This is a genomic window from Aromatoleum sp. (genome assembly GCF_032027225.1).
GTDB lineage: Bacteria > Pseudomonadota > Gammaproteobacteria > Burkholderiales > Rhodocyclaceae > Aromatoleum.
Genome location: NZ_JAVSMM010000010.1, coordinates 114,381 through 166,928 on the forward strand (window position 1 = coordinate 114,381; position 52,548 = coordinate 166,928).

General features: G+C 66.8%; 47 protein-coding genes, 1 tRNA gene and 1 pseudogene (1 of these 49 cut by a window edge). 27 read left to right on the forward strand and 22 right to left on the reverse strand.

Translation table 11 applies throughout. The annotated features are described in order from the left end of the window. The 9 genes from minE to ROZ37_RS12745 form a co-directional block, all read right to left on the reverse strand. On the reverse strand, positions 1-133 hold the 5' portion of the coding sequence (minE, locus tag ROZ37_RS12705) for a cell division topological specificity factor MinE (RefSeq protein WP_312659836.1). The gene continues 128 nt to the left of window position 1, outside the view; 133 of the gene's 261 nt are visible here — the first part of the coding sequence; it begins with the start codon at positions 131-133; its stop codon lies beyond the left edge, outside the window. 1 nt (position 134) lies between these two features. Then, positions 135-950 (reverse strand): septum site-determining protein MinD, encoded by an 816-nt coding sequence (minD, locus tag ROZ37_RS12710; RefSeq protein ID WP_312659838.1) that lies wholly within the window; start codon positions 948-950, stop codon positions 135-137. Between the two features lie 33 nt (positions 951-983). Beyond that, positions 984-1,754 (reverse strand): septum site-determining protein MinC, encoded by a 771-nt coding sequence (gene minC / locus ROZ37_RS12715; protein WP_312659840.1) that lies wholly within the window; start codon positions 1,752-1,754, stop codon positions 984-986. Positions 1,755-1,902: 148 nt separating this feature from the next. Further along, positions 1,903-2,790 (reverse strand): Hsp33 family molecular chaperone HslO, encoded by an 888-nt coding sequence (locus ROZ37_RS12720; RefSeq protein ID WP_312659842.1) that lies wholly within the window; start codon positions 2,788-2,790, stop codon positions 1,903-1,905. Continuing rightward, positions 2,787-3,155, reverse strand: coding sequence for an ArsC family reductase (locus ROZ37_RS12725; RefSeq protein WP_312659843.1), 369 nt, complete (start codon positions 3,153-3,155; stop codon positions 2,787-2,789). The genes ROZ37_RS12720 and ROZ37_RS12725 overlap by 4 nt, the downstream gene beginning before the upstream one ends. Before the next feature lie 12 nt (positions 3,156-3,167). Then, entirely contained in the window at positions 3,168-5,504 is a 2,337-nt protein-coding gene (locus tag ROZ37_RS12730) for a Tex family protein (RefSeq protein ID WP_312659845.1), read from the reverse strand. Between the two features lie 210 nt (positions 5,505-5,714). Continuing rightward, a complete protein-coding gene (locus ROZ37_RS12735; protein ID WP_312659846.1) occupies positions 5,715-6,563 on the reverse strand; it encodes a D-hexose-6-phosphate mutarotase in 849 nt (282 codons plus the stop codon). Between the two features lie 6 nt (positions 6,564-6,569). Then, the gene (locus ROZ37_RS12740; protein WP_312659847.1) at positions 6,570-9,254 is read right to left on the reverse strand and encodes a GNAT family N-acetyltransferase; all 2,685 of its coding nucleotides are present in this window, start codon (positions 9,252-9,254) and stop codon (positions 6,570-6,572) included. 222 nt (positions 9,255-9,476) lie between these two features. Then, on the reverse strand, positions 9,477-11,078 hold the full coding sequence (locus ROZ37_RS12745) for an ATP-binding protein (protein ID WP_312659849.1): 1,602 nt from the start codon (positions 11,076-11,078) through the stop codon (positions 9,477-9,479). A gap of 463 nt (positions 11,079-11,541) precedes the next feature. Between ROZ37_RS12745 and ROZ37_RS12750 the strand changes: the two genes are divergently transcribed. Continuing rightward, complete coding sequence (locus tag ROZ37_RS12750) at positions 11,542-12,117, forward strand: class I SAM-dependent methyltransferase (RefSeq protein WP_312659850.1); 576 nt, start codon at positions 11,542-11,544, stop codon at positions 12,115-12,117. Here ROZ37_RS12750 and mnmH read toward each other — a convergent pair. Then, the gene (gene mnmH / locus ROZ37_RS12755) at positions 12,092-13,198 is read right to left on the reverse strand and encodes a tRNA 2-selenouridine(34) synthase MnmH (protein WP_312659851.1); all 1,107 of its coding nucleotides are present in this window, start codon (positions 13,196-13,198) and stop codon (positions 12,092-12,094) included. The two genes, ROZ37_RS12750 and mnmH, sit on opposite strands and share 26 nt — an antisense overlap. A gap of 52 nt (positions 13,199-13,250) precedes the next feature. On the opposite strand from mnmH, the gene selD reads away from it, so the two are divergent. After that, positions 13,251-14,291, forward strand: a complete 1,041-nt coding sequence (selD, locus tag ROZ37_RS12760; RefSeq protein WP_312659852.1) for a selenide, water dikinase SelD — start codon at positions 13,251-13,253, stop codon at positions 14,289-14,291. A gap of 25 nt (positions 14,292-14,316) precedes the next feature. Here selD and ROZ37_RS12765 read toward each other — a convergent pair whose 3' ends face one another. Beyond that, the gene (locus tag ROZ37_RS12765; protein WP_312659853.1) at positions 14,317-14,931 is read right to left on the reverse strand and encodes an arylesterase; all 615 of its coding nucleotides are present in this window, start codon (positions 14,929-14,931) and stop codon (positions 14,317-14,319) included. On the opposite strand from ROZ37_RS12765, the gene ROZ37_RS12770 reads away from it, so the two are divergent. Then, positions 14,912-15,637 carry an ABC transporter ATP-binding protein gene (locus ROZ37_RS12770; RefSeq protein ID WP_312659854.1) on the forward strand — a complete coding sequence of 242 codons (726 nt, stop codon included), beginning with the start codon at positions 14,912-14,914 and terminating at the stop codon, positions 15,635-15,637. The two genes, ROZ37_RS12765 and ROZ37_RS12770, sit on opposite strands and share 20 nt — an antisense overlap. 21 nt (positions 15,638-15,658) lie before the next feature. Here ROZ37_RS12770 and hpnE read toward each other — a convergent pair whose 3' ends face one another. From hpnE to ROZ37_RS12790, 4 genes are all read right to left on the reverse strand, one after another. Beyond that, complete coding sequence (gene hpnE, locus ROZ37_RS12775) at positions 15,659-16,963, reverse strand: hydroxysqualene dehydroxylase HpnE (RefSeq protein ID WP_312659856.1); 1,305 nt, start codon at positions 16,961-16,963, stop codon at positions 15,659-15,661. A gap of 28 nt (positions 16,964-16,991) precedes the next feature. After that, positions 16,992-17,825, reverse strand: a complete 834-nt coding sequence (hpnD, locus tag ROZ37_RS12780; RefSeq protein ID WP_312659857.1) for a presqualene diphosphate synthase HpnD — start codon at positions 17,823-17,825, stop codon at positions 16,992-16,994. A 79-nt stretch (positions 17,826-17,904) separates the two neighbouring features. Next, positions 17,905-18,738 (reverse strand): squalene synthase HpnC, encoded by an 834-nt coding sequence (hpnC, locus tag ROZ37_RS12785; RefSeq protein ID WP_312659858.1) that lies wholly within the window; start codon positions 18,736-18,738, stop codon positions 17,905-17,907. An 83-nt stretch (positions 18,739-18,821) separates the two neighbouring features. Continuing rightward, the gene (locus ROZ37_RS12790) at positions 18,822-20,942 is read right to left on the reverse strand and encodes a diguanylate cyclase (protein ID WP_312659859.1); all 2,121 of its coding nucleotides are present in this window, start codon (positions 20,940-20,942) and stop codon (positions 18,822-18,824) included. Positions 20,943-21,228: 286 nt separating this feature from the next. Between ROZ37_RS12790 and ROZ37_RS12795 the strand changes: the two genes are divergently transcribed. The 5 genes and pseudogenes from ROZ37_RS12795 to ROZ37_RS12815 all read left to right on the forward strand — a co-directional run. After that, positions 21,229-21,903, forward strand: a complete 675-nt coding sequence (locus ROZ37_RS12795; RefSeq protein ID WP_312659860.1) for an ABC transporter ATP-binding protein — start codon at positions 21,229-21,231, stop codon at positions 21,901-21,903. Further along, entirely contained in the window at positions 21,903-24,521 is a 2,619-nt protein-coding gene (locus ROZ37_RS12800; RefSeq protein ID WP_409449960.1) for an FtsX-like permease family protein, read from the forward strand. Before ROZ37_RS12795 ends, ROZ37_RS12800 begins: the two co-directional genes overlap by 1 nt. A gap of 161 nt (positions 24,522-24,682) precedes the next feature. Then, a complete protein-coding gene (locus ROZ37_RS12805; RefSeq protein ID WP_312659899.1) occupies positions 24,683-25,723 on the forward strand; it encodes a carotenoid 1,2-hydratase in 1,041 nt (346 codons plus the stop codon). Positions 25,724-25,834: 111 nt separating this feature from the next. Continuing rightward, positions 25,835-25,919: transfer RNA gene (locus ROZ37_RS12810), tRNA-Leu, on the forward strand. 56 nt (positions 25,920-25,975) lie between these two features. Then, positions 25,976-26,080, forward strand: a pseudogene (locus tag ROZ37_RS12815) (TIGR00645 family protein); the annotation flags it as partial. A gap of 28 nt (positions 26,081-26,108) precedes the next feature. Here ROZ37_RS12815 and ROZ37_RS12820 read toward each other — a convergent pair. Together ROZ37_RS12820 and map are read right to left on the reverse strand one after the other, a co-directional pair. Continuing rightward, complete coding sequence (locus tag ROZ37_RS12820; protein WP_312659862.1) at positions 26,109-28,697, reverse strand: [protein-PII] uridylyltransferase; 2,589 nt, start codon at positions 28,695-28,697, stop codon at positions 26,109-26,111. Between the two features lie 4 nt (positions 28,698-28,701). Continuing rightward, positions 28,702-29,514, reverse strand: coding sequence for a type I methionyl aminopeptidase (gene map / locus ROZ37_RS12825; protein WP_312659863.1), 813 nt, complete (start codon positions 29,512-29,514; stop codon positions 28,702-28,704). A 283-nt stretch (positions 29,515-29,797) separates the two neighbouring features. Between map and rpsB the strand changes: the two genes are divergently transcribed. From rpsB to ROZ37_RS12910, 17 genes are all read left to right on the forward strand, one after another. Next, on the forward strand, positions 29,798-30,553 hold the full coding sequence (gene rpsB, locus ROZ37_RS12830; protein WP_312659864.1) for a 30S ribosomal protein S2: 756 nt from the start codon (positions 29,798-29,800) through the stop codon (positions 30,551-30,553). A 96-nt stretch (positions 30,554-30,649) separates the two neighbouring features. Continuing rightward, complete coding sequence (tsf, locus tag ROZ37_RS12835; protein ID WP_312659865.1) at positions 30,650-31,540, forward strand: translation elongation factor Ts; 891 nt, start codon at positions 30,650-30,652, stop codon at positions 31,538-31,540. 10 nt (positions 31,541-31,550) lie between these two features. After that, a complete protein-coding gene (pyrH, locus tag ROZ37_RS12840) occupies positions 31,551-32,267 on the forward strand; it encodes a UMP kinase (RefSeq protein WP_312659867.1) in 717 nt (238 codons plus the stop codon). 10 nt (positions 32,268-32,277) lie between these two features. Further along, a complete protein-coding gene (frr, locus tag ROZ37_RS12845) occupies positions 32,278-32,835 on the forward strand; it encodes a ribosome recycling factor (protein ID WP_312659900.1) in 558 nt (185 codons plus the stop codon). Positions 32,836-32,883: 48 nt separating this feature from the next. Continuing rightward, the gene (gene uppS / locus ROZ37_RS12850; RefSeq protein ID WP_312659869.1) at positions 32,884-33,702 is read left to right on the forward strand and encodes a polyprenyl diphosphate synthase; all 819 of its coding nucleotides are present in this window, start codon (positions 32,884-32,886) and stop codon (positions 33,700-33,702) included. Then, a complete protein-coding gene (locus tag ROZ37_RS12855) occupies positions 33,695-34,522 on the forward strand; it encodes a phosphatidate cytidylyltransferase (RefSeq protein ID WP_312659870.1) in 828 nt (275 codons plus the stop codon). Before uppS ends, ROZ37_RS12855 begins: the two co-directional genes overlap by 8 nt. Before the next feature lie 3 nt (positions 34,523-34,525). Further along, on the forward strand, positions 34,526-35,728 hold the full coding sequence (gene ispC, locus ROZ37_RS12860) for a 1-deoxy-D-xylulose-5-phosphate reductoisomerase (RefSeq protein WP_312659871.1): 1,203 nt from the start codon (positions 34,526-34,528) through the stop codon (positions 35,726-35,728). After that, positions 35,725-37,089 (forward strand): RIP metalloprotease RseP, encoded by a 1,365-nt coding sequence (gene rseP / locus ROZ37_RS12865; RefSeq protein ID WP_312659872.1) that lies wholly within the window; start codon positions 35,725-35,727, stop codon positions 37,087-37,089. Before ispC ends, rseP begins: the two co-directional genes overlap by 4 nt. A 7-nt stretch (positions 37,090-37,096) precedes the next feature. Further along, positions 37,097-39,397: an outer membrane protein assembly factor BamA gene (gene bamA, locus ROZ37_RS12870; protein WP_312659873.1), complete on the forward strand. Its 2,301-nt coding sequence runs from the start codon at positions 37,097-37,099 to the stop codon at positions 39,395-39,397. A 36-nt stretch (positions 39,398-39,433) separates the two neighbouring features. Next, on the forward strand, positions 39,434-39,937 hold the full coding sequence (locus ROZ37_RS12875) for an OmpH family outer membrane protein (RefSeq protein WP_312659874.1): 504 nt from the start codon (positions 39,434-39,436) through the stop codon (positions 39,935-39,937). An 11-nt stretch (positions 39,938-39,948) separates the two neighbouring features. Then, positions 39,949-40,959 carry a UDP-3-O-(3-hydroxymyristoyl)glucosamine N-acyltransferase gene (gene lpxD / locus ROZ37_RS12880; RefSeq protein WP_312659875.1) on the forward strand — a complete coding sequence of 337 codons (1,011 nt, stop codon included), beginning with the start codon at positions 39,949-39,951 and terminating at the stop codon, positions 40,957-40,959. Positions 40,960-40,964: 5 nt separating this feature from the next. Then, the gene (gene fabZ / locus ROZ37_RS12885) at positions 40,965-41,402 is read left to right on the forward strand and encodes a 3-hydroxyacyl-ACP dehydratase FabZ (RefSeq protein WP_312659877.1); all 438 of its coding nucleotides are present in this window, start codon (positions 40,965-40,967) and stop codon (positions 41,400-41,402) included. Then, positions 41,399-42,169 (forward strand): acyl-ACP--UDP-N-acetylglucosamine O-acyltransferase, encoded by a 771-nt coding sequence (lpxA, locus tag ROZ37_RS12890; protein WP_312659878.1) that lies wholly within the window; start codon positions 41,399-41,401, stop codon positions 42,167-42,169. The genes fabZ and lpxA overlap by 4 nt, the downstream gene beginning before the upstream one ends. Before the next feature lie 4 nt (positions 42,170-42,173). Beyond that, entirely contained in the window at positions 42,174-43,349 is a 1,176-nt protein-coding gene (lpxB, locus tag ROZ37_RS12895) for a lipid-A-disaccharide synthase (RefSeq protein WP_312659880.1), read from the forward strand. Then, complete coding sequence (gene rnhB / locus ROZ37_RS12900) at positions 43,322-43,936, forward strand: ribonuclease HII (RefSeq protein ID WP_312659881.1); 615 nt, start codon at positions 43,322-43,324, stop codon at positions 43,934-43,936. The genes lpxB and rnhB overlap by 28 nt, the downstream gene beginning before the upstream one ends. Further along, a complete protein-coding gene (locus tag ROZ37_RS12905; protein ID WP_312659883.1) occupies positions 43,933-44,388 on the forward strand; it encodes a CopD family protein in 456 nt (151 codons plus the stop codon). The genes rnhB and ROZ37_RS12905 overlap by 4 nt, the downstream gene beginning before the upstream one ends. Before the next feature lie 19 nt (positions 44,389-44,407). Next, the gene (locus tag ROZ37_RS12910; RefSeq protein ID WP_312659885.1) at positions 44,408-45,217 is read left to right on the forward strand and encodes an RNA methyltransferase; all 810 of its coding nucleotides are present in this window, start codon (positions 44,408-44,410) and stop codon (positions 45,215-45,217) included. Between the two features lie 103 nt (positions 45,218-45,320). Here the strand turns inward: ROZ37_RS12910 and bioD are convergent, their stop codons facing one another. The 5 genes from bioD to bioA all read right to left on the reverse strand — a co-directional run bounded on the left by bioD (position 45,321) and on the right by bioA (position 50,205). After that, positions 45,321-45,998 carry a dethiobiotin synthase gene (bioD, locus tag ROZ37_RS12915; protein ID WP_312659887.1) on the reverse strand — a complete coding sequence of 226 codons (678 nt, stop codon included), beginning with the start codon at positions 45,996-45,998 and terminating at the stop codon, positions 45,321-45,323. A 184-nt stretch (positions 45,999-46,182) separates the two neighbouring features. Next, on the reverse strand, positions 46,183-46,980 hold the full coding sequence (locus ROZ37_RS12920) for a methyltransferase domain-containing protein (RefSeq protein ID WP_312659889.1): 798 nt from the start codon (positions 46,978-46,980) through the stop codon (positions 46,183-46,185). Further along, complete coding sequence (locus tag ROZ37_RS12925; protein WP_312659891.1) at positions 46,977-47,723, reverse strand: alpha/beta fold hydrolase; 747 nt, start codon at positions 47,721-47,723, stop codon at positions 46,977-46,979. Before ROZ37_RS12925 ends, ROZ37_RS12920 begins: the two co-directional genes overlap by 4 nt. Beyond that, entirely contained in the window at positions 47,720-48,880 is a 1,161-nt protein-coding gene (gene bioF, locus ROZ37_RS12930; protein WP_312659901.1) for an 8-amino-7-oxononanoate synthase, read from the reverse strand. The genes ROZ37_RS12925 and bioF overlap by 4 nt, the downstream gene beginning before the upstream one ends. 5 nt (positions 48,881-48,885) lie before the next feature. Next, positions 48,886-50,205 (reverse strand): adenosylmethionine--8-amino-7-oxononanoate transaminase, encoded by a 1,320-nt coding sequence (gene bioA, locus ROZ37_RS12935; protein ID WP_312659892.1) that lies wholly within the window; start codon positions 50,203-50,205, stop codon positions 48,886-48,888. 258 nt (positions 50,206-50,463) lie between these two features. Here bioA and yaaA point away from each other — a divergent pair, with 258 nt between their 5' ends. Together yaaA and ROZ37_RS12945 are read left to right on the forward strand one after the other, a co-directional pair. Continuing rightward, positions 50,464-51,249, forward strand: coding sequence for a peroxide stress protein YaaA (yaaA, locus tag ROZ37_RS12940; RefSeq protein ID WP_312659893.1), 786 nt, complete (start codon positions 50,464-50,466; stop codon positions 51,247-51,249). 16 nt (positions 51,250-51,265) lie between these two features. After that, entirely contained in the window at positions 51,266-52,393 is a 1,128-nt protein-coding gene (locus tag ROZ37_RS12945; RefSeq protein ID WP_312659894.1) for a M14-type cytosolic carboxypeptidase, read from the forward strand. Positions 52,394-52,548 lie beyond the last annotated feature (155 nt).

Below are 52,548 nucleotides of genomic sequence, written 5' to 3' on the forward strand. Positions count from 1 at the left end.
GCTGAAGGGCGGGCAGGAAATCGGCCGTCGGTCCGCCGCCGCTGCGCTCGTGCGCGATCAGCAGTGACAGGCGGTTCTTCGCGATCTCGGCACTCTTCTTCTTCTCGCCGAAGAGGCGGGCAAGAAACGACATGTCACTTGCCTCCGAAGAGGCGCTTGATCAGCCCCGGCTTTTCGTAATTGACGAAGCGCAGGCTGCGCTCCTCGCCGAGGAAGCGCGCGACGACGTCCGAATACGCCTCGGCGACGTCCGTACCCTTCAGATGGATCGCCGGCGTGCCCTGGTTCGACGCCTGCAGGACCGATTCGGACTCCGGGATCACGCCGATCAGCGGTACCCGCAGCAGCTCCTGCACGTCCTTGTACGACAGCATCTCGCCTTCATCGACGCGTTTCGGCGAATAGCGGGTCACGAGCAGGTGCTCCTTGACCGCTTCTTTTCCCTCGGCCGCGCGCCGCGACTTCGACTGCAGGATGCCGAGGATGCGGTCCGAGTCGCGCACCGAAGAGACTTCCGGGTTCGTCGTCACGATCGCCTCGTCGGCAAACGTCAGCGCCAGCACCGCGCCGCGCTCGATGCCGGCCGGGGAGTCGCAGACGACGTAGTCGAAGCCCATGTGGGCGAGCTCGGCGAGCACTTTCTCGACGCCTTCCTCGGTGAGCGCGTCCTTGTCGCGGGCCTGGGAGGCGGGCAGCACGAACAGGTTCTCGCAGTGCTTGTCCTTGATCAATGCCTGGTTGAGCTTCGCTTCGCCGTTGATGACGTTGACGAAGTCATACACGACGCGGCGCTCGCAGCCCATGATCAGGTCGAGGTTGCGCAGCCCGACGTCGAAGTCGATGACCGCGGTCTTGAAGCCGCGCAGTGCGAGCCCGGAAGAAAATGCCGCGCTGGTGGTGGTCTTGCCCACGCCACCTTTGCCTGATGTCACGACGACGACTCGAGTCACGGTTTGCCCTTTTTTCTGAAGATTGTGCCGCGCTCAGTCGAGCTGCAGCGGTTCGATGTCAAGTTTGTGTTCGGTGCCGGCCGTGAGCAGGCGGACATGCACGGTGCGGCCGGCGACGGCGGCCGGAACGCCCTGCTCGAAAGTGCGATAGACGCCGGCGATCGAGACGATCTCCGGGCCGAAATTCGTCGAGATGATGCGGGCCGCGGCGTTGCCTTGTGCGCCGGCGAGCGCCCGTCCGCGCAGCGGGCCGTAACAGTGGATGCTGCCATCGGCGATCACTTCGGCGCCGTTACTCATGCCCGCGAGCAGCACGATGTCGCCGCCGCGCGCGTACACCTGCTGGCCGGAGCGCAGCGGGCGATCGATGAAGAGCGTGTCGGCCGGGAACGCGGGCGCGGCGGCCGGTGCGGGTTCGGGGCGGACTTCCGGAACGGGTTGCGGCATCGGGCGGGGCACGTCCTGCCGTTCGCCGAGCTCGGCACCGTCCAGAATCGCAAGTCCCGCCTGGCGCGCTTTCGCCGCAAGCTCCTGCGGAAGATTGCGCACGCCCATCGGCTGCAGCTGGTAGCGGCGCAGCAGGCTCGTCAGGCCGGGCCAGTCGATGCGTGACGGGAATTCGGTGAGCGCGCCGAAATCGAGGACCGCCGCTTCACCGCTGAAAAAGTCGGGCATGCCCCCGAGCATCATGTGCAGCGCGTCCGCGAGCTTCGGGGGCTCGGTTTCGCGCAGCACCGCGACAGTCGCGCCGAGTGTTGCATTGCGGAACTCGATCGGGCGAGCAGCGGGCGGAACGGCGGACATGGACGGGGCAATCCTAAAAGGCTCGAAGTCTAATGACGCAGAGGGATTCGGGCAAGGCTCGGCGCCGATGGTAACGCCGTGCCGCCGCTCGGCGGGGCACGGATGCCGGCGCTGCGAGGGGGGCGTGCCGGAACGTGTCGCGAAATCTTCAGTGCAGGGAAGGCGGCGTGCCCAGGTCGGGATGGGAGGCGAACAGCGCGTCGATCTCGCCGGGTTCGAAACGGTAGTCGTGATTCGACAGGTCGTCGCGCACGACGAGTTCGCCGTGCTCGGCGTAGATGCGCCGCACTTCGGCCTCGCCGAGGCTGCGCAGCATGCCGATGACCTTGTCACGGTCGGGCGGAAAGTCGTGGATCACCGGGCGCGGGTCGAAGAGGCGCACGTTTTCTTCCGCGAAGAGACGGCCGAGCAGGATTTCCGCAGGCAGATCGAGGAGTTCGTCCGCCCGCACCGTCTGCGCGAGCTGATGCACGCGCGACCAGCCGTCTTCGTCGCGCAGATCGGCGCCCGGGAGTTTCTGCAGGAACAGGCCGGCTGCGGCGCGCTCATTGCACTCGAGCCACAAGCCGGCGGGCTGCTGTTCGGACTGGACCAGATAGTGCTCGAAGGTCGCGGCGATGCTGTCGCCGTCGAGCGGCACGAGGCTGCGGTATGGCTGCTCCATCCCCGCGACGTCGAGCGTCAGCTGCAGGATGCCGTCGCCGATGAGGTTCGACAGGCCCCCCTCCGCGGGGAGCGGTGCGTCGTCGTCGAGACCGGCGAAGCCGCGCAGGTTCAGCGCTTCGTTGCAGTCCACGACGAGCAGCCGGACCGGCCCGTGGCCCTGGATCTGGAACGTCAGGCGGCCGTTCTGCTTCAGGTTCGCCGCGATCAGCGCCGACACCGCGCTCATCTCGCCAAGGAGGCGGGCGACTTCGGCCGGATAGTCCCGGCCCGTCTGCAGCGCCCGCCAGACGTCATCGAGACGCACGACGGCGCCGCGGATGTCGAGGTCTTCCAGCAGGAAGCGGCGAACGTAGCTGGGTTCTGCTTTCATGCCGATGCTCCGGAAATGCCGAATAGCGCCCCGAGTCGCGTGGGGTCGAAGCCGGCAAGGATTTCGCCCTCCGTGGTCTCGACGACGGGACGACGGATCAGGCTCGTATGCGCGGCCATCAGTGCGACCGCTTCATCCGCGTCCGCGACCGCCTGTTGGGACGGGTCGAGCTTGCGCCACGTCGTCCCGCGCGTATTGACCAGCGCCTGCCACCCGAGTTTGTCGCACCAGCGCGCGAGGAGTTCGGGCGAGATGCCGGATTTGCGGTAATCGTGAAACGTATAGGCGACGCCGTTCGCCTCGAACCAGGCGAAGGTCTTCTTCATCGTGTCGCAATTCTTGATGCCGTAGATCGTCGCGGTCATCGTGTTTCCGTCCTATTTGCGCAGCGCGCGCGCGAGTGCGTCGGCCATCGCGCCGCCCGCGGTGCTGCCGCGGCTGTCGTTATGCCCTTCGCTGCCGTTGCGCCGCGGCTGGGATGAAGTCTTCGAATCGTTTCGCCCGCGCGCGCCCTGGGGCGCTGCAGCACCCGCCGCCCGAGCAGGCTCGTCGCCCATCCGCATCGTCAACGCGATGCGCTTGCGCGGAAGATCGACCTCCAGCACCTTGACCTTCACGACCTGGCCCGCCTTGACGACGCTGTGCGGATCCTTGACGAAACGGTCGGCGAGCGCGGAGATATGGACCAGGCCGTCCTGATGGACGCCGATGTCGACGAAAGCGCCGAAGTTCGTAACGTTCGTGACCGTGCCTTCGAGCATCATGCCCGGCGCCAGATCCTTGAGCGTCTCGACGCCTTCGCGGAAAGTCGCGGTGCGAAACTCGGGGCGCGGATCGCGGCCCGGCTTTTCGAGTTCGGCGAGGATGTCCTGCACGGTCGGCAGGCCGAAGCGTTCGTCGGTGAAATCGGCGGGGCGGAGCGATTTCAGGAAGGCGGCGTTCCCCATCAATTCGCGCACGTTGCGCGCGACCTTCGCGAGGATGCGCTCGACGACCGGATAGGCTTCCGGGTGCACCGAGGACGCGTCGAGCGGATTGTCGCCGCTGGGGATGCGCAAGAAGCCGGCGGCCTGTTCGAAGGTCTTCGCGCCGAGGCGCGGGACGGCCTTCAACGCGTCCCGGCTGCGGAACGGACCGTTGGCATTGCGGAACTCGACGATGTTGCCGGCGAGCGTCGCATTCAAACCGGAAATCCGCGCGAGCAGCGCTGCCGACGCGGTGTTCACGTCGACGCCGACCGCGTTCACGCAGTCCTCGACGACCGCGTCGAGGCTCTTCGCGAGGCGCGACTGATTGACGTCGTGCTGGTACTGGCCGACGCCGATCGACTTCGGGTCGATCTTCACGAGTTCGGCGAGCGGGTCCTGCAGGCGCCGGGCGATCGACACCGCGCCGCGCAGCGACACGTCGAGATCCGGAAATTCGCGCGCGGCGAGCTCGGACGCCGAATAGACCGACGCGCCGGCCTCGGACACGGTGACGCGCGTGAGGCGCAGTTGCGGCAAGGCCTCCATCAGGTCCGCGACGAGCTTGTCGGTCTCGCGCGACGCGGTGCCGTTGCCGATCGCGACGAGATCGACGCCGTGCTTCTTCGCGAGTGCGGCGAGTGTTGCGAGCGAGCCGTCGACGTCGCGGCGCGGCTCGAACGGATAGACCGTCGCGGTCTCGACGAGCTTGCCGGTCGGGTCGATGACCGCGACTTTCACGCCGGTGCGGATCCCCGGGTCGAGTCCCATCGTGCAGCGCGCTCCGGCCGGCGCCGCGAGGAGCAGGTCCTTGAGGTTGCGCGCGAACACGCGGATGGCTTCCTCCTCGGCGCGCTCGCGCAGCTCGTTCATCAGTTCGAGCTCGAGGTGCAGCGAGATCTTGACGTTCCACGCCCAGCGGACGCTCTCGCGCAGCCAGCGGTCCGCGGGACGGCCTTCGTCGCGGACGCGGAAACGGGCGGCGATGCGCGTCTCGCAGGGGTGAGGGGCGTCGGGGTCCGGCTGGTCGACGGTCAGCGCGAGCCGCAGCATGCCTTCGTTGCGACCACGCAGCAGCGCGAGCGCGCGATGCGACGGCAGCGTCGCGATCGGCTCGCGGAAGTCGAACCAGTCGCGGAATTTCGCGCCCTCGGTTTCCTTGCCTTCGACGACCGTCGACGCAACGACGCCCTTGTCGTGCAGCCACTCGCGCAGCTCGCCGAGCAGTTCGGCGTCCTCGGCGAAGCGCTCGATGAGAATCTGGCGCGCCCCGTCGAGCACGCTTTTCGTGTCGGCGAAGCCGGCCTCGGCGTTGAGGTAGGCGGCCGCCTCGGCCTCCGGATTCAGCGTCGGGTCGGCGAGGAGGGCGGTGGCGAGCGGCTCGATGCCGGCCTCGCGCGCGATCTGCGCTTTCGTGCGCCGCTTCTGCTTGTACGGCAGGTAGAGGTCTTCGAGGCGCTGCTTCGTCTCGGCCGAGAGGACGTCGGCCTTCAGCGCGTCGGTGAGCTTGCCCTGCTCGGCGATCGAATTCAGCACCGCGGCGCGGCGGTCTTCCAACTCGCGCAGATAGCCGAGCCGCTCTTCGAGGTTGCGCAGCTGCGTGTCGTCGAGGCCGCCGGTCACTTCCTTGCGGTAGCGGGCGATGAACGGGACGGTTGCGCCTTCATCGAGGAGCTGGATCGCGGCGACGACCTGGCGGGGTTGGGCGGCGAGTTCGGTGGCGATGCGGTGTTCGATCGGCGGGAGCATGGGCGATGGTTGAGGCGCGGGGTCCGGCTCGGCAGGGAAAAGGTCCGGATGGTGCATTAATCGGGGAGGCGCGGGCAAGAGCGGGTTTCTCGGAAGGCGCGGTTGGCGTGAAGCGGCGCCAGCGTTCCGATACGTGCCTCGCGTCGGCGTTCGACGGAAAAAACCGAGCAGGGTGCCGGGGCGGCGTCGAGCCCCGCCGACGTCCGTCGCTCAGAGCGCGATCAGGCTCTGCCGTCCGACCCAATCCTCGCCCGCGTCGAGTTCGATACGATGCCGCACGGCGGCGGCTTCGACGCAGAGCATGTGGCGGAAGCCGTTCGCCGGCATGTCGGGGAGTTCCGCGCAGCGCTGCTCCCACGGATTCCAGACGACGACATCGGGGAAGCCTTCCGCATTGATGCCGAGGCTGCGGCCGTCGTCGAGCAGCAGCAGCGGGCGCTTCACGTCGTGATACACGCGGTCGGTTTCCTCTCCGACGACGAGGACGTCCCCGCTGTCGTGCTTGAGGCGGTCGTGGCCGGCCGCATCGCGATACTCGTGCCCGTACAGGCCTTCGAGCCGGGCGTTTTCCACCTCGTGCACGCGCAGGTAGGTGTGCAGCGCGGCGGTGAAGGCGAACGGCGCGTGGCCGGTGTTCGTGACTTCGAATTCGATGTCGAGACGCTCGCCTTCGATGACGACCGTGAGTTCGGCCATGAAATTTTGCGGCCAGATCGCCCAGCTGTCGTCGTCTTCGGTTAGCCGCAGCGTCGCGAGCGCATAGTCGTCCTCGACGCGACGCTCGGCCACCGACCAGTTCCGCGTGCGTGCGATGCCGTGCTTGGGCAACCGGCCGAGCGCGCCGAACTGCGGAAAGCACACCGGAATTCCGCCGCGCACCGGGGTGTCGGTGTCGAAGCGCGCGGCGGGACTGAGATAAAGGCGCTCGTCGCCACCGGCCGGCGACCATGACAAGACCTGCGCGCCGAACGGCGACACGACCGCGCGGGCGCCATTCGGGGTCTCGAGGAAGAGCGCCGGGCGGCCGTGGAAAACCTTCGTTTCGATCGAGGACGGCATCGGCGCTCAGTCCTGCAGCGGCAGCACGCCGAGCTTCACGGTGTTGTCTTCCGGATCGTTCGACAGCTGGAAGCCGAGACCCTGCACGAATTTGAGCATCCGCTCGTTGTTCGCGAGGAACACGCCGTTCATGTACATGATGCCCTTGTTGCGCGCGGTCTCGATCAGCACGCCCATCAGCTTGCGCGCGAGGCCGCGATGCTGCCATTCGTCGGCGACGACGACCGCGAACTCGCACGACTCGCCGTCCGGATTGACCGCGTAGCGGCAGACGCCGATCTCGATCTCCCGACCGTCCTCCTGAATCGTCGCGAGGAAGGCCATCTCGCGGTCGTAGTCGATCTGCGTCAGCCGCGCGACCATCGCCGGCGGCAGTTCGCGCATCGTATTCATGAAGCGGTAGTACTTCGTCTCCGCCGACAGCTTGCGCACGAACTCGACTTCGAGGTCCGCGTCTTCGGGCTTGATCGGTCGGATCGTGACTTCGACCGCGTCGTAATGCCACTTCGTGATCAGCTGCGACGGGTACGGATGGATCGCCATGTGCGCGTAGCGATCGACCGACGGCGAGACGTTCTCGACGGTCACGCGCGCGTCGACCGCGACCGCTCCGTTCTCGTCGATGATCAGCGGGTTTATCTCGAGTTCGGTGATCCACGGCAATTCGCAGATCATCTCGGACACGCGCAGCAGCACGAATTCGAGGGATTCCATGTCGACCGGCGGCATCGTGCGGAACTCGCCGAGCAGCATCGACACCCGCGACGAGCGGATCAGGTCGCGCACGAGGTAATTGTTCAGCGGCGGCAGCGCGACTTCGAGGTCGCGGTTCGCGACGACGCGGTTGCCGCCCTCGCCGAAGGTGATCACCGGGCCGAACACCGCGTCGCGCTTGACGCCGACGACCAGCTCGCGGCCATTGCGCTTGAGGATCATCGGTTCGATCGCGACGCCGTTGATCGCGGCGGCCGGCTTGTTCTTGCGGACTTCCTCGAGAATTTCCTGGTACGCGGTGCGTACCGCGGCGAGGCTGCCGAGGTTCAGGCGTACGCCGCCCGAATCCGCCTTGTGGATGATCGACGGCGAGTCGATCTTCATCACGACCGGCAGGCCGATTTCCTCGGCGAGCACCATCGCCTCGGTCGCCGAGCGCGCGATGACGGTCTGCGCGATCGGGATGCGGAAAGCGGCGAGCAGCGCCTTCGATTCCATCTCGTTGAGCACGCGGCGCCGCTCGGCGAGCGCGGTCTCGATGACGAGGCGGGCGCTCTCGACGCTCGGCGGATTCAGATGCGAGAGCGACGCCGGCGTCTGCATCAGCAGCTTCTGGTTGCGGTAGTACGCCGAGATATGGCTGAAGAGTTCGACTGCCGGCTCGGGCGTGCGGAAGGTCGGAATGCCCGCGGCCTCGAACGCCTTGCGGCCTTCGCGCACGAGTTCCTCGCCCATCCAGCAGGTGACGACCGGCTTGTCGGCGTTCTTCTCGAGTTCGACGACGGCCTGAGCGACCGCGGTCGGGTTCGTGTTCGCCTGCGGCGTCAGCATCACCAGCACGCCGTCGACGTTCGGACCTTCGAGCACGGTCTGGACCGTCTTGCGGTAGCGCTCGACGTCCGCGTCGCCGAGGATGTCGACCGGGTTGCCGTGGGACCAGCCCGACGGTAGCGACGCGTTGAGCTTCTCCATCGTGCCTTCGGTAAACTCCGACAGCGGAATGCCGAGGTCGGCTGCACGGTCGGCCGCCATGACGCCCGGCCCGCCGCCGTTGGTGACGATCGCGAGCCGGTTGCCGCGCGGGCGAAAGTGCGAGAACAGCGCGTTCGCGGCCGCGAAAAGCTGACCCATGTTGTACAGGCGTATGACACCCGCGCGCCGCAGCGCAGCATCGAAGACCGCATCGTTGCCGCTCATCGAACCCGAATGCGAGCGAATCGCGCGCGACACGTCGGGGTGGCGGCCGACTTTGATCAGCAGCACCGGCTTCACGCGGGCGGCGCCGCGCAGCGCGCTCATGAAGCGGCGCGCGTCGCGGATGCCTTCGACGTACATGATGATGCTCTCGGTACGCGGGTCCGAGATCATGTATTCGAGGACTTCGCCGAAGTCGATGTCGCTCGACGAGCCGAGCGAGACGACTGCCGAGAATCCGACCTTGTTTGGCTCGGCCCAGTCGAGGATCGACGTGCACAGTGCACCGGACTGCGAAATCAGGCCGATCGTCCCCTTGATCGCGCTGACGTGCGCGAAGGTCGCGTTGAGGCCGAGCACCGGGCGCATGATGCCGAGGCAGTTCGGGCCCAGCAGGCGGATGCGGTAGCGGCGCGCGGCTTCGACGACGTGACGTTCGAGCAGCGCTCCGCGCGGGCCGGTCTCCGAGAAACCGGCGGACATGATGATGATGGCCTTGACGCCGGCCCGCCCGCAGCTTTCGACGATCGACAGCACGCGGTCGGCGCGCACGGCGATGACGACGAGATCGAGCCGGTGGGGGACGTCTTCGACCGACTTGTAGCACGGCACGCCGAGGACGGCCTCGTGCTTCGGGTTGACGGCGAACAGCCGGCCGCGGAAGCCCGCGTTGAGCATGTTGCGGACGACGACGTTGCCGAGTGAGGATTCGCGTTCGCTGGCGCCGATGACGCCGACGGATTTCGGTTCGAGCAGGGGGCTGAGGTAGTGCTTTTCTTTCATGTTCGGTCGCCTGGATGAGGGGTCGAGCTGCGACTCCCGGCGGCACGCGGTTCAACGCACGCCGGCCTGCTGCTGCGAGCGGTGCTTCAGTGTGGCCGAAACTGCGCTCAGTGCAAGCTTACTGCAGTGCACCATGGCGCATTGTGACACAAGTCTCGGCGCGAGGAGATCGCGGCCCGGCGCGATGCGGAAAGAATTTGTACGAAAGCGGTTCATGACCGCTCAATGCCCGAGCGTGAAGTAGAAGCTGGCGCCCTCATTGGGCTTGGCAGTCGCCCATATCCGCCCGCCATGTCGCATGACGATGCGGTGCACGTTGGCGAGACCGATGCCGGTGCCCGGAAACTCGGAGCTGCCGTGCAGGCGGTGGAAAGGCCGGAAGAGCTTGTTCGCGAATGCCATGTCGAACCCGGCCCCGTTGTCGGTGATGCAGAACACCTGGCCGTCGCGGTTCGTTTCCGCCGACAGCGAGATGCGCGTCTCGTCGCGGCCCGCCGAGAACTTCCACGCGTTGCCGAGGAGATTCTCGAGCACGACCTGCATCAGGTTGCGGTCGGCCGTGACGATCAGGCCGGGGGCGATGTCGACCGCGACCTTCCGGTCGGGGTCCGCCGCGCGTAGTTCGTCGAGGATCTGCACGGCAAGCTCGGACAGATCGAAAGTCTCTTCGTGCAATTGTTGTCGCGCGAGCTGCGCGAGTTTCAGGAGATCGTCGATCGTCTGCGCCATGCGCTGGCTCGCCTTGCGGATACGCAGGATATGCCCGCGTGCTTCCTCATCGAGCCGGTCTGCGAGTTCGTCTTCGAGGATCGTCGCGAAACCCTCGATCGCGCGCAAGGGCGCGCGCAGATCGTGCGAAACCGAGTACGAAAAGGCTTCGAGTTCGCGGTTCGACGCCTCGAGTTCGGCCGTTCGCAGCTTCACGCGTGCTTCGAGCTCCTGGTTCAGGTTGCGCAAGGTCATTTCCGCGATTCTGCGCACCGTGACGTCGAACAGCGTGCCGACGAGGCCTTCGGGCTCGGCTGCGCCGCCCCGCTTGCTGACCGGGTGGGCCGTCGCCTCGATCCAGCGGGTTTCGCCGTTATGGGCGCGCAGACGGAACTGGCCCGCGTAGGCTGGTGCCGCACCGCTGATCACGCGCGCGAACTCGGTTACCACCGTACTCTGGTCGTCCGGGTGGATGTAGTCGACGATCGATGTCGTCAGCGTGTCACGCAGCGGGTGACCGAAGCTTCGCTCCCACGCCCGATTGAGAAAGGTGAATCGCGCGTTCGTGTCGGTCCGGAAGATAACTTCCTTGATCGATTCGATGACCTCCTGATAGCGGACCTGGTTTTCGCGCAGCGCGCGCTCGACCTCGACGTAGCGCGTGACGTCGCGGCCGAAGCCGTGATAGCCGACGAACAATGAGTCCACGAAAACCGGACCGCCGGTGAGTTCGAGATGCCGCCGCCCGCCGAGTCTGTCGTGCCGGGTGATTTCGAGTCGTACGGGTTCCCCCTGCGCGATGCTGCGGCGGTAGCGTTCCCAGGTCTCGGGGCTTGCCTCGCTGTCGATCTCCCACGGGCGGCGTCCGAGAAAATCGGCGGGGTCCATCATCGAGTGGTCGTGCAGGCCCGCAGTCAGATGAACATAGCGATGCTCGTCGTCGGTCTTCCACAACCAGTCTGAAGAAATATCCAGCAGCGCGACGAGATCGTCGGGGTCGAACCCCTCCAGGCGCTTTTCCGGGAGTCTTGCCGGCAGCAGAAGATTGTTGCGCAGAGTCGCCCGACAGCGCCAAGCCGCGAGCACGGCCGCCAGCGTTCCGACGAGGGCGATCATCCATGGCAGCGCGTGGGAGGCCTGCGGTGGCGGAGAGCCGGCGACAGCGATTCCGGGAGCGACCAGCGCACTCAGGGCCGAAGCCCAAGGCCGACAACGCCCGGGCAGGCGGAGCAAGGATCGGAGGAAGGCTTTCAAGTTTCGGTCGAACTCACGGCGGTTGTCGAAGTCCTTCCGGCGGATGGTAACCGCATTTTCGAAAGGGTAATTATCCGGGTTTACGGGGTTTTTGCTGCACTGCAGAAATGCGACGTTATTTTTGAAATCCATCCATCCCATTTACCGGCACCGCTCGGATGAGAAGCGGGGAGGCTAGAATCGGCCGGTCATATCGAACGGGCTCCATCATGTCTAACGAAATTCCGCCCAAGGGCGATATCGAAACGGGGTACATCGGCTTTCCGGCATGGGCCGGTGCGGTTCGACGCGATTCCCGGCGGAAACCGGCCGAAGCGGGGTGGCGATGACGGCGAGGTTTGGTGGCGGCTCGCTCGCGCCCTCCGCGTGGATCGTCCGCTTCGCGCCGCTGCTGCGCGCCGGCGGGGAGGTGCTCGACTTCGCATGCGGGGGCGGACGTCATGCGCGCTGGCTCGCGGAGCGGGGCTTTCGCGTCGAGGCCGTCGACCGGGATACGGGCGCGCTGGCTTCGCTGGCGACGGTCCCCGGCGTGCAGGTGCGGGAAGCCGATCTCGAGAACGGTCCGTGGCCATACGACGGGCGGCACTTCGACGGGATCGTGGTCACCAATTATCTTTTCCGGCCGCGCTTCGCGGCGCTGCTCGATTGCATCGTCCCCGGCGGCGTGCTGATCTACGAAACCTTCATGCTCGGCAACGAGCGTCACGGCAAACCGAGCAACCCGGATTTCCTGCTGCGTCCGGGAGAGCTCCTTGAGCGCTTGCACGACGGCTACCTGATCGTCGCATTCGAACAGGGCGAAGTGGCGCTACCGCGCCCGGCCGTCGTGCAGCGGGTGTGCGCGATCCGGCATCCGGCCGCAACGCCGCGTCTGCCTACCGGGCGGGAAGATCAGGGCTGAGAGGTTCAAATCGGGGGCTCGCAACCAGAGACGAGTCGCTCGCCGCCCAAATTTCGTCCGCCAGCGCGGCCACGCCCGCGGGTGACAGGTCGCCCGTCGAAAACGACGGCGCGTCCGGAAAGCGCGCGAAGTTCCGGTTCTGCGAGCGGTGATAGAGCGGATCGTAGTGCAGGTCGATGAACTCCCCGAACAGCGTCGGCAAGTCGTGAGCTTCGGCGAGCGCCTTCCAGCGTTCGATCGTCTCATTGCTCTGCAGCCCCTTCAGGAAGTCGATCTTCCGCTGCAGCTCGGAGACGTCGTCGCCGAGATAGGCATAGTCGCGGACGAGGAATTCGAGGCGGGCATCGCGCGTCGCGTCGATCGCGACGCACCGGCTCGCGCGCATCTTGACGATCAAGGCCTCCGGCACCTGGATGCGGCCGATCTTCCGGCTTTCCGCTTCGACGAAAACCGGACGCTCGGGATCGAAGCCGCGCAGCGTCTCGAACAACTCCGTCTCGAATGATTTTTGCGTCGGCTGCGGCCGGTCGGGCAGCGCCCCGAGCACCGACCCCTTGTGCGCCGCCAGCCCTTCGAGGTCGAGCACTTGCGCGCCGAGCCCCGCGAGCGCTTCGAGGATGCGTGTCTTGCCGCTGCCGGTCGCGCCACAGACGACGCGAAAATCGAAGCGCTGCGGCAGGGTTTCGAGCTCGGTGACGACCATCCGTCGCCAGCTCTTGTACCCGCCTTCGAGCTGGCACGCGTCCCAGCCGATCAGCCGCAACCAGGTCACGAACGATCCGCTGCGCTGTCCGCCCCGCCAGCAGTAAACGAGGGGGCGCCAGCCCTTCGGCTTGTCCTGGAAGCGCGTTCGCAGATGGTGCGCGATGTTCTCGGCGACCATAGCCGCGCCGATGCGTCGCGCCTCGAACGCGGACTGCTGCTTGTAGATCGTGCCGACGATCGCCCGCTGCTCGTTGTCGAGCACGGGGCAGCCGATCGCGCCGGGAATGCGATCTTCTTCGAATTCGGCGGGGCTGCGGGCGTCGATGATCTCGTCAAAGGCGGACAGCTGTGCTACGGTCGCGAGGCCTTTTTTCATGCTGGTTGCGGCGCCCGGCCGCGCCGGACAGCCGTCTTTCCCCCTGGAATCCATGGATCAGATCAAACTCACGCAATTCTCCCACGGCGGCGGATGTGGCTGCAAAATCGCGCCGGCCGTGCTGTCCAAACTGCTCGAGCACGCTCCCGCCGGCCTCGTTCCGCCCGATCTCCTCGTCGGCACCGAAACCGCCGACGACGCTGCGGTGTATCGGCTCAACGACCGGCAGGCGATCGTCGCGACGACCGATTTCTTCACGCCCATCGTGGACGACCCGTTCGATTTCGGCCGCATCGCGGCGACGAACGCGCTTTCCGACGTCTACGCAATGGGCGGCACGCCGATCATGGCGCTCGCGATCGTCGGGATGCCGCTCGACAAGCTGCCGCCCGAAGTCATCGGCCGCATTCTCGAAGGCGGCGCATCGGTATGTCGCGACGCCGGCATCCCGATCGCCGGCGGCCACTCGATCGACGTGCTCGAACCGATCTACGGCCTCGTCGGCCTCGGCATCGTCGATCCCGCCCAGGTCAAGACGAACGCCGGCGCGCGGGACGGCGACGTGCTGATCCTGACCAAGCCGCTCGGCGTCGGCATCCTGTCGGCCGGATTGAAGAAGGGGCTGCTGAACGACGCCGGCTACGCCGAAATGATCCGGTGGACAACGCAGCTCAACCGCGTCGGCGCGCGTCTCGCCGGTATGCAGGGCGTGCACGCGGTGACCGACGTGACCGGCTTCGGGCTCGCCGGGCACCTGCTCGAAATCTGCCGCGGCTCGCGACTTGGCGCAACGGTGTCGTTTTCGGATCTGCCGACGATCGATGCCGCGCTCGAGCTCGTCCGCGACGGCATCGCGACCGGCGCCTCGACGCGCAACTGGGCGAGCTACGGCGAGGCGATCCGGATGGGAGCCGACGCGGAGGAATGGCAGCGCAAGCTGATCACCGATCCGCAGACGAGCGGCGGGCTGCTCGTCGCCTGCGCAGCGGAAACGGCCGACGAAGTTCTGGAGGCGATTCGCGCGGAGCAGGGGACGGAAGGCCGTGTCGTCGGACGAATGCAGGCCGGCGAGCCGGTTCTCAACGTCGTCTGAGTTTCACGTTCTCCGCCGGTCCTTCTCAGCCTTTCAGCATCGGCGCGAGCTGCTTCCACACGGTGTCGACGATGATCTCCTGCGCCTCGGCTGTCGGATGGATGCCGTCGCTCTGGAACATCTCGCGGCGCTCGGCGAAGCCGTCGAGCAGGAAGGGTACGAGCGGCACGTCTTGCTCGCGCGCGACATCGACGAAAGTCTGCTGGAAGCGCCGGGTATAGGCGGGGCCGTAATTCGGCGGCATCTGGATGCCGACGAGCAGGACGCGGGCACCCTTTTCGCGCGCCGCCCGAATCATCGCGGAGAGGTTGTCGGCGATGAGGTTCGGCTTCAGTCCGCGCAGTCCGTCGTTCGCGCCGAGTTCGAGGATCAGCAGGTCGGGTTTGTGGCGGTCGAGCGCGGCCGGCAGGCGGGAGCGGCCTCCGGCCGAGGTTTCGCCGCTGACGCTCGCATTGACGACGGTATGACGGAACCCTTCGCGTTCGAGGCGCGTCTGCAATAAGGTGGGCCACGCTTCCTGCGACTTAAGGCCGTAGCCGGCCGAGAGACTGTCGCCCCAAACGAGTATCGTCGCCGCCTGGGCGGCGCCCGAGAAAACTACGGCAAAGAAGAAGATCACCATGGATCGCAGCAGCGGCATCGAATTCTCCGTACCGGTAATGGAAGTGACGGGCCTGTCGAAAAGCGTCGCGCTCGCCGACGGGCAGGGGACACTGCAGATTTTGCAGGACGTCAGCTTCGTTGTGGGCACCGGTGAGTCGGTCGCGATCGTCGGCGCGTCGGGATCGGGCAAATCGACGCTGCTTGGATTGCTCGCCGGGCTCGATGTGCCCGGGTCGGGATCGGTGCGCATCGACGGGACCGAGCTCTTTGCGCTCGACGAGGACGCGCGCGCCGCGCTGCGTGGCGAATCGGTCGGCTTCGTGTTCCAGTCGTTCCAGCTGCTGCCCGCGCTGACCGCCCTCGAGAACGTCATGCTGCCGCTCGAACTCGCCGGCGCGACCGAGGCCGAGGCGACCGCGCGTCAGTGGCTCGAGCGCGTCGGACTCGGCGGGCGCCTGCGCCACTACCCGAAACATCTGTCGGGCGGCGAACAGCAGCGGGTCGCGCTCGCACGGGCGTTCGCGCCGCGCCCGCGACTGCTGCTCGCCGACGAGCCGACCGGAAACCTCGACGCGGCGACCGGCGAAGCGATCATCGAGCTGATCTTCTCGCTCAATCGCGAAGTCGGGACGACGCTGATTCTCGTGACGCATGACGAATCGCTCGCCGCGCGCTGCAACCGCGTACTGCACATGCAGGCGGGCCGCCTCGTGGAGACGAGCCCTCGCGTGATCCGACCCTGACGCCCGGTAGAGGCGGCGCAATCAGCGAGGGGTTGCGAGCGTGCGCAGCACCCGCGCCGCCGTGTCGACGCCCGAGCGCACCGCCGACTCCAGCGTCGCCGGGTAGTCGGAGTCGAGGTAGTCCCCCGCGAGCCACAGGCCGGGGATCGGCGTTTGCGGACCCGGGCGGACGAGGCCAGGGCGGCACGCGAAGGTCGCGCGTTTTTCGGTGATCACCTGGGACCATTCCGGGCTCGGCAGGCGACGCTGCAATTCGCGTTCGAGCTGTGCATGGACGGTGAGCAGCAAGTCTTCGCGCGACAGCGCGTCGTGTTCGCCGCGCGCGCTGATCACGCATGCGATCAGCCCCGCCGGGCCACCGAACTGGCCGCGGTCGAATGCCCACTGCGCGGGCCCGCCGGCGAGCCCGATCATCGGGTGGGCGAGATGCAGCGACTTCCCGAGCGCAAGGTAAACGGTGGTGATCGGCTCCGCGGGCAACGCGTCGATCATCGTCGCGAGCCGGTCGCAGTCGCCCGCCGAAGCGAGCAGCGCGCCGGCGTGGTGCGGCGCGGTCGCGACGACGACCTGCTCGTACAGCTGGTTCGCGGGGTCGCCGTCGAGACGGAAACCGCCGGGCGCCCGCCGGATCGCGTCGACCGCCGTACCGGTGCGCAGCTTGCCGCGCCGCACCGCGAGGAAGCGGGCCGCGGGCACCGGGAAGAGTTCGGACAGATCGACGCGCGGGATCAGCAACTCGCTCGCCGACGCGCCGGCCGCGAGACTGTCGCGCAGCACGTTAGCGAACACCTGAGCCGAAGCCTCGGCGATCGGGGTGTTCAGCGCGGCGACGCATAGTGGCTCCCAGATCAGCTTCGACAGGTGGAGCGGCTGCGACGTCTCGGCGAGCAGCCGGTGGACGGTCATCTGCGGATCGACACGGAAGCGCCGCTTTTTCAGGTAACGCATCAGTCGCAACATGCCGAGCCGGTCCCACCAGCTCAAGCCGGTCGCGCGCAGCAGCCCGACCGCGAGATGCAGCGGGGCCGGCAGCGGCGCGGCCTGCAAGTGCATGCCCCCCGGCGTGTGCAGCGTGAGCGGCAGGTGCGCGAGGGCTTTCGGCGAGCCGCCGGTGAGGCGCAGCAGCCGCGTCATCTCGGTGTAGGCGCCGATCAGGATGTGCTGGCCGTTGTCGACGCGCCAGCCGTCCTTCACGACGACGCGCGCGCGGCCGCCGAGCGTGTGCGAGCGCTCGAACACGGTGACGGGTACGCGTTTGCGCGCGAGTTCGACCGCGCACGCGAGACCGGCATAGCCGGCGCCGATGATCGCGACGGCGCCGCTCACGAGCGCAAATCCCGGCCGGCGCGCGCGCTCACGCCCGCACCCAGGTCGATCCGGCGATCCACAGCTTGCGCATCGGCGTCAGCGAAGTGCGCCGGTCGAGCACCAGGAAGCCGTCGCGCTCGATCTCGTCGAGCAGGGTGCGATAGATCGCGGCCATCACGAGGCCCGGCCGCTGGTTCTTGCGATCGACCGCGGGCAGCTCGTCGAGTGCCTGGTCGTAGTACTTCCGCGCCCGCGCGGCCTGGAAAACCATCAGTTCGCGGAAGTTGTCGTCGTGGCGGCCTTCCAGGATCTGGCTCGCCGGCACCTTGAAGCGCTGCAGTTCGTCGATCGGCAGGTAGATGCGCCCGCGGCGCGCGTCTTCGCCGACGTCGCGGATGATGTTCGTGAGCTGGAACGCCATGCCGAGGTCGTGCGCGTATTTCAGCGTCTGACGGTCCCGGTAGCCGAAGATCTCCGCCGCGAGCAGGCCGACGACGCTGGCAACCCGGTAGCAATAGAGCTGCAACCCCTTGAAGTCGAGGTAGCGGCTTTGCATCAGGTCCATCTCCATGCCGTCGATGATCTCGATCAGCTGCTCGAGCGGCAAGTTGAAGCGTGCGACGACGTCCTTCAGCGCGATCGTCACCGGGTGGGTCGGCTCTCCCGCGTGCACCCGCGCAACCTCGTGGCGCCACCAGTCGAGCTTCGTGCGCGCGATCTGAGGGTCCTCGCATTCGTCGACGACGTCGTCGACTTCGCGGCAGAACGCGTACAGCGCGGTGATCGCCTGCCTGCGCACGGGCGGCAGGAACATGAAGCTGTAATAGAAGCTGGAGCCGCTCTTCGCAGCCTTGTCCTGGCAGTATTCGTGAGGGGTCATGAGGGCTTGTCGTTCATTTCGGGCATTCGTCGCGGCCGGAAAGCCGGAATCGGTGCGGCTTTCTTGCCGTCTTCGGCGGTTATCGGGTTTCTGGATATCGCAGTGCACGCCATGCGAGACGGGGCCAGTCGCCGCGGACCAGCGTCGGCCGCCGGCGAAAGACGTCGTAATCGGCCGCCTCGATCCGTTCGAGGATGCGCAGGCCGCCGAGCACCATCAGGCGCAATTCCCAGCCGATCCGGCCGGGCAGCCGGCGCGCGAGCGGCGCGCCGTCGAGCATCATCGCGCGCGCACGCTGCACCTGGAACGCCATCAGCGCGCGCCACGCGTCGTCGCAACGCGACGCCTCGAGGTCGGCCTCGGTGACGCCGAAGTGCGCCATCTCGTCGAGCGGCAGATAGATCCGGCGCTTGTCGCGGTCGATCGCGACGTCCTGCCAGAAGTTGATCAGCTGCAGGCTCGTGCAGATGCGGTCGGACAACCGCAGGTTGTCCGGCGTCGCGGCGTGGTACAGATGCAGCAGCAGCCGCCCCACGGGGTTCGCCGAGCGGCGGCAGTAATCGGCGAGTTCGGCGAAGTCGATGTAGCGCGTCTTGTCGATATCCTGCGTGAAGGCATCGACCAGGTCGCGGCAGAGTCCGATGGGCAGGCCATGAGCGTGGATGTTGCGCGCGAGGCGGGCGAACATCGGCGCGAGTTCGCTTTCAGCCGGCGCTTCCCCGCGTTCGATCGCGTCGAGCGCCGCACGGTAGTCGTCCAGGCACCGGTGTCGCTCGGCCGCCGGCGCGTCGCCCTCGTCGGCGATGTCGTCGGCGCTGCGCGCGAAGGCGTAGATAGCCTCAACCGGCTCGCGCAAACGGGCAGGCAGGAGGAGTGATGCGACGGGGAAATTTTCGTAGTGGTCGACGGGCATGTTCGGCGCGCTGAAAAGCGCCGGCGAGTATACGCGATCACCATGAACATCCCGCGCTTCCGCGACGTGGGAGGCGACAGGCGTCAGGAAACGGTGCGGCGTGGGATCGGGGAGGGGGCCCGGTCGGGAGGCTTCCAGTCGCCGATCGGCCCCGGGGACGCGATCGCATGGCCCTGGGCGTACACGAAACCGAAGGCTTGCAGCGTCTCGAGCAGTACCGGGTCTTCGACTTCGGAGGCGATCGGCGTGACGTCCAGCGCCGCCGCCATGCCCGCCAACGCCTGCGCGAGATTGCAGCCGGCTTCGAGGCCGTAGGCCGCGATCAGCGCGTCGAGGCTGATCTTCACATAATCGGGCTGCAGCGATCTCAGGTGCCGCACGCCGCCGCCGTCGAGTTGTTGCAGCATCAGGCGGCAGCCCAGTTCCCGTGCACCAAGGGCGAAGTTGCGGCACTCATCCGGGAACTGGTCGACGAAGTGCACCGGCAGCTCGCAGACGATGCGCTCGGGCGGAATCCCATTTCCCTGCAGCGAGGCCCGGAGGTGGGCGAGGAACACCGAAGCTTGGAGGATCGACGCCCGGCCCACGTTCAGGCTCACGCCGGCCGGCAGGCCGAGACCGGACGAATCCAGTTGCGCGAGCGCGCCACAGGCGAGCTCGACGACGCCGATATCGAGGTCGACCGGTGCGTCGCCGTTCTCGAAATGAGCGAGATATTCGGCTGGCTGCCGAAGGTCGCCGGCCGTATCGCGCACGCGCAGGAGCACTTCGAGCCATCCCGCCTCGTCGCTCCCGGAATCGAGCTGGACGATCGATTGCGCATGGAGTTCGATGCGCTCCTCGAAGCCTTCGTCGACGCCGGGCACCGACCCGGGCGCCGCGGGGCGGCGGTCAGCTTGGGGCGTGAATTCGACGACCTGGTTGCGTCCGTTCTTTTTCGCTTCGTAGCATGCGCTGTCCGCCGCCATCAGGAGGTCGGCGACAGTCGCATGCGTCCCGTCTATATACGTCACACCGATGCTCGCTCCGATCGAGAAAAGGCGGTCCTCCCACGAGAAGCGGAAGGCCGCGACGCCTTCGCGCAAATGCTCGGCAATGCGCAGAGCGTCCGTGCGGCTGCAGCCGCGCAGGATCAGCGCGAATTCGTCGCCGCCGACACGGCACACGACGTCCTGGTCGCGCACGCGCTGTCGGATCAGCCGCGCAATGCGGCACAACAGTTCGTCGCCGGCCGCGTGGCCGCAGGTGTCGTTGACGATCTTGAAGCGGTCGAGATCGATGAAGCACAGCGCCCCGTGGTCGCCGGCGCGTTTCGACGCGGCGACGCTCTCCTCGAGCCGCTCCTCGAATGCCCGACGGTTCGGCAGCCCCGTCAGTGGATCGTGCTGTGCCTGGTGCGCGAGCAGCGCGGTGGCGGCATCGATGCGCGACTGCATCGTGCGGTGGCTCTCGGAGATCGAGCGCGCCATCGTGTTGAAACCCCGTTCGAGCGCGCCGAGCTCTGCGGTGCTCGCCGTTTCGGCCAGTTCCACGTCCAGCGCGCCGGCGGCCATCCGGTCGACCCCTTCGACGAGCGCCGCGATGGGTCGGGAAATCGATCGTGCGAGCCGCAGCCCGACGATGCCGGTCAGCCCCAGACCGACGAGGGCGAGCCCGAGGGTTGCGAAGATCACGAGCCGCTTCTCGCGCTGCGACGGACCCTTGTCGAGTTCGACATACACCCAGCCGATCGTCCGCACCGGGGGGGGCTCGTCGTCGGAGATGCTGGATCGGAACACGTCGTCGAAATCGACGCCGCGCGAGACGACCGGCGCCGTCGCGACGAACACATTCACCGGTCCGCGCGAGATGCTCGGCCTGTCGATCTCCTGCAGCGCCGTCGGCTCGAGCACATTGAAGCGCCCGGTGCTCGCGAGCAGCGTCCCCTCCCGGTTGTAGATCGCCACCGCACTGACCTCGCGTTGTGCAAGCGCTGCGCGCAGCAGCTCGGAGAGATTCGCGCGGTTGGCCGAAATGACGCCGTATTCGGCCGCCGGTGCGAGAAAGCTGACGATGGCCTGCCCGCGCTCGCGCAGCGCCTCGTCGAGGGTAGCCATGCTCCGATACAGTACGAGGCCGGTGATCAGCGTCGCGAGCAGCGCAGCCGGCAGCAGCGCCACGAGCAGCAGGCGATTGTGAATAGAGAGATCGCCGAGACGACGCACGTCTTCCCTTCAGCGCGGGAGCGGGAGGATGGACTGCGCGGCGAGGAGCGGAGAGCAGGCGGAATCGTTCCGCAGCTTTCCGGCTCCGACCGAAGCGTGCTTACGGATGGGTGAAGTTCGACTTATCGTTGCTGTTATTGTTTGACGCTGCATTACGGCTCCCCTTTGGCATGAGAGTTCCATTTGTGTTGCGGAGTGTCAATTCCCTGCTGCCGGCATTTGCAGCCATGCGACTACCCACTACGGGTAACGCGCGCAGGGCTTCGGACTTCGAGGGCATCTGAACATGCTGGCGATACGAGAACTGGGAAAAGGCTTCGGCACGACAGCGTCAAGACCGCTTTTCAGCGACGTCGCACTGACGCTTTCCGCCGGCGAATGCGTCGCGATCATGGGCGAGTCCGGAGTCGGAAAGTCCACCTTGCTGAACTGCATCGCCGGGCTCGAGCCGGTGGACCGGGGAAGCATCCGGCTCGACGGGGTCGAACTGACGGACCTCGACGACGATGCCTTCGCGCGACTGCGCAGGCAACGTTACGGCTTCGTCTTCCAGGCGTTCCACATCCTGCCGCACCTGACCGTCGCGCAGAACGTCGCGTTGCCGCTGTGGCTGCTCGACCGTCCCGATCGCGACGCCCGGCAGCGGGCCACCGCAATGCTCGCCCGCGTCGGGCTCGGCGACCGTGGCGACGACTGGCCACGTCACCTCTCGGGCGGCGAGCTGCAGCGCGTCGCGATCGCGCGGGCGCTGGTCCATGAGCCGGCGCTGGTCCTCGCCGACGAGCCGACCGGCAATCTCGATCCGCAGCGCGCAGGTGAAATCCTCGACCTGCTGCTCGACTGCATCCGTAGCGCCGGTGCGAGCGGGATCATCGTGACGCATTCGCGCACCGCCGCCGCTCGGACTGATCGAATCTTGCGACTGACCGCGACAGGACTCGACCCAGAGGTGCTTCCATGATGAATCCGGCGCTCGCGCGGATCTTTCTCGCGAGCCTCGGTCGCCGGCGGCTCGCGACTGCGCTGTCGCTCGTCGCGATCGCGCTCGGGGTTGCGCTCGGGCTCGCGGTGCAGCTGATCCACGCCGCTGCGCTGGACGAATTCGGGCGCGGCATGCGGCGGGTTTCCGGGGCGGCAGACTTGCAGGTGCTCGGGCCGCGGGGCGGTTTCGACGACGGTCTCTACGTTGCGCTCGCCCTGCGCCCGGAAATCGCGGAGGCGAGCCCGATGCTGGAGATCGAGGCGCGGCTGCCCGGGCGGCAGGAGACGCTGCGGATTTTCGGCATCGACGTGTTCCGCGCCGCATCGATGCAGTCGGCGCTGACCCCGGTGGCGGAGGCGGCGGGCGAGGGCGCGGCTGGTGAGGCCAACCGCGATCCGGCCAGAAACGGGGAAGGGAAGGCCGATGTGGACGGCGACACCGCGGACGAACATGCGCCGGGAGCGGAACAACGCGCGGCGCCGTTTGCAGCGCTCGCCGCGGATGCGCTGTTCCTCAGCCCCGCGGCTCGGGCCGCGCTCGCTCTCGCGCCGGGACAAACGCTCGTGGTGCAGGTCGGGACGCGTGAAGAGGTGTTGCGCATCGCCGGAAGCGTTCCCGCGGCGGGGGTGGGACAGCGGCTCGCGGTGATGGACATCGGCGCGGCGCAGCAGGTGTTCGAGCGCATCGGCCGCATCACGCGCGTCGACCTGAGGCTGGAGCCGGGCGTCGATCCGCGCCGGGCCCAGGACGCGCTGCGCGAATTGCTTCCTCCCGGCGTCGAGTTGCTCGCGCCTGACGCGGTGGAGTCGCAGGCGGCCGGACTGTCGCGCGCGTATCGCGTGAACCTCACGATGCTCGCGGCGATCGCGCTCCTCACCGGCGGATTCCTCGTGTTCACGACACAGTTGCTGTCGGTCGTGCGGCGGCGCCAGGAGCTCGCGTTCCTGCGCGCGCTCGGCCTCGATCGTCGCGCGATGCTGCGCGGTCTGCTCGCCGAAGGCGGCGCGCTCGGTCTGGTGGGCGGTGCGCTCGGCGTCGCGCTCGGCTACGGCCTCGGCGCGGTGGCGTTCGCTGTCGTTGGCGGCGATCTCGGGGCCGGTTACTTCGAGGGCGTGCGCCCGCAACTGCGCTTCGAGCCGCTCGCGAGCGCCGCGTACCTCGGCCTCGGCGTCGTCGCGGGACTCGCAGGCGCCGCGATGCCCGCCCGCGAGGCGGCGAGGATGATGCCCGCGCGCGCGCTGCACTCCGGTGACGAAGCCGAAGTCTTCCGCGGCCGTCCGCGCTGGCGTCCGGCGCTCGCGTGCCTTGCGCTGGCCGCAGTGTCCTGTCTCGCGCCGCCGGTCGGCGGCGTGCCGGTGTTCGGCTACGTGGCGATCGCGCTGATCCTGGCCGGGGCCGTGCTCGTGCTTCCCGGCGTCGTCCGGCTGGTGATGGCAGTCCCGCGTGCGGGCAGCGGATTTCTCGTCCGCCTCGGTTTCGCCCGGCTCGCCGCCGCGCCCAGACAGGCGGTCGTGGCGGGAGCGGGCGTCGTCGCGAGCGTCGCGCTCGCCGTCGCGATGGCGATCATGGTCAGTTCGTTCCGCGGCTCGGTCGACGACTGGCTGTCGAAAGTGCTTCCCGCGGACCTTTACGTCCGGGCGTCGCCGTCGGTCGCGAGCGGATTCCTGACGCCGCAGGCTGTCGCCCGCATCGCGGAAATCCCGGGCGTCGCCGAAGTGCAGCCGGTGCGCTTCGACACGCTGCGCCTCGACGACGCGCATTTGCCGGTGACGCTGATCGCACGTCCGGTCGCGGACGGTGCGCGTATCCCGCTCGTCGCGGGCGACGTCGAGCCGGCATACGGGATGACCGGCGATCCCGCGGCCTGGATCTCCGAGGCGATGGCGGACCTTTTCGGGTTGCGCGTCGGCGACGCGGTCGCGTTGCCGCTTGGCGGCCGCGAACGCCGCTTTCGCGTCGCCGGCATCTGGCGCGACTATGCGCGGCAGAACGGCGCGATCGTCATCGAGTTGGCCGACTATCGAGCGCTGACCGGCGACCAGCGCACGAACGACGTCGCGATTCACCTCGCTGCGGGCGCGCGGGCGGAGGACGTCGGCGCCGCCCTCGTTAACGCACTGGATGCCAGGACGATCGACATCCAGACGCCGGGTGCGATCCGCGCCAGAACGCTGGCGATCTTCGACCGCACCTTTCTCGTCACCTACGCGATGGAAGCCGTCGCGATCCTGATCGGCCTGTTCGGCATCAGCACGAGCTTCGCCGCGCTCGCGACCGCGCGACGCAAGGAGTTCGGAATGCTCCGCCATCTCGGCGTCACGCGCGCCGAGATCGGCCGCCTGCTCGCGCTCGAAGGCGCGCTCACCGCCGTCGTCGGCGTCATCGTGGGCCTGGCCGCCGGTGGCGCGATCGCGCTGGTGCTCGTCGAGGTGGTGAATCGCCAGAGCTTTCACTGGAGCATGGACCTGCGCGTTCCGGTGGCCGCGCTCGCTGCGTTCGCGGTCGCGCTCGTCCTGCTCGCGGCCTTTGCCGCTCGCGTGGCCGGCCGCCGCGCGATGCGCCAATCCGCGGTGCTCGCGGTGCGGGAGGATTGGTGATGGCGGAAAGTTTTCGGGCGGGAGCGCTTCTGGGCAGGCTGGCAAAAGGGCGAGGACTGCCGGTACAACGGAAATGCGGGTATGGACAGGGGGCAGGGAAGGTCTGTCGGAGGCGGCCGCGACGGTTGGCCACCCGCCTTCTCGCCGCGGTTGTCGCGCTGATGACCGTGGCCACTCTCGCGCTTGCCGACGCGCCTTCGCCTTATCCGCCCGTCGTCGAAGGGCGTGTGCTCGAATTTCCGGCCGATACCGGTGCCCATCCCGCTTTCCGCAACGAATGGTGGTATGTGACCGGCTGGCTCACGGACGAGGACGGCGTCGAACGCGGTTTCCAGGTCACGTTCTTCCGCGTGCGCACCCGCGTCGGCGAGAAGAATCCGAGTCGCTTCGCGCCGCGCCAACTGATCCTCGCCCACGCCGCGGTTGCCGACCCAGGCGAAGGCCGCCTGTTGCACGCCGAGCGCGCCGAACGGGCGCTCGATCCGCTCGCGGGCGCCGAGAGCGGGCGCACGCGTGCGTGGACGCGCGGCTGGTCGCTGGAATGGCGGGACGGCCACTACGAGGCACGCGTCGACGCGGAGGAATTCGGCTTCGACCTCCGCTTCGTCCCGCCCGGCCCGCCCGTCCTGAATGGCGACCGCGGCTTCAGCCGCAAGGCGCCCGACCCCAAGCACGCGAGCTATTACTACAGCCGCCCGCAGCTCGAAGTCGACGGCACGCTGACCTTACGCGGCCGCGCGCACGAGGTCCGCGGTCGCGCGTGGCTCGATCACGAGTGGTCGACCGAGACGCTCCCCGAGGGCGCCCGCGGCTGGGACTGGATCGGCATCAACTTGAACGCTGGCGGTTCGCTGATGGCGTTTCGGATGCGCGACGCGCAGGGCCGGCCGATCTGGACCGCGGGGACGCTGACCTCCGGCAACGGGCAGCCCCGCGCGCTGGCCCCCGAGCAGGTCGAATTGCTCCCCGGCCGCCGCTGGCGCTCCCCGCGGACCGGAGCGGAATATCCGGTCGACTGGAATCTCGTCATCGACGGCCGTCGTCTGCAGCTCGCGCCGCTGATGGACGACCAGGAACTCGACAGCCGCCGCTCCACCGGCGCCGTGTACTGGGAAGGTGCGGTGAGGCTGCTCGAAAACGGCCGCGAGATCGGACGGGGTTATCTCGAAATGACGGGATACGCCGAGCGCCTGCGGATGTGACGCCGTGTATAATCCGCGGCGTCATCGCAACGGTGGCTGCCCTTGAAGAGAGGGCAATCCAGCGTCAGCACTCGACGGAACGCACTTCCGTCGATCCCGCCGGCGCGCTGTGCCCAGGTGGCGGAATTGGTAGACGCACCAGATTTAGGTTCTGGCGCCGCGAGGCGTGGGGGTTCGAGTCCCTTCCTGGGCACCACAGGTTCATTCGATTGGCGTTGGTCCGCTGCTAGAATTCGGGCCGCCTGAATTTTTCTCGAAGATCGTCATCTCGCCTGGATGGTCGGCATTCACCTGACCTTCGTGATCTCCGGGCTGCTTTACGCGGCGATGGACCGGCTGCAGAACAAGGGGCACTGAGCGGCGCCGGAGCGTTCCGCGCTGCGGGCTAGATCTGGAGGCGTTCGAGCAGTTCGCGTTCGATCCGGACGACGTGCGCGTCGTTGCGGGTGAGGCCGGCCCCGCTGACGAGGAAGGTGTCTTCGACCCGTTCGCCGAGAGTCGCGATCTTGGCGGTATGCAGCCGGATTTCGTTGCGAGCGAGGACTTCGGCGACCGCGAACAGCAGGCCGGGGCGGTCGGCGGCGGTCAGCGACAGGATGAACTGCTTTCCGGATTCGTCCGGTTCGAGGCTGACCTGCGGCGTGATCGGGAAATGCTTGACGTGGCGCGACAGCCTCCCCTCGGCGGGACGGTCCGGCGCGCCGGGTTTTTTCAGACGCTCGGTGAGCTCGTGCTCGATCAGGTTGATCACGTCCCGGTAATGCGGGTCGTTGCCCGGATCCTGCAGCATGAAGCTGTCGAGCGCGTAGCCGTGGCGCGTCGTGTGCACCTTCGCGTCGAGGATCGAAAAGCCGAGGCGCCCGAAGAAGCCGGTGAGCCGCACGAAGAGGTCCTTCTGGTCGCGCGTGAAAACCATGACCTGGACGCCGTGGTCCTCTTCGGCGACGCGCGCCTTCACGACCGGCTCTTCGGCGTCCGGGCGGAAGTAGAGCGTGCGGCTGTGCCAGGCGATTTCCTCCGGCGAGTGGCGCATGAAATACACCGCGTCGAGCTGCGCCCACAACGCGTCTTCGACGCCCGGGCGCAGACCGTAATATCGGAGCAGCGCGCGCGCGTCTTCCTGCCGGTCGTCGAGGCCGAGCGCCTGTTGCGGCGTTGCGCCGCGCAGTAGCCGCTGCGTCGCGAAGAAGAGGTCTTCGAGCAGCTTCCCCTTCCAGCCGTTCCAGACTTTCGGGCTGGTGCCGCGGATGTCGGCGTGGGTCAGCAGGTAGAGCGCGACGAGCCGGCGCTCGCTTTGCACTGCTTCGGCGAAGCGCCCGACGACGGCGGGATCGGACGTGTCTTCCTTCTGCGCGTAGTGCGACATCGTCAGGTGATGCGCGACGAGCCACACGACGAGATCGCGATCCTCGGGTGCGAGTCCGTGGTGCTCGCAGAATTCGCGCGCTTCGCCCATCCCGAGCCGTGAATGATCGCCGCCGCGGCCTTTCGCGATATCGTGGAACAGCGCGGCGACATAGAGCAGCCACTGGCGGTGGAAGCCGAGCATCAGCCGCGTCATCAAAGGGTATTCATGCGCATGCTCGCCCATCATGAAGCGGCGCACGTTGCGCAGCACCATCAGGATGTGCTGGTCGACGGTGTAGACGTGAAAGAGGTCGTGCTGCATCTGGCAGAGGATTCTCCGCCACGGCGGCAGGTAGGCGCTGAGGATGCCGTACTGATTCATCCGCCGGAATTCATGCACGATGCCGCGCTTCTGCTGCAGGATTTCCAGGAACAGCGCACGATTTTTCGGATCGGCGCGGAACGCGGCGTTTATGCGGGTGCGGTTGAGCCATAGCGCGCGCAGCGTGCGCGCCGTCATCCCAGTGAGTTCGGAGCGCTGCTGCAGGATCAGGAAGCATTCGAGCAGGGCCGACGGGTGACGCTCGAAGACGTCTTCGTCGCGCATGTCGAGGAGTTCGCGCACCGCCTGGAAACGTTCATTGATGACGATCGCCGGGCCCCCGCGCGCCGGGAAGATTTCGCCGGCGTAGTTCTGCAGCAGGATCGTGTTCGTCAGCGTGATCTTCTTTGCGTTGATGTAGTAGTGCTGCATGAAGACTTCGGAGGCGCGCTTCGCGGCCGTGGCCTCGAAGCCCATCGCGTGCGCGAGTTTTTCCTGATAGTCGAACAGCAGCCGGTCTTCCATGCGACCGGCGAGGTAATGCAGCCGGATGCGCACGTGCTGGAGAAAGCGTTCGATGCTGCGCAGATCGCGCGCCTCCGCGCCGGTGATCAGTCGGCGGCGTGCGAGATCCTGCCAGTTCCGCCCGAGGCCTGCCGCACGCGCGATCCAGCCCAGCATCTGCATGTCGCGCAGGCCGCCGGGGCTTTCCTTGCAGTTCGGCTCGAGCGAGTAGGGGGTGTCTTCAAAGCGCGCGTAGCGTCGTTCCTGCTCGAGCTGCTTCGCCTTGAAGAACTCCCGGACGTCGAGCGATGCGCGGTAGCGTTTGACGAATTCTCCGAACAGCTCGCGGTTGCCGTCGAGAAACCGGGCTTCGAGGAGGTTTGTCTGCACCGTGATGTCCTGCTCGGCGGCTTCGATGCATTCGTCGGGCGTGCGCACGCTGTGCCCGATCTCGAGGCCGATGTCCCACAGCGCGCCGACGAGCGTCGCCAGCCGCGCCTGCAACGCACCGTCGGCGGCGGACGGCAGCAGGATCATCAGATCCACGTCCGAGCAGGGGAACAGTTCTCCTCGGCCATAACCGCCGACCGCGACCAGCGCGATGTCGCCGGGCATAGCGCACGCGCGCCACAGCCGGAGGATCGCTTCGTCTACGAGATGGGCCCGTCCGCGCAGCATCCGCGACGTCGCCGGATGCGCCTCGTATGCCGCGCGGATGCGGGCGCGTCCGCGAGCGAGGTCTTCCCGCGCGTCGGCGATCGCGCTCTGGATCGCGTCGGCCGGCTCGGGCGCGGGATGCATCGTGTCAGGCGAAACGCGCGGCGACCAACTCCGGCGGCGGCGGGGTTCCGGCCGAAAGGGTCAGCACCTCGACGCCGGTATCGGTCACGAGCACGGTGTGCTCCCACTGAGCCGACAGGCTGCGGTCCTTCGTCACGATCGTCCAGCCGTCCGGCAATTCGGAGATCGCGGCCTTGCCGGCGTTGATCATCGGCTCGATCGTGAAGATCATTCCCGGCTTCAATTCCGGGCCGGTGCCGGCCTTGCCATAGTGGAGCACCTGCGGCTCCTCGTGGAACTTGGTGCCGATGCCGTGGCCGCAGAATTCGCGCACGACCGAGAAGCCGTTGCCTTCGGCGTGCTTCTGGATCACGTTTCCGATGTCGCCCAGACGCGCCCCCGGTCGGACTTCGGCGATCCCGAGCCACAGGCACTCGTACGTCACCTGGCACAGGCGCTTCGCGAGGATCGACGCGTCGCCGACGATGAACATCCGGCTTGTGTCCCCGTGGAAGCCGTCCTTGATGACCGTGATGTCGAGATTGACGATGTCGCCCTTCTTCAGCGCCTTGTCGCCCGGCACGCCGTGGCAGATCTGGTGATTGACCGAGGTGCAGATCGACTTCGGATACGGCGGATAGCCCGGGGGTGCGTAGTTCAGCGGCGCCGGAATCGTCTGCTGCACGTTCACCATGTAGTCGTGGCACAGGCGATCGAGCTCACCGGTGGTGACGCCCGGCTTCACGAACGGCGTGATGTAGTCGAGAACTTCCGCGCCCAGCCGGCAGGCGACGCGCATTTTCTCGATCTCTTCTGGGGTTTTTATGATGATGCTCATGTTGTCTTCGGGGTCGGCTTCAAAGAACAGAGGCTAGCGCATGCGCCATCCGCCGGCAAATCGATGCGGACCGGGTGCCGGGGCGTGGATCCGGCTTGAGCGGCGATTCGCTTAGCTGCTATTATCTCGGGCTTGTCTGCCAATGGTGGCGGGCAAAATCCACACGCCCGGCAGAGCACCGAAAGGGTCCGTCGGAGCGGGGCGAGAAAGTCCTGCGGCGGTTAGGGCTGCTTCCATGCAGCCATGTCGGGCGGCGGTTCAACCCTTGTATCCGGAGTTTTGCATGACTGTCACGATGCGCCAGATGCTCGAAGCGGGCATCCACTTTGGCCACCAGACCCGTTTCTGGAACCCGCGCATGGCCCCGTACATCTTCGGCCAGCGCAACAAGATCCACATCGTCAACCTCGAAAAGACGATGGTCAAGTACAACGAGGCGATGAGCTTCGTTCGCAAGCTTTCGGCCAACCGCGGCACGATCATGCTTGTCGGCACGAAGCGCCAGGCGCGCGAAATCGTCGCCGAGGAAGCCCGCCGCGCCGGGATGCCGTTCGTCGATGAGCGCTGGCTCGGTGGCATGCTGACGAACTTCAAGACCGTCAAGCAGTCGATCAAGCGCCTGAAGGAAATGGAAGCGATGGTCGAGGACGGCTCGATCGAGCGCCTGTCCAAGAAGGAAGCGCTGATGGCGACGCGCGAAATGGACAAGCTGCAGAAGTCGATCGGCGGTATCAAGGACATGGGCGGCCTGCCGGACGCGCTGTTCGTCATCGACGTGGGCTACCACAAGATCGCGATCACCGAAGCGAAGAAGCTCGGCATCCCCATCGTCGCAGTCGTCGATACGAACCACTCGCCGGAAGGCATCGACTACGTGATCCCGGGCAACGACGACTCGTCCCGTGCGATCCGTCTGTATGCCCGCGGCGTCGCCGATGCGGTGCTCGAGGGCCGCAGCCAGTCGCTGCAGGAAATCGTCGCTGCCGGCGGAGATGAATTCGTCGAAGTCGAAGAAGAAGGCGCCGGCGAGCAGGAATAAGCATCTGGGAGCCCGGGGCGATGCCGTCGCATGACGGCGGCTGGTCGGTCCCGGGTTCTGTCGGCACCGAATCGAATACGAAATCCAGGAGTTAGCATGGCGGAAATCACCGCAAGCATGGTCAAGGAACTGCGCGAGAAGACCGACGCGCCGATGATGGAATGCAAGAAGGCGCTGACCGAAGCGGCCGGCGACATGGCCAAGGCCGAAGAGATCCTGCGCGTGAAGCTCGGTAACAAGGCGTCGAAGGCCGCGTCGCGCGTCACCGCCGAAGGCATCGTCGGCACGTTCCTCGCGGCCGACGGCAAGCTTGCCGCGATGGTCGAGCTGAACTGCGAGACCGATTTCGTCGCCAAGAACGACGACTTCATCGCGCTCGCGGGCCAGGTCGCCGAGCTCGTCGCGAAGCAGAACCCGGCCGACGTCGCCGCGCTGTCCGCGCTGACGCTCGACGGCAAGACGGTCGAGGAAGTGCGCTCGGCACTCGTCGGCAAGATCGGCGAGAACGTCACGATTCGTCGCTTCACCCGCATCGATGCGAAGGGCGTGGTCGCGAGCTACATCCACGCCGGCGCGAAGATCGGCGTGCTCGTAGATCTGGTTGGTGGCGACGAGCAGCTCGCGAAGGACCTCGCGATGCACATCGCCGCGTCGAAGCCGAAGTCGCTCGACGCTTCTGGTGTGTCGCAGGACCTGATCGACGCCGAGCGCCGCATCGCGATCGAAAAGGCGCGCGAAGCCGGCAAGCCGGAAGCAATGCTCGACAAGATCGCCGAAGGCACGGTGCAGAAGTACCTGAAGGAAGTCACGCTGCTCGGTCAGCCCTTCGTCAAGGACGACAAGCAGACGATCGAGGCGTTGCTGAAGTCGCGCAACGCGTCGGTCGCGACCTTCGTGCTTTACATCGTCGGCGAAGGCATCGAAAAGAAAGTGAGCGATTTCGCCGCCGAAGTGGCCGCCCAGGCCGCCGCCGCAGCGCAGAAGTAAGGATTTCGCGATGAGTGTCGCCGCCTACAAGCGCATCATGTTGAAACTGTCCGGCGAAGCCCTGATGGGCGACGACGCGTACGGCATCAACGAAGAGGTGGTCAGCCGCATCGTCGCCGAGATCGCCGAGGTCAATCGCCTCGGCGTGCAGGTCGGCGTCGTCATTGGCGGCGGCAACATCTTTCGCGGAATGAAGGGCGCAGCATCGGGCATGGACCGCGCGACCGCGGATTACATGGGGATGCTCGCGACCGTGATGAATGCGATGGCGCTCGCCGACGCGTTCCGCCGGGCCGATGTCGAAGCACGCGTGCAGTCGGCGCTGCGCATCGACCAGGTCGTCGAGCCCTACATCCGCGGCCGGGCGATCCGGCATATGGAAGAAGGGCGCGTCGTGATCTTCGCCGCCGGCACCGGCAACCCGTTCTTCACGACGGACACCGCCGCCGCATTGCGCGGGTCGGAAATGGCCGCGCAGATCGTGCTGAAGGCGACCAAGGTGGACGGCGTCTATACCGCGGACCCGAAGAAGGATCCGAGCGCGAAGCGCTATCATCGCATCAGCTTCGACGAGGCGATCGGCCGCAATCTCGCGGTTCTCGATGCGACCGCGTTTGCGCTGTGTCGCGACCAGAAACTGCCGATCAACGTGTTCTCGATCTTCAAGCCGGGCGCGCTCAAGCGCGTCGTCCTCGGCGAAGACGAAGGTACGTTGGTCCATTCCTGAGGACTCGATGATGATCCCGGAACTCAAGAAAGCGACCGAGCAGAAGATGCAGAGGTCGATTGACGTGCTCAAGGCGGACCTCGCGAAGGTGCGCACCGGTCGCGCCCACACCGGCCTGCTCGACCACGTCATGGTCGAGTATTACGGCAGCATGGTTCCGATCAGCCAGGTCGCGAACGTGACGCTGATCGACGCCCGAACGATCGGTGTGCAGGCGTGGGAAAAGCCGATGTTGGCGAAGATCGAGAAGGCCATCCGCGACTCCGATCTGGGGCTCAATCCGGCGAACCAGGGCGAAATCGTCCGCGTGCCGATGCCCGCGCTGACCGAAGAGCGTCGTCGCGATCTGACGAAGGTCGTGCGCCACGAAGGCGAGAACGCGAAAGTCGCGGTGCGCAACCTGCGGCGCGACGCGAACCAGCACCTCAAGGATGCGGTCAAGGACAAGTCGATTTCCGAGGATGACGAACGTCGTGCGCAGGACGACATCCAGAAACTCACCGACAAGCACATTGCTGAAATCGACAAACTGCTCGCCCAGAAAGAGCAGGAACTGATGCAGATCTGATCCGTCCGGATCGCCCCTCACACTCGGACGAACCGCGGGAGACGCATCATGGCGAACTCACCCTTCACCAGTTCGACCTGCGAAATCCCGGACGTAGCGGGAGTTCCCCGGCATATTGCGATCATCATGGACGGCAACGGGCGATGGGCGCGCAAGCGTTTCATGCCCCGGGTGGCCGGACATGGAAGGGGAGTGGAAGCGGTCCGCAGCGCCATCCGCGGCTGCATTCAACGCGGCGTCTCCTACCTCACGCTGTTCGCGTTCAGCTCCGAAAACTGGCGCCGGCCGGCGGACGAGGTTTCGTTCCTGATGCAGCTGTTCATCCGCTCGCTGCAGAAGGAAATCGACCGGCTGCATGAGAACGGCATCCGCTTTCGTGTCGTCGGTGACCTCACCCGCTTCGACGCGCCGCTGGTCGAGCTGATCCGCAAGGCCGAAGCCCGCACCGCGGACAACGACAAGCTCACTCTGACGATCGCTGCGAACTACGGCGGTCGGTGGGACATCATGCAGGCGGTCGATCGGATGCTCGCCAAATACCCCGAGCAGCGCGGCGGTTTCAGCGAGGAGCAGCTGAGCGCGGAGCTGTCGTTGAACTACGGGCCCGAACCGGATCTGTTCATCCGCACCGGCGGGGAGCAGCGCGTCAGCAATTTTCTCCTGTGGCAGCTCGCCTATTCGGAGCTTTACTTCACCGACATGCTGTGGCCGGACTTCGACGAGGCGGCGCTCGACGACGCGATCCGCTCGTACCGCACGCGCGAGCGCCGTTTCGGGCGCACCAGCGAGCAGCTGTGTCAGGCGGACCGGGCGTCGGGGAAGGCGGACGCCGATCCGCTGCCGGCAGATCCAGGTACTCATGCTTAAGACTAGGGTTCTGACCGCGCTGGCCCTTGCGGCCGGCTTGCTCGCCGCAATGTTCCTGCTTCCGCCGCTCGGCTGGCTGGTATTCGCCGCATTGATCTGCGGCGGGGCAGCATGGGAATGGGGAGGTCTCGCGCAATTTTCCTCCGGCCAACGCGCGGTGTTCGCGGTGCTCATGGTCGCGGCGTGCGTGATCGTCGGAGCGAGGAGCGGGCTCGCGAGCGAATTCACGGTCGGCCCCGCGGGAATCTGGCCTCTTTACGTCACGAGCGCGCTTTTCTGGCTCGTTGTAGTGCCGTTCTGGCTCGTGCGCAAATGGCGCCTTAGCAGCGTCGCGGCTGCGGTTGTCGTCGGTCTGATCGTGTTGCTTCCACCGGCGCTCGCGCTGGCGCATCTGCGCCTCGTCGATCCGTGGGTCCTGCTCGCTGCGATGGGCGCCATCTTCGTTTCCGACATCGCCGCATATTTCACCGGCCGCGCATTCGGCCGGCGCAAGCTCGCGCCGAGTATCAGTCCCGGCAAGACCTGGGAAGGCGCCGGCGGCGCGGTCGCCGGGGTCGTCCTCTTCGGTCTTGCGGTCATTATTGCGAGTACGCCGTCCGCCCGGGCTGCGGGCCCGATCGCGCTGCTCGTTCCGCTGCTCGCGGCGTTCACCGCGGTGGGGATCTTCGGCGACCTCTTCGAATCGCTCCTCAAGCGCCAAGCCGGACTCAAGGACAGCGGCACGATACTGCCCGGTCACGGCGGCATCCTCGATCGCATCGACAGCCTCACGTCGACGCTACCTCTTGCCGGCCTCGCGGCGCTCTGGCTGACCCGGTGATCAATGTCTGAACCCCTTCTGCAACGCGTGACGGTGCTGGGTGCCACCGGCTCGATCGGAATGAGCACCCTCGACGTGATCGCGCGTCACCCGGATCGATTCGAAGCGTTCGCGCTGACTGCGAATGTCCAGGTCGAGCGCCTGTTCGACCTGTGCATGCGCTTCTCGCCGCGTTTCGCGGTGCTCACCGATCCGGCAGCGGCCGACCAGCTTTCGCACCGACTCGGGATGGAGGGCTCGCGGACGGTCGTCCTGTCCGGCGCGGCAGCTCTCGTCGAGGTCGCGGCGCATCCCGAGGTCGATGCGGTGATGGCGGCGATCGTGGGTGCCGCCGGTCTCGTCCCGACCCTCGCCGCCGCCCGTTCCGGAAAACGCGTCCTGCTCGCGAACAAGGAGGCGCTTGTGTTGTCGGGGCGTCTCTTCATGGACGCCGTCGCGGCCAGCGGCGCGAAACTCCTGCCGATCGACAGCGAGCACAACGCGGTTTTCCAGGCGCTGCCGCACGATTACGCGCGCGACGCGAACAGTCGCGGCGTCCGGCGCATTCTGCTGACCGCATCGGGCGGCCCATTCCGCGAATGGGCGGTCGAGACTCTCGAAGGCGTGACGCCCGAGCAGGCTTGCGCGCATCCGAATTGGGTCATGGGACGCAAGATTTCCGTTGATTCCGCGACGATGATGAACAAGGGTCTCGAAGTGATCGAGGCTCACTGGCTTTTCGGCGTCGCGCCGGAGGCGATCGAAGTCGTCGTCCACCCGCAGAGCGTCATCCATTCGCTCGTCGATTACTTCGACGGGTCGGTCCTTGCGCAGCTCGGCAATCCCGACATGCGCACGCCGATCGCTCATGCGCTCGCATACCCCGATCGGATCGACTCCGGCGTTCGTCCGCTCGATCTGTTCGAGATCGCGCGGCTCGACTTCCAGCGCCCGGATTTCGCACGTTTCCCGTGCCTTGCGCTCGCCTATGACGCTCTGCGCGTCGGCGGCGCGGCTGCCGCGGTGTTGAACGCGGCGAACGAGGAGGCGGTCGGCGCGTTTCTCGACGGACGCCTCGGTTTCCGCTGCATCGCCGACGTGATTTCCGCTTCCATGGATCGCGCGGAGGGTCTCTCCGTCGATTCCATCGAAGCGGTCATTGATACGGACGCGCGAGCGCGCGCGATCGCCCGAAGCGCAATCCTCGAACGCCAGACGGCCCGATGAATCTTCTCGAATACCTGATTCCGTTCGTTCTCGCGCTCGGGCTGCTGATCCTGGTGCATGAACTCGGTCATTACCTCGTCGCGCGCGGCTGCGGCGTCAAGGTCTTGCGATTTTCGATCGGTTTCGGCCGTCCTCTGCTGAAGTGGACGTCGGGCGCCGATCGCACCGAGTGGGCGCTTGCGGCGTTTCCCCTCGGCGGCTACGTCAAGATGCTCGACGAACGCGAGAGCCCGGTCGACCCGTCGGAACTTCACCGCGCGTTCAACCGCCAGCCGGTATCGCGTCGCTTCGCGATCGTCGCGGCCGGACCCCTCGCGAATTTCCTGCTTGCGATCGTGCTGTACTGGGGCCTCTTCGTCGGCGGAGCGGAGGAGTTGAAGCCGCGGCTCGCGCTGATCGACGGGCCGAGCATCGCCGCGCAGGCCGGAGTCCGCGACGGCGATCTGGTGACCGCGGTAAGTGGTGAACGGGTGCGCAGCTGGCCCGAGTTGCGCTGGGCGCTGGTCCGCCACGCACTCGAAGAGCGCGAAGTGACGGTGCAGGTGCGCAGTGCCGACGGCTCGGAGGCGCGTCGCACGCTCGATTTCTCGGGCATGTCTATCGACGACGGCAAGTCGGATCTCGTCGAACGGATGGGACTGCGACCCTGGCGACCGCGGATTCCCGCTGTCGTCGGAAAGATCGTCGACGATGGCGCGGCGGCGAAGGCGGGCCTGCAGGTCGGGGATACGGTGGTGGCACTCGACGGGCGGCCGGTCGAGTCGTGGATCGACCTTGTCGAGCGCGTCAGGACGGCACCGGGGGAGCCGCTCGCCGCGGTCGTGCTGCGCAACGGCGTGCGAGTCGAAACGACATTGACGCCCGAGGCGGCCGAAGAGGACGGTGTGCGGATCGGGAAGGTCGGAATCGCTGTGGCGGAGCCGCTCGAGGGGCGCGAAGAGATGTTCGCGGTCGTTCGCTACGGAGTGGTCGAGGGGCTGGGGAAGGCGATCGGGCAGACCTGGGAGACCAGCGTGCTGAGCCTGAAGATGATCGGCCGCATGATCGTCGGCGAAGTGTCGTGGAAAAACCTTTCCGGCCCGGTGACGATCGCGGATTACGCGGGGCAGTCGGCGAAGCTCGGATTGAGCCATTACCTCAAGTTCATCGCGCTGATCAGCATCAGTCTCGGCGTGCTGAACCTGCTACCCATCCCGGTGCTGGATGGGGGGCATTTGCTGTATTATGTGATCGAGATTATCAAAGGCGGCCCAATCCCCGAGCGCGTGATGGAAATCGGTCAGCAGATCGGGCTGGCCGCGCTCGCAATGCTGATGGCATTCGCCTTCTACAACGATATAACCCGTCTCATTTCTGGCTGAATCCCTGATGAAACACAAGCTCCTCCCCGGGCTGCTGCTGGCGTTGTTCGCCTCTGCGCCGGTCTTTGCCTTTGAGCCGTTCGTGGTCAAGGACATTCGCGTCGAAGGTATTCAGCGCACCGAGGCGGGAACCGTGTTCAATTATCTGCCGGTGCGCGTCGGCGAAACGTTTACCGAAAAGCAAGCTGCCGACGCGATTCGCGGGCTGTTCGCGACGGGATTCTTTCAGGACGTGCGGATCGAAACCGAAGGCGACGTGCTCGTCGTTCTCGTCCAGGAGCGCCCGGCGATCGCGCAAATCGATTTCGTCGGCGTGAAGGAATTCGATCAGGAAGCGCTGAAAAAGGGTTTGCGCGAAGTCGGCCTCGCCGAATCGCGAATTTTCGACCGTGCGCTGCTCGAACGCGCGGAGCAGGAACTCAAGCGGCAATATCTCAGCCGCGGCAAATACGCGGCGGTGATCGAGACGACGGTCACGCCGCTCGAGCGCAATCGGGTCGGCATCAACTTCAAGGTCGCCGAAGGCGACGTCGCGAAGATTCGCCAGATCAATATCATCGGCAACAAGACGTTCAAGGAATCGGAGCTGCGCGATCTGTTCCAGCTGACGACGCCAGGCTGGCTCACGTGGTACACGAAGAACGACCAGTACTCGCGCCAGAAGCTCTCGGCAGACCTCGAGAATCTCCGCTCGTTTTATCTCAATCGCGGCTATCTCGATTTCAATATCGATTCGACGCAGGTTTCGATCACGCCGGACAAGAAGGACATCTACATCTCGCTGAGCATTACCGAAGGCGAGCGTTACACGGTGTCGGCGGTGCGCTTCGCGGGCGATCTCGTGTTGCCGGAAGAGGAGTACCGCAAGCTCACTGCGATCAAGCCGGGCGAAATCTTCTCGCGCGAAAAACTCACGGAAACGACGAAGGCAGTTTCCGATCGGCTCGGCAATGAAGGTTACGCGTTCGCGAACGTCAATGCCGCGCCCGAGCTCGACAAGGAAAAGCGCGAGGTCGCGTTCACGATCTTCGTCGACCCAGGCCGTCGGGCGTACGTGCGGCGGATCAACGTCGGCGGCAATACGAAGACGCGCGACGAAGTCATTCGCCGCGAGATGCGGCAGATGGAAGGCGCGTGGTACGACGCCGAGAAGATCAACCGTTCGCGCACCCGGGTCGACCGGCTCGGGTATTTCGAAGAGGTCGGCGTCGAGACGCCGGCGGTGCCGGGTACGACCGACCAGGTCGACGTCAATTTCAACGTGAAGGAACGTCCGACCGGAAACCTCTCGATCGGGGCAGGCTTCTCGAGTTCCGAGAATCTCGTGCTGTCGGCGTCGATTGCGCAGCAGAACCTCTTCGGCAGCGGCAACGCGCTGACGCTCGCGCTCAACACGAGCGAATCGAGCCGGACCTATGCGCTGTCGTTCACGAATCCTTATTACACGCCGGATGGTCTGAGCCTCGGCTGGGACGTCTATCACCGCACCTACGATCCGTCGGAGAGCCTTTCCGTCGCGCCATACAAGACGGTGTCGACCGGTGCCGGGCTGCGTATGGGCTATCCGATCGGCGAGGACGATTCGATCAATTTCGGTCTCGCCGCCGACCAGACGAAGATCACCACGTTCCCGGAAAGCCCGCAGCAGTACCTCGATTTTTGCGACCCGAACAAGGACGACTTCGATTGCGATTCGGTCACGAGCCTCGTCGCATCTGCGGGCTGGGCACGAGACACGCGTGACAGCGTCATCTATCCGCGCAAGGGTAATTACCAGCGGGTCTTCGGCGAGATGAGCATCCCGCCCGGGGACTTGCGGTACGGCAAGCTGAATTACCAGTACCAGCACTGGTTCCCGATCGGACGCGATTACGCGCTGATGCTCAACACCGACCTCGGCTATGCGAAGGGCTTCGGCGGCAAACGGGTTCCGTTCTACAAGAACTTCTACGCGGGCGGCATCGGCTCGGTGCGCGGCTTCGACCAGAGTTCGATCGGCCCGAAAGATCCGGTCACCGACGATGCGCTCGGCGGCAATCGCCGCGTCATCGGCAATGCGGAGTTCTTTTTCCCGCTTCCGGGCACCGGCATGGACCGCTCGTTCCGGATGTCGGCGTTCTTCGATGCGGGTACCGTGTGGGCGGAAGGCGAGAAGGCCAAGTTGAGCGAGCTGCGCTACAGTACCGGACTGTCGTTCGCATGGGGTTCGCCGATCGGTCCTCTCAAGTTCAGCCTCGGCTTCCCGATCCGGAAGGAGAAAGGGGACGAACTGCAAAAGTTCCAGTTTCAGTTGGGATCGGTATTCTGAGTTTCCGCTGTTTCCGCTCTAGTTGGAGAGTGTTAAGTGAAAGTTACATCCCTGTCCGTTCTTGCGGCAACGATGCTCGCGGTGGCCGCGCCGGCGGCTATGGCCGAATCCAGGATCGGCTTCGTGAATTCCGACCGGGTCATGCGCGAGGCGGCGCCGGCAGTGCGCGCGCAGCAGCGGCTTGAAAAGGAATTCGAGAAGCGCGACCAGGAACTGCAGAAGGCCGGCAAGGAACTGCAGGCGCTGCAGGAAGATCTCGAACGCAACGGCGTGACGATGGCGGAAGCCGACCGGCGCGCGAAAGAGCGTTCCTTCAACGACCTCAACCGCGATTTTCAGCGCAAGCAGCGCGAGTTCCGCGAGGATCTGAACCAGCGCCGCAACGAGGAACTGGCGTCGGTTCTCGATCGCGCGAACCGGGCGGTGAAGCAGATCGCCGAGGCCGAAAAGTACGACGTGATCCTGCAGGAAGCCGTTTTCGCGAGCCCGCGCATCGACATCACCGACAAGGTGATCAAGGCGCTTGCGGATAGCAAGTAATCCTCCGGCCCATGTTTCGGCTGGATGAACTCGCCGAGCGCCTCGGCGGCGAAGTAATCGGGGACGGTGCCATCACGGTGCGGCGCGTCGCGACGCTGGAGCAGGCGGGCGACGGCGACCTCGCGTTTCTCGCCAATCCGAAATATCAGGCACGACTGCGGGATTGCCGGGCGTCGGCGATCATCGTCGGCCTGGGCGCGCGCAACCTGACCGACCGTCCGCGGATCGTCACAGGCGACCCCTACGTCTACTTCGCGCGTGTGGCCCAGCTGTTCAGTCCGCCCGAAGCGTTTGCGCCCGGCGTCCACCCGTCCGCAATCGTCGCCGCTCCCGTGCCGTCGTCGGCGACGATCTTGGCCGGCGCCTCGGTCGAAGCCGGCGCGCACATCGGCGAGGATGTCGTCATCGGCCCGGGCTGCCGCATCGGCCGCGGAGTGCGCATCGGCGCCGGCACCCGGCTCAACGCCAACGTCACGATCTACCACGACTGCGAGATCGGGCGTGACGGCATCGTCCATTCCGGAGTGGTAATCGGGGCCGACGGCTTCGGGTTCGCACGCGAGCGCGACGGCAACTGGGTCAAGATTCCCCAGACGGGACGGGTCGTCATCGGCGACGAAGTCGAAATCGGCGCAAACACGACGATCGACCGCGGTGCGCTCGACGACACGGTCATCGGCGACGGCGTCAAGCTCGACAACCAGATCCAGATCGGCCACAACGTGCGGATCGGCGCGCGCACCGCGATCGCCGGCTGCGTCGGTATCGCCGGCAGTACGACGATCGGTGCGCGCTGCATGATCGGCGGCCAGGCGGGCGTCATCGGGCACCTCGAGATCGCAGACGACGTCGTCGTTTCCGCCGGTACGCTCGTGACGAAATCGATCCGCAAACCCGGCGTCTATACCGCGAATCTTCCGGTGCAGGCGCACGCAGACTGGGTCAAAAACTTCGCGCATCTGCGTCATCTCGACGCGCTCGCCGATAGAATACGCGCCCTCGAAGAACGAATATCCCAGTGAGTGTCATGGACATCAACGAAATCCTCCAGTATCTGCCGCATCGTTACCCCTTTCTGCTCGTGGATCGGGTGCTGGAGATGGAAGAAGGCAAGCGCGTTCTCGCGCTGAAGAACGTGACGATGAACGAGCCGTTCTTCCCGGGGCACTTCCCGCATCATCCGGTGATGCCCGGCGTGCTGATCGTCGAAGCGATGGCGCAAGCGGCGGCGCTGCTTTCATTCAAGACGCTCGGGATCAAGCCGGACGAGAACTCGGTGGTGTACTTCGCCGGCATCGACAACGCGCGCTTCAAGCGGCCGGTCGTTCCGGGCGACCAGTTGCTGTTCGACGTGTCGATCACGCAGGGCAAGCGCAACATCTACAAATACAAGGGCGTTGCGCGGGTCGGCGAGGAAGTCGCGGCCGAGGCCGAGCTGATGTGCGCGCTCAAGACCCTGTCATGATCCATCCGACCGCGATCATCCACCCGGGCGCCAAGCTCGGGGCCAATGTCGCCGTCGGCGCCTACTCGATCATCGGCGAGCACGTCGAGATCGGCGACAACACGCGCATCGGTCCGCACGTCGTCGTCGAAGGCCGAACGCGGATCGGACGCGACAACGAGATTTTCCAGTTCTGCTCGATCGGCGCGGTGCCGCAGGACAAGAAGTACGATGATGAGCCGACCCGGCTCGAAATCGGCGACCGCAACACGATCCGCGAGTTCTGCTCGTTCAACGTCGGCACGAGCCAGGACGCCGGCGTCACGCGTATCGGGAGCGACAACTGGGTGATGGCTTACGTCCACATCGCGCACGACTGCGACGTCGGCGACCATACGATCTTCGCGAACAACGCGACCCTCGCGGGCCACGTTCACGTCGGCGATTGGGCGATACTCGGCGGCTTCACGGGCGTGCATCAGTTCGTACGCGTCGGTGCCCACAGCTTCTGCGGCGTCGGCACGGTGCTGCTGCAGGATCTGCCGCCGTTCGTCACCGTTGCGGGCAATCCCGCGAAACCCCATGGCATCAACAGCGAAGGGCTGCGGCGGCGGGGTTTTTCGGCCGACGGCATCGCGGCGATCAAACGGGCGTACCGCGCGCTGTACCGCTCGGGGCTGAGCCTCGACGAAGCGCGCGCCCGCGTCGGCGAAATCGCCTCGGAGCAGCCTGAAGTCGGCGCGTTCGCAAACTTCATCTCGTCTTCGCCGCGCGGCATCGTCCGCTGATTCCATGTCGACGCGCATCGCGATGGTCGCGGGCGAGGCCTCGGGCGACCTGCTCGCCAGCCATCTGATCCGCGCCATCAGGCAGAAGGTGCCGGACGCGGAGTTCTATGGCATCGGCGGGCCGAAAATGCAGGCCGAAGGATTCAATGCGCTGTGGCCGTGCGAACGGCTCGCGGTGCATGGTTACGTCGACGCGCTGAAGCGCTATCGCGAGCTGTCGGGCATACGCAAAATGCTGCTGCGGCGCATCAAGCGCGATCGGCCGGACGCGTTCATCGGTGTCGACGCGCCCGACTTCAACCTGTGGCTCGAGGGGAGGGTGCGCGCCGCGGGCATCCCGGCGATTCATTTCGTCAGCCCTTCGATCTGGGCGTGGCGCGGCGGGCGCATCAAGGAGATCGCGCGGTCGGTGTCGCACATGTTGTGCCTGTTTCCGTTCGAGCCCGCGTTGTACGAGAAGGCCGGCGTGCCGGTGAGCTACGTCGGACACCCGCTCGCCGACGTGTTCCCGCTGCTGCCGGACCGCAACGCCGCACGGGAACGCCTGAATCTGTCTGAACACCGGCGCGTCGTCGCGTTGCTGCCCGGAAGCCGGCAGTCCGAGGTGAGGAATCTCGCCGCAACCTACATTGCGACGGCCCGCATCCTCGCGGAACGCCACTCCGACATCTGTTTCGTCGTGCCGCTCGCGACGCGCGAGACGCGGCTGCTTTTCGCCGAAGCGCTGCATGCCGAGCAAGCCGAGGAACTGCCGATCCGGATGCTCTTCGGCCACGCCGTCGACGCGATGACCGCGGCCGACGTCGTGCTCGTCGCCAGCGGGACCGCAAGCCTCGAAGCCGCGCTGCTGAAGCGGCCGATGGTCATCAGTTACCGCATCGGCAAGTGGCAGTACCGGCTGATGAAGCGCATGGCGTACCAGCCATGGGTCGGTCTGCCGAACATTCTCAGCAACGAGACTGTCGTACCCGAACTGCTGCAGGACGCCGCGACGCCGGAGGCGCTTGCCGACGCGCTCGATGCGTGGCTCAACGACGCCGAGGCCTGTTCCCGCCTCGCCGAGCGGTTCACCGAGCTGCACCTCACGCTGCGGCAGAACACCGCGGAACGTGCGGCGGCCGCAGTCCTCCCGTATCTCGATCGGAGCAGCGAATGGAAGCCGTCCCGGCAAGCGGTCTGATCTGCGGCGTCGACGAGGCGGGGCGCGGGCCGCTCGCCGGTGCGGTCGTTGCCGCGGCGGTCATCCTCGATCCGGCGCGCCCGATCGACGGCTTGAACGACTCGAAAAAACTTAGCGAGCGCGCCCGCGACCGCCTCGCGGTGCTGATCCGCGAGCGCGCCTTCGCGTGGGCGGTTGCCGAAGCGAGCGTCGAGGAGATCGATCGCCTCAATATCCTCTACGCGACGATGCTTGCGATGCAGCGCGCGGTCGCCGCGCTGTCGTGCGTGCCGGATCTCGTGCGCGTCGATGGCAACCGTTGCCCGTCGCTGCCGGTCCCGTCGGAGGCGGTCGTCGGAGGCGATGCCAGCGTCCCGGCGATCGCCGCCGCGTCGATCCTCGCCAAGACCACTCGCGACGCGCAGATGATCGCGCTCGACGCGGTCTTTCCGGCGTATGGCTTCGCGAGTCACAAGGGCTACGCGACTCGCGAACATTTCGTCGCGCTGCGCCGTCACGGCGTCATCGACTGTCATCGGCGCAGCTTTGCGCCGGTGCGCGAGCTGCTCGACAACCCGGAGCTTTGGCCGGCGGGAACGCTGCTGTGACCTTCCACCACCTGATGCTCTTCCTGCACCTGCTCGGCGTCATCGTCTGGGTCGGCGGAATGGCGTTCGCATACCTGTGCCTGCGTCCGGCGGCGACGGCCTTGCCGCCCGCGCAGCGCTTGCCACTGTGGGGCGACGTCCTGGCGCGTTTTTTCCCGCTCGTGTGGATCGCCATCGTGCTGGTCGTCGGTTCCGGCTTCGGCATGTTGAACGAGGTCGGGTTCGCGCGGGCGCCGAAGGCGTGGCACCTGATGCTCGTGACCGGAGCCGTGATGATCGCGGTGTTCGTCGCGATCTGGTTCGGCCCGTGGCGTGCACTGCGAACAGGAGTCGCGAACGAGAACTGGGCGGCGGCGGCGGTCGCGTTGAACCGCATCCGGCAGCGGGTCGGCTTCAACCTCGCGCTCGGCGTCGTCACGACCGCGATCGCGACGCTCGGCCTGGGGCTGTGATATCCACGGGCCGCTGGCATTGAAAACGATCACCTCCCGCGACAACCCCGCGGTCAAGCGCCTGCACGGCCTCGCGACGTCGGCGCGGGATCGGAGGCAACACGGGCAGACCCTGCTCGACGGCCCGCACCTCGTCGCGGCCGCGCTCGATTTGGGCTGGCCTCTACGGGAACTCGTCGTCAGCGACCGCGGGCTTGCCACGATCGAGATCGCGTCGCTGATTGAGCGCTGTGCCGCGCTGCCGGTCACGCACCTGACGGGTCCACTTTTCGCCCACGTCAGTCCGGTCGATTCGCCCTCCGGGCTTCTCGCGGTGATCGACCTGCCGGCACCGCCCGCGGCGCAGCGCTTTAGCGAATCGCTGCTCGTGCTCGACGGTGTGCAGGATGCCGGCAACCTCGGCACGATTCTCCGCACGGCGGCCGCTGCAGGGTTGGGCGACGTCCTGCTGACCGCTGGCTGCGCGCAGGCGTGGTCACCGCGCGTGCTGCGCGCCGGCATGGGTGGGCACTTCCGCCTGCGCATTCACGAACAGGTAGACGTCGGCCGAGCGCTCCGCGACTACCCGCATCGCATCCTCGCGACCGGGCTCGGGGCGGGCGCGCGCGAGCTGTACGACGCTGACCTTTGTGCCCCGGTCGCGTGGCTGTTCGGCGCCGAGGGGCGCGGCGTGTCGCCCGAGGCCGCGGCCCTGGCGACCGGGACGATCGTGATCCCGATGCCGGGCGCCGTGGAGTCGCTGAACGTCGCGGCCGCGGCGGCGGTGTGCCTGTTCGAGCAGCTGCGGCAGCGGCGCGCGGCGGCGAAGGACGTCTACCGGCCTCGATAAACCCGCAGACTCCTGCATGCGTTCGCGCGGAGCCATTCGGCGGGCGGCGGCAGGGCTTCGGCAAGCTCCGCCCCGGAATGAAATCTGCTCGCCGGGCGGGCCGTCAGTCCGGCAGGCGCAGCAAGTCGGCGGCCGTGGCGGGATCGCCGTCGGGGACGTAAGGCACGACGCCGAGCAGCGGAGCGTCGATCCGCGCCATCAACGCGGCGAGGTTCTCGTCGAAGCGCAGCATCGCCGGATCGATCCGGTTCGCGACCCAGCCCGAGAGCGTGAGCCCCCGCGCGGCGATGGCTTCCACCGTCAGCAGCGCATGATTGATGCAGCCGAGCCGCATGCCGACGACGAGGATCACCGGCAATGCGAGATCCCGCGCGAGGTCGGCTGTGTCGTAGTCGTCGCCGAGCGGCACGCGAAAGCCGCCGACGCCTTCGACGATGACGACATCGGCCTCGGCGCGCAGGCTCTCGAAGGCTTTACGGATCCGGTCCGGCTCGATCGCGACGCCTTCCTCCGCGGCGGCAATGTGGGGCGCGATCGGGTTTGCGAAGCAGTACGGGTTGAGCCGGGAGAGACCGGGGTCGAAGCTGCCGGCCGCGCGCAGCGACGCCGCATCCTCGTTGATCCACTCGCCGTCGACGCACTCCGCGCCGGCCGCGATCGGCTTCATGCCGAGCGCGCGCCGTCCCGACGAACGTGCGGCGTGGAGCAGCGAACAGGTCACGAAGGTCTTGCCGATTTCGGTGTCGGTCCCGGTCAGGAACCAGGCGCGGGAACTGGTCATCGATACATTCCGTTGGAAAGCGGGGAGTGGCTGGGAGTGCTCATTGGACGACTGTCCGCAGCGAGACGTAGGGCGGAAAAGCGAAGCGCCTTCCGCCGAAGGTGCGACGCGGGAGAACCGACAGGCAGCGGCGGGGTTGGCAAATTCGGCCGCGGCCGGCTTATCGGCCCTGCGGAGTACGAGCTCATGCCTTCTCTAGAGCGAGCAGGATCACATCGTAGGTCGCCGGCAGAAGGCCGTCGTCGCGCCGATGCGCTTCGTAGCCTGTCTCGAGCTGCCGCCACGCGGCACGGCCGAGCGGTCGCCGGCGCCGCTGTGCCCCGACGCTGTGCGCGCCGATCGCCTTGATATCGCGCAGCAGCGTGCGCAGGTCCGGCGCGAGCGCGAATGCCGGAGCCTCGTCGGATGCGCGGAGCTCGAAGCCGGCAGCGACCGCTTCGGCGAGCCACCGGTCACGCGGATGGAAGCGGATCACGTGGTCGGCATCGTCGATTTCGGCGAAGGCATCGCGCAGCTCGTGCAGCGTCCGCGGGCCGAGCGTCGCGATCCATGCAATCCCGCCCGGGCGCAGGATACGGGCGAATTCCCGCATCGCTGCGTCCGGCTCGCACCACTGCAGCGCGAGGCTCGACCAGATCGCATCGACCGAAGCTGCTGCGAGCGGAATCGCTTCGAGGTCGGCGCACAGGGGAAGTGCCGGGACGCCCGTTCGGGTATCGAGATGAGTGAGCATCGACGGCGCGAAATCGAGTGCGATCGAAGTCGCGCCCGGACACAGCTGTGCGAGCAGGGCCAGGCCATAACCTGTGCCGCAGCCCGCGTCGACGACGCGCAGCATGCCCCTCGATCGAGGCAGCGCGCCGGCAAAAGCCGCGAGCCGGAGGCAGATCTCCCGCTGCACCGCGGCCGCGCTGTCGTAGCTCGCGGCGGCGCTGTCGAACGCCTCGCGTATCGTTCGTTTGTGGTGCGCCCGATCGCTCATGTGGCGAAGCTCGCGATCAACTCGGCGCATTCGGCCGGTCGTGACAGGAAGGGCGCGTGACCGCAGCCATCGAAGCGCGTCAGCCGGGCGTCGGGCAGTTGCGCGGTGAGCCACTCCGCCGCGGAGAGCGGCATCAGCGCGTCGCGGGTGCCGTGGAGCAGTTGCACCGGCTGGCGAACGTGCGACACTGCCGCACGGAGATCGACGTTCGCGAGCACGCGCAGGCCGGCGGCAAGTCCGTCTGGTGCGGCTCCGTCCGTGTCGGCAAGCGCTTCGTTCAGCCTGGCTGCGACCGCGCGGCGATCGCGGTCGCCGAGCGCCTGCAGGGCGACGAAGCGATTCAGGGTCGCCTGCGGGTCGCGTCCGAAGCTGTCGATGAACCCTTCGACGGTCGCGGACTCGAGCCCGTGCGACCAGGCGTCCGGAGCGGAGCACGACACGAAGCGCGGAGACGTGCCGATCAGGATCAGCCGCGCGACCTTCTGCGGATTACGCCCGGCGAGGTCGAGCGCGATCATGCCGCCGAGCGACCAGCCGCACAGCACGGCCGCGTCGGGGAGCGCCGGGAGGACGGCGTCGGCCCATGCGTCGAGGGTCGGAGCGGCCAACATTGTGCTTTCGCCATGCCCGGGGAGCGCCGGCGCATGAGTCTCGATGCCGCGCGGCAGCGCCTGCCGCAGCACGTCCCATACGCGCGGGCTCAGTCCCCAACCGTGCAGAAGGACGAGTGGAGCGCTGCTCACGGATTGCCTTCCAGCGTATTCAGCGCCGACGCGAGGCGTCGCACGTCATGGGCCGAGTGCGCCGCCGTCAGCGACACCCGCAATCGCGCCGTTCCGTGTGGCACGGTCGGCGGACGAATCGCCGGTACCCACAGGCCTTCGTCCCACAGTGCACATGCGACCGCCATCGCCTCGGCGTTGTCGCCGATCAGCACCGGCTGGATCGGCGTGCGCGATGGCAGCAAGGTCCAGCGCGCGAGCCGCAGTTCGGTGCGGAACAGGTCGATCAGCGACGCGAGATGGCGACGGCGCGCGTCGCCCGCTTCGATCAGCGCGAGACTCGCGAGCAGCGCTTCGGCGAGCGCCGGCGGCGCGCCGGTCGTGAAGATGTAGGGGCGCGCCTTCTGCATCAGCCATTCGACGACGTCGGCCTCGCCGGCGACGAAGGCGCCCGAGACGCCCGCGGCCTTGCCCAGCGTGCCGATGTAGAGCAGGCGCCACGACGCGAGCCCGGCTTCGGCGAGCGCGCCCCGACCCTGCGGTCCGAGGACGCCGAAACCGTGCGCATCGTCGACGAGCAGCCATGCATCGAAACGCTCCGCGAGGTCGAGCAGCGCGGCAAGCGGCGCGACGTCGCCGTCCATGCTGAACACGGAGTCGGTGACGATCAGCTTGCGCTTCGCGCCACTCGTCGCCAATAAACGCTCGAGAGTGGCCGTGTCGGCGTGCGGATAGCGATGGAGGTCCGCGCGCGACAGCAGCGCGCCGTCGACGAGCGACGCGTGGTTCAGCCGGTCGGCGAAGATCGCATCGCCACGGCCGACGAGCGCCGGGACCACGCCGGTGTTCGCCATGAAACCGGTCGAGAAACACAGCGCGCGTTCGCAGCCGACGAATGCGGCGAGGCGCGCTTCGAGTTCGTCGTGCACCGAGTAGTGGCCGCTGACGAGATGCGAGGCGCCCGAACCGGCGCCCCAGCGTTCGGCGCCCGCCTGCAGCGCCGCGACGAGGGTCGGCTCGGCGGCGAGCCCGAGATAGTCGTTGCTGCAGAAGGCGAGCATTTCGCGGCCGTCGACGCGCGCATGCGGGCCGCAGGGGGTTTCGAGGCTGCGGCGTACGCGCTTCAGCGAGCGGGTCTCGAGTTCGGCCAGGTCGGCCTTCAGCTGGTCGAGCAGCATCGGCTTCACGCGAGCGCGGCGGCCAGCGCAGCCGCGGCGCCGTCGACGAGGTGGCGGATCCCGTCGGTGTCGATCACGTAAGGCGGCATGAAATAGACCGAGTTGCCGATCGGCCGGAGCAGCACGCCATGGTCGAGGCCCGCGGCGAAGAAGCGCCGCGAGAAATCCGCCCGTTCGGTGTCGACGTCGAATGCGACGATCATGCCGCGCTGGCGCAGGTGGCGGATCTGCGCGTGCCCGTCGAAGCGCGCACGGATCGCGTCGCCGAGCTGTCGGGCGAGCAGTCGATTCGCGGCGAGCACATCGTCCTGTTCGAAGATGTCGAGGGTCGCGAGCGCTGCGCGGCACGCGAGCGGATTGCCGGTATAGGAATGCGAGTGCAGGAAGCCGCGTGTCGCGGAGTCGTCATAGAAGGCGGCGAAGATTGCGTCCGTCGACAGCACGAGCGACAGCGGCAGATAGCCGCCGGAGATGCCCTTCGACAGGCACAGGAAATCCGGCCAGATTCCGGCTTGTTCGCATGCGAAGAAGGTGCCCGTGCGACCGCAACCGACGGCGATTTCGTCGGCGACAAGGTGCACTTCATAGCGGTCGCACAGTTCGCGCGCGAGGCGCAAGTATTCGGGGTCGTACATCACCATGCCCGACGCGCCCTGCACGAGCGGCTCGACGATCAGCGCGGCTGTCTGCGCGTGATGCTCCGCGAGATGAGCTTCGAGCGCCGCGGCGGCGCGGCATGCGACATCTGCGGCCGCTTCGCCGGGGCCGGCGAGCCGCGCATCGGGAGTCGGGACGGTCGTGCCGGCGCGGACGAGCGGCGCATAGGCATCGCGGAAGATCGCGACGTCGGTCACGGCGAGCGCGCCGACCGTCTCGCCGTGATAGCTGCCGGCGAGGCTGACGAAGCGGGATTTCTCGGAGCGCCCGGCGTTGCGCCAGTAATGCGCGCTCATCTTCAGGGCGATCTCGGTCGCCGAGGCGCCGTCGGACGCGTAGAACGCGTGGCCGAGGCGATGGCCGGTCAAGGCGGCGAGTCGTTCGGAGAGTTCGACGACCGGTTCGTGCGTGAAGCCGGCGAGCATCACATGTTCGAGCGTTTCGAGCTGCTCGCGCAGCGCGGCGTTGATCCGCGGATTGCAATGTCCGAACAGGTTGACCCACCACGAGCTCACCCCGTCGAGCAAGCGCCGGCCGCGGTCATCGATCAGCCACGGGCCTTCCCCGCGCAGGATTGGCACGAGCGGCAGCGTCTCGTGCTGTTTCATCTGTGTACAGGGATGCCAGACGCTCCGGAGAGAGCGCTCGAGCAGGGGCGAAGGGGACATCGGGGGTTCCGGCCGGTGGGGACGGGGGAATGTCGCGCAATCCACCGCTGCGTGTCAAACGGGGCCGGAACCGGAACCGTGAGGGGCCGAAGGAGCGAGAGCGGAGCGGGAAGTAAAAGCGGCGAGAGGCGAAGTGACGAAGTGTAGTCCGGACGCCCTGATCGCCGGCGAGGGCGGGTCTCCGCGTTGAGCCTCCTGTCGGCGCCTTTTGCTACCATGGCCCGGCTACCCCCACGACAACAGATAACAAGCGACCCGATGATTTTCGTGATTTCTCCGGCGAAGGCGCTGGATTTCGAAACGCCCCCTGTCCTCGACAGCCACACGCGACCCGATTACTTGCAGGAAGCGGAGCAATTGATTGGGATTCTCCGGCGGAAAAGTCCGGCTGAAGTTGCCGACCTGATGAAGCTTTCGGATCAGCTCGCCGCGTTGAACGTCGCCCGCTACGAGAGCTGGTCCATGCCCTTCACTCCGGACAACGCGAAGCAGGCTGTGCTCGCGTTCAACGGCGACGTGTACGAGGGACTCGATGCGACGACCCTGTCGCGAGAGGAGTTCGAGTGGGCGCAGCGGCACCTGCGCATCCTGTCCGGGCTGTACGGGTTATTGCGTCCGCTCGACCTGATCCAGCCGTATCGCCTCGAAATGGGAACCCGGTTAGAGAACCCCCGCGGGCGCAACCTCTATGCGTTCTGGGGCGACACGCTGACCGAGGCGCTGAAGAAGCTGCTCGCGGCCGAGCGGAAGACGGAAGCCGCTTCGGTGCTCGTGAACCTCGCGTCCGAGGAATATTTCAAGTCCGTGAAACCGGCGAAGCTCGGCGCCCGCGTCGTCGCGCCGGTGTTCGAGGACTGGAAGGGCGGCCGCTACAAGATCATCAGCTTCTATGCGAAACGCGCCCGCGGGCTGATGTGCCGTTACGCGATCCGGAACCGTATCGAGGACGTCGCCGGACTGTGCGGGTTCGACTATGAAGGGTATGCGTTTGCCGCGGACGCGTCCGACGATGACCGGCCGGTGTTCCGCCGGCGCATTGACTGAGGGCGGGGAGAAAACGATGAAGATCAGCCACAATTTCGACGCCGGCGCGATCGAGGTCGTCAGTCTCGACGATCCGCAGGACATCCGGCTGCGCCTGCGCCCCGACAACGCGGCGGATTTCCGCCAGTGGTTCTATTTCAGGCTGCAGGGCGCGGCGGGCCGCGCGCTCCGGATGACCTTCGAGAACGCCGCCGACGCGGCGTATCCGGACGGCTGGCCCGGATACCGGTGTGTCGCGTCCTACGACCGGCGGAACTGGTTCCGCGTGCACGGCACGACGGTCGAGGACGGGCAACTCGTCGTCGAGCACACGCCGGAGCGCGACAGCGTCTATTACGCGTATTTCGAGCCGTACTCGCATGAACGACACCTCGATCTCCTCGGCTGGGCCGAGATGTCGCCGTTCGCTGAAGTCGAAAATGTCGGCACGACCGTCGAGGGGCGCGACCTCGATAGCATCGTGGTCGGGCGCCCGGCGCCGGGGCGCAAGGCCGTCTGGATCATCGCGCGCCAGCACCCCGGCGAAACGATGACGGAATGGTTCATTGAAGGGCTGCTCGAGCGTCTGCTGGACGCCGCTGACCCGGTCGCGCGCCGCATCCGCGAACAGGCGGTCCTGTACATCGTGCCGAACATGAACCCGGATGGCGCGATCCGCGGCAACCTGCGCACGAACGCCGCCGGCCGGAATCTCAACCGCGAATGGCGCGCACCGGACGCGACCGCGAGTCCGGAGGTGTTCCACGTGCGGCAGGCGATGGAGGCGAGCGGTTGCGAGCTTTTCCTCGACATCCACGGCGACGAATCGTTGCCCTACGTTTTCTTCTCGACCGCCGAGGAAGTGCCCGGATTCACGCCCGAGATGGCCGCGCAACAGGCCCGTCTCATCGCTGCCCTCGCGGCTGCGAGCCCCGACTTCCAGACGGAGCACGGCTATCAGCCCGGACGTTTCGGCGAGGAGTTGCTGACGCTGGCGAGCAAATGGGTCGCGCACCGCTTCGGCTGCGTTTCGCTGACGCTGGAGATGCCGTTCAAGGACAACGCAAATCTGCCGGACGGGCAGACTGGCTGGAGCAGCGCACGTAGCAAACGGCTCGGCGCCGCGATGCTGAACGCGATCCTCGCGCACGTCGAGCGCGCCTAGCGGAGGATTCGGGTGGCTAGGAGTCTGCGCGGCAGAACTCCAGAGAGTGGGTTTTAGCAGAAGGATCGGCGAAGCGAGAGGTGCGGGAAGAGACTGCGGCCGTGGTTGAGTTGCTTTGCGACGGTGCTGCGCCCGTGCCGGACGGGAAGGGGGAC

Coding starts and splice junctions, on each gene's coding strand:
- uppS (WP_312659869.1), top strand. CDS start 32,884: ATGGCGAACTCACCCTTCACCAGTTCGACCTGCGAAATCCCGGACGTA.
- fabZ (WP_312659877.1), top strand. CDS start 40,965: ATGGACATCAACGAAATCCTCCAGTATCTGCCGCATCGTTACCCCTTT.
- ROZ37_RS12820 (WP_312659862.1), bottom strand. CDS start 28,697: ATGCATCCCGCGCCCGAGCCGGCCGACGCGATCCAGAGCGCGATCGCC.
- ROZ37_RS12795 (WP_312659860.1), top strand. CDS start 21,229: ATGCTGGCGATACGAGAACTGGGAAAAGGCTTCGGCACGACAGCGTCA.
- bamA (WP_312659873.1), top strand. CDS start 37,097: ATGAAACACAAGCTCCTCCCCGGGCTGCTGCTGGCGTTGTTCGCCTCT.
- ROZ37_RS12800 (WP_409449960.1), top strand. CDS start 21,903: ATGAATCCGGCGCTCGCGCGGATCTTTCTCGCGAGCCTCGGTCGCCGG.
- tsf (WP_312659865.1), top strand. CDS start 30,650: ATGGCGGAAATCACCGCAAGCATGGTCAAGGAACTGCGCGAGAAGACC.
- pyrH (WP_312659867.1), top strand. CDS start 31,551: ATGAGTGTCGCCGCCTACAAGCGCATCATGTTGAAACTGTCCGGCGAA.
- selD (WP_312659852.1), top strand. CDS start 13,251: ATGGATCAGATCAAACTCACGCAATTCTCCCACGGCGGCGGATGTGGC.
- frr (WP_312659900.1), top strand. CDS start 32,278: ATGATCCCGGAACTCAAGAAAGCGACCGAGCAGAAGATGCAGAGGTCG.
- bioA (WP_312659892.1), bottom strand. CDS start 50,205: ATGTCCCCTTCGCCCCTGCTCGAGCGCTCTCTCCGGAGCGTCTGGCAT.
- ROZ37_RS12735 (WP_312659846.1), bottom strand. CDS start 6,563: ATGCCGTCCTCGATCGAAACGAAGGTTTTCCACGGCCGCCCGGCGCTC.
- hpnC (WP_312659858.1), bottom strand. CDS start 18,738: ATGCCCGTCGACCACTACGAAAATTTCCCCGTCGCATCACTCCTCCTG.
- ROZ37_RS12730 (WP_312659845.1), bottom strand. CDS start 5,504: ATGCTCCCGCCGATCGAACACCGCATCGCCACCGAACTCGCCGCCCAA.
- mnmH (WP_312659851.1), bottom strand. CDS start 13,198: ATGAAAAAAGGCCTCGCGACCGTAGCACAGCTGTCCGCCTTTGACGAG.
- ROZ37_RS12765 (WP_312659853.1), bottom strand. CDS start 14,931: ATGCCGCTGCTGCGATCCATGGTGATCTTCTTCTTTGCCGTAGTTTTC.
- ROZ37_RS12745 (WP_312659849.1), bottom strand. CDS start 11,078: ATGATCGCCCTCGTCGGAACGCTGGCGGCCGTGCTCGCGGCTTGGCGC.
- bioF (WP_312659901.1), bottom strand. CDS start 48,880: ATGCTGCTCGACCAGCTGAAGGCCGACCTGGCCGAACTCGAGACCCGC.
- ROZ37_RS12920 (WP_312659889.1), bottom strand. CDS start 46,980: ATGAGCGATCGGGCGCACCACAAACGAACGATACGCGAGGCGTTCGAC.
- hpnD (WP_312659857.1), bottom strand. CDS start 17,825: ATGACCCCTCACGAATACTGCCAGGACAAGGCTGCGAAGAGCGGCTCC.
- minC (WP_312659840.1), bottom strand. CDS start 1,754: ATGTCCGCCGTTCCGCCCGCTGCTCGCCCGATCGAGTTCCGCAATGCA.
- map (WP_312659863.1), bottom strand. CDS start 29,514: ATGAGCATCATCATAAAAACCCCAGAAGAGATCGAGAAAATGCGCGTC.
- yaaA (WP_312659893.1), top strand. CDS start 50,464: ATGATTTTCGTGATTTCTCCGGCGAAGGCGCTGGATTTCGAAACGCCC.
- lpxD (WP_312659875.1), top strand. CDS start 39,949: ATGTTTCGGCTGGATGAACTCGCCGAGCGCCTCGGCGGCGAAGTAATC.
- ROZ37_RS12740 (WP_312659847.1), bottom strand. CDS start 9,254: ATGAAAGAAAAGCACTACCTCAGCCCCCTGCTCGAACCGAAATCCGTC.
- rnhB (WP_312659881.1), top strand. CDS start 43,322: ATGGAAGCCGTCCCGGCAAGCGGTCTGATCTGCGGCGTCGACGAGGCG.
- ROZ37_RS12855 (WP_312659870.1), top strand. CDS start 33,695: ATGCTTAAGACTAGGGTTCTGACCGCGCTGGCCCTTGCGGCCGGCTTG.
- ROZ37_RS12725 (WP_312659843.1), bottom strand. CDS start 3,155: ATGACCGCGACGATCTACGGCATCAAGAATTGCGACACGATGAAGAAG.
- ROZ37_RS12720 (WP_312659842.1), bottom strand. CDS start 2,790: ATGAAAGCAGAACCCAGCTACGTTCGCCGCTTCCTGCTGGAAGACCTC.
- rseP (WP_312659872.1), top strand. CDS start 35,725: ATGAATCTTCTCGAATACCTGATTCCGTTCGTTCTCGCGCTCGGGCTG.
- lpxB (WP_312659880.1), top strand. CDS start 42,174: ATGTCGACGCGCATCGCGATGGTCGCGGGCGAGGCCTCGGGCGACCTG.
- rpsB (WP_312659864.1), top strand. CDS start 29,798: ATGACTGTCACGATGCGCCAGATGCTCGAAGCGGGCATCCACTTTGGC.
- ROZ37_RS12945 (WP_312659894.1), top strand. CDS start 51,266: ATGAAGATCAGCCACAATTTCGACGCCGGCGCGATCGAGGTCGTCAGT.
- bioD (WP_312659887.1), bottom strand. CDS start 45,998: ATGACCAGTTCCCGCGCCTGGTTCCTGACCGGGACCGACACCGAAATC.
- lpxA (WP_312659878.1), top strand. CDS start 41,399: ATGATCCATCCGACCGCGATCATCCACCCGGGCGCCAAGCTCGGGGCC.
- ROZ37_RS12805 (WP_312659899.1), top strand. CDS start 24,683: ATGACCGTGGCCACTCTCGCGCTTGCCGACGCGCCTTCGCCTTATCCG.
- ROZ37_RS12750 (WP_312659850.1), top strand. CDS start 11,542: ATGACGGCGAGGTTTGGTGGCGGCTCGCTCGCGCCCTCCGCGTGGATC.
- ispC (WP_312659871.1), top strand. CDS start 34,526: ATGTCTGAACCCCTTCTGCAACGCGTGACGGTGCTGGGTGCCACCGGC.
- ROZ37_RS12770 (WP_312659854.1), top strand. CDS start 14,912: ATGGATCGCAGCAGCGGCATCGAATTCTCCGTACCGGTAATGGAAGTG.